The organism is Alistipes sp. ZOR0009 (assembly GCF_000798815.1).
Classification (GTDB): domain Bacteria; phylum Bacteroidota; class Bacteroidia; order Bacteroidales; family ZOR0009; genus Acetobacteroides.
This window is the reverse complement of sequence record NZ_JTLD01000016.1, coordinates 1-57,671: the sequence shown is the minus strand read 5'-3', so window position 1 is coordinate 57,671 and position 57,671 is coordinate 1. Positions and strand designations below refer to the sequence as shown.

The following is a 57,671-nucleotide window of genomic DNA, read 5'->3' as shown; positions in this document are numbered from 1 at the left end:
TACCGAATTGGAGAAAACCCCATAGGAACCACCGTTAAGGTAAACGGCATTTACTACACCGTAATTGGCGTAGTACGAGCACTAACCCAAATCAACATTAACGGAAGGATGAACCAAAGCGTGGTGCTACCATTCACCACCATGCAGCTGGCCTACAACTATGGCGACCAGGTGCACCTTTTGGCGGTAACCTCTAAGCCCAACATCGAGATATCCGTTGTGGAGGAGAAGATTAAGGACATTCTAAAAAAGGAGCACAGCATAGCCCCCACCGATCCCGATGCGGTATCTGGCATCAACCTCGAGCGCCAGTTTAAGATGTTTGCCAACCTCTTTTTAGGCATTAAGGTGCTAATTATCATTGTAGGCTTTGGGACCTTGTTTGCAGGCGTTGTTGGCGTAAGCAACATCATGATGGTAACCATACGCGAGCGAACCCAAGAAATTGGCATACGCCGCGCCCTTGGAGCAACTCCGCTCAACATCCTAAGCCAAATAATGCTCGAGAGCACCGTGCTTACCCTCATTGCGGGTATTGGAGGGTTAAGTTTTGGGGTATTTGTCATGAATATTGTCGATACGCTTATTTCGGCACAACCCGCAGACCCCAACGACCCGGCATTTTTTGTAAACCCACAGGTTAGTCTCGACCTGGCCATTGTGGCAATGGTGGTGCTGGTAGGCGCAGGCTTGCTAGCAGGACTGGTGCCAGCCCGAAAGGCCCTTCAAATAAAGGCCATCGACGCACTGCGAGACGAATAGCGTTTGTAAACCGAAAAAGAAACAAGTAAAAATTTAAATACAATGAAAAAAGTAAAGCGCATCCTTTTCATAGCATTCATAGCTATTCTGCTAGTTGCTACGTTTGTATTCCTTTGGAAGAAGGCCAACCCAGCCAAAGATCGATTCGAAATAGTATCGCCTAAAATTGGGAAAATAGAGCGCAAAACCATTGCAACCGGGAAGATAGAACCCCGCAACGAGGTGCTCATCAAGCCACAGATATCGGGTATCATCACCGAAATATACAAGCATGCTGGCGAGAAGATTACCGCTGGCGAAGTGATTGCCAAGGTAAAAGTTATCCCCGAAATGGTGCAGATTAACCAAGCCGAGAGCCGCGTAAACCAGGCCGACATCACCCTAGACCAAGCGCAGGACGACTACAACCGCGTAAATAAGCTATACAACTCGGGAGTGGTATCTAAGGAAGACTTCCTGAAATCGCAGTTTAGCCTAAAGAAGGCCAAGGAGGACAAGGAAAATGCCATCGACGCGCTGAACATCATTCGCGAAGGTATCTCCAAGAAGTCGGCCAGCTACAGCACCACCCAGATTCGTGCAACCGTATCGGGAACCATCCTAGACGTGCCGGTAAAGGTTGGAAACTCGGTAATCCAATCCAACAACTTTAACGAGGGAACCACCATTGCCAGCATCGCCAACCTGCGCGACATGATTTTTAAGGGCAAGATAGACGAGACCGAGGTGGGTAAAATAAGGGAGAACATGCCCCTTACCATCACCATGGGCGCATTACAGGATAAAAAGTTTGAGGCCAACCTCGAGTACATCTCGCCTAAAGGCGTAGAGGAAAATGGAGCCATCCTATTCGAGATTAAGGCAGCCACCAAAATCCCCGAAAACATCTACGTTCGTGCAGGCTACAGCGCCAACGCCGAAATTGTGCTCGACAAGCGCGACAGGGTGCTCAACATCCCCGAAAGCGTGGTAGAATTTGTGAAGGATACCGCCTACGTAAACCTTCTAAAGAAGGATGGCAAGGAGCAGGAGTTTAGCCGCAAGGCCGTAAAGCTGGGGCTATCGGATGGTATCAACATAGAGGTGGTATCGGGATTAACCGCAAAGGATAAGCTGAAGGGAGCCCTTATTAAGAAGGACGATAAGAAGAAGTAAGCCTGCACCCGCGCGGTAGAGGTAGCAGCACTACCGATACCGTGCAGCGGGCATCTAACCCTACTAAAAAGATATCAGATGAAACTAAAAATAGCAGCGCTGATGCTGGCCCTGGTAGCGGCTGGCACCACCCAAGCACAGGAGCAGTGGAGCCTTAGCAAATGCATAGACCACGCCAAGAAGCAAAACATAGATGTGCAGCGCCGTACCAACGACATGCGAACGGCCGAGGTGCAGGCGAACACGGCTAAGAACAGCCGTCTGCCCAACCTAGGAGCCAACCTCAACCAGAATTTTTCGTTTGGTAGGTCGATTGGGGCAAACAACACCTACCTCAACCAGAATACCGCCACCACCACCTTTGGGATTAGCGCCAACGCCCCCATTTACCAGGGCAGCTACATCAACAGCCGCGTAAAGTACACCGAGTGGTCGCTTAAGGCTGCCATGGAGGATATCAACCAAATGGGCGACGACATTACCATACAGGTAACCCTAGCCTACCTCCAGGTGCTATACAACAAGGAGCTGGTAAAGGTAGCCGAGGAGAATGTGGCCCAAGGCAAGCTGCAGGTACAAAAAACCGTGGAGCTGGTAGCCGGAGGACGCCTCCCCCGCTCGGAGGAGTTTGAGAGTAAGGCGCAGCTGGCCAAGGAGGAGTACTCGCTCACCAAGGCGCATAGCGACCTAAAGGTAGCCCAGCTAACCCTGGCACAGCTGCTGGAGCTCCCCTCCATCGAAAGTTTTGACGTGGAGACACCCAATGCCGAGGCCATTGCAATTAACGGAGATGGCGTAGCCGCCCTCTCGTCGGGCAATGTGGAGCAAGCCTACGCCATTCGCCCAGCCGTAAAGGCCGCCGAGTACCGCATACAAGCATCCGAAGAGTACATCAGGATGGCCAAAGCGGCCTACTACCCCTCGCTAAGCGCGGTGGCATCGTACGGCAACAACTACTACAACGTGTTTAACACCAGCAACACCTCGTTTGCCACGCAAATCAAGAACCAAGGGCAAAAGGTGGTTGGGCTGCAGCTAAACATCCCCATATTTAACCGATTCGAAAGCCGCAACAACGTAAACCTAGCCCGCATAGAGCAGGATCAGCAGAAGCTGGCCCTGGTTAACGCCAAGAAGACGCTCTTTAAGGATATGCAGCAGGCCTACTACAACGCGCTCTCGGCTAAAGAAAACTTTACCTCGGCCAAGCAGGCGCTGGAAGCCTCAACCGTAGCCTTCCAGTACGCGCAGGAGAAGTTCAACGCAGGTAAATCGACCTCGTTTGAGATGAACGAAACCAAGAAGCGCCTGGCCACCTCGCAATCGGAGCTGGCGCAGGCTCGCTACGAGTTCATTTTCCGAACCAAGCTGCTAGACTACTACCACGGTACGCCAATTACGCTTTAGAAGATAGCTACAGATAGAACAGAGCCTGCTGAGACGACCTAAACAGCTCAGCATTTATCCAACACTGCCAATGATGGAAGCCGCACATTAGCCCTGCTGATGTGCGGCTTTTTTATGCTGTCCATTACCGAAGACGCATGCAATGCGCCACTTCAATCCGCAGGGACGCCACCTTCCGGGATCGACGAATTGCCCTAGAATACCCTAAAGAAGAAGTACCGTACTAAAGGAACCGCATTACCGGAGACGCATACAATGCGTCTCTACGGCTTTTCGGGATAAAAAAAGAGAGTCCCCCACCCGTTCGGTTGGCTTACTTCTACAGAAGTGAGATGACGGAGCCGTACGGTTGGCTTACTTCTACAGAAGTGAGGTGACGGAGCCGTACGTTCAGCTCACTTCTACAGGAAAAATGATCACGTAGTGCTACGGGATGGCAAATCCTACAAGAAAAATGATCACGGACTAGTACGGGATGACAAATCCTACAAGAAAAACGATCACGGACCACTACGGGAAGGCAAATCCTACAGGAAAAACGATCACGGAGCACTACGGGAGGGCAAATCCTACAAGAAAAATGATCACGGAGCACTACGGGAGGGCAAATCCTACAGGAAAAACGATCACGGAGCCGTTGGCGACCATTTTTCCTACAGAAGTGAGCAGACCGAACGCATTAGTCATGCCAACTTGTCAGTAAAAGAATGGGCGCCACCCGGAGGGTAACGGCAGGAGCATCGGGTGGCATCTCGGTTGCGGGCTACGGCATCCCCAAAACTATCCATCCACACCAAAAGCCACGGGCAAACAGGCTGCCAAAAGGGACGAGCAGCTGTGGCCTAGGCGGGCGACATCAACCCACAAATCCCGCCATACCACCTGCCGAATAGCGCGATTACAAAAATTATCAACAGGATAACGCACGACATAGCAGGCAAATACGAAATCGCACAGAACCGTAACGGCCAATTGTTCATAACTTCCAACCAGTAGGGGTGGCGCGGAGGGGACCTTATTGCCTACCTTTACTTAGTATTTGGTTCCATCTATGGATTAATAGGGAATTTGGTGAAAATCCAAGACTATCCCCGTAGCTGTAAGCTCCATCATACTCGTTGGCATGCACCACTGTTCGGACGAATGGGAAGGTACCAATAGAGGAGCGAGTCAGAAGACCTGCCAGATACCAAACATTCGTAGCTTTCGGGTGAAAGGCGATAGAATACTTGCACTTCCAAGTACTTTTTATTTTCCCGCGAGTTACCATTTATCCACTTTCAAAAAAATGTAAGTATGAATGGTGATCTACTCTTTACGACCATTGTAAAGCGCAATGGCGAGCAGGTTCCTTTTAAAGCAAGTAAGATTGAGAATGCCATCCTTAAGGCGATGGGCTCCTCGGGCAAGGTTAACCCCAAGCACGCGTACAACCTCAGCCAAAGCGCCATCCGCCTGCTGGTGGAGGTGTGCGAGAAGGAGACTCCCCACGTGGAGCAGGTGCAGGATTGCATCGAGAAAACGCTGTTTGTGCATGGCGAGTTCGACCTGCTGAAGGCCTTTATGCTCTACCGTAAGAAGCACGAGGAGCTGCGCAGCACCAAGGAGCTGCTTACCAACATCGAGGTGATGGACGGGTACCTCAACCTCCAGGACTGGAGAATCAAGGAGAGCGCCAACTCGGGCTACTCGCTGCAGGGGCTCAACCAGCACATCTCTACGGTTATCACCTCGCAGTACTGGCTCAACAAGCTTTACCCCGAGAGCGTATCGGGCGCGCACAAGCAGGGCTACATGCACATCCACGATTTGGGGTTCCTGAGCGTATACTGCGTGGGCTGGGACCTGAAGGATCTGCTGCTAACTGGATTTAGAGGCGTTACCGGAAAGGCGCAGAGCAAGCCGGCAAAGCACTTCAGAACGGCCCTAGGGCAGGTGGTAAACTTCTTCTACACCATGCAGGGCGAGGCCGCCGGCGCGCAGGCCTTCTCCAACTTCGACACGCTGCTGGCGCCCTTCATCCGTTTCGACGAGCTCGACTACGCGCAGGTGAAGCAGGCCCTACAGGAGTTTCTCTTTAACCTCAACGTGCCTACGCGGGTAGGATTCCAAACCCCATTTACCAACATAACGATGGATTTGGTGGTGCCCGAATTCCTGAAGGACGAGGCCGTTGCCTACGCTGGCGAGCTGCAGCAGTGCGTGTATGGCGACTTTCAGCACGAGGTAACCATGCTTAACAAGGCATTTGCCGAGGTGATGAGCGAGGGCGATGCCGCGGGCAGCCTCTTCTCGTTCCCCATACCTACCTACAACATCACCCCCGACTTTGACTGGAACAACAGCGAGTACGAGGGCATCTGGGAGATGACCGCCAAGTACGGTATCCCCTACTTCTCCAACTTCGTAAACTCTGACATGAAGCCCGACGACGTGCGCAGCATGTGCTGCCGCCTTCGCCTCGACAAGCGGGAGCTTAACCGCCGTGGTGGCGGGCTGTTTGCCGCCAATCCGCTTACCGGCTCGGTGGGCGTGGTGACGCTAAACCTTCCGCGCATCGGCTACGAGTCGAAAACCGAGGAGGAGTTTTTCGACCGCCTAGAGTACTACATGACCTTGGCCAAGGAGAGCCTCGAAATAAAGAGAAAGGTGATTGAACGCCATACCGAGAATGGGCTTTACCCCTACTCGAAGTACTACCTGCGCCACATACACCAACGGTTTGGCTGCTACTGGAGCAACCACTTCTCCACCATCGGCATCAACGGGATGAACGAATGCTGCCTGAACTTCCTCGGAAAAGGGATTGCGCATCCCGATGGGCTAGCCTTCTCCAAGCAGGTAATGCACTTTATGAGGCTCATGCTAGAGCAGTTTCAGGAGCAAACAGGCAGCATCTACAACCTAGAGGCAACCCCTGCCGAGAGTACCGCCTACCGTTTCGCCAAGATGGACGTCAACCTGCATCCCGAAATACTGGTGGCCAACCATAAGCAGCAGCAGCAAGGCGCAGAACCCTACTATACCAACTCTACCCAGCTGCCTGTAGGCTACAGCTCGGATATGTTCGAGGTGCTTAACCATCAGGACGAGCTGCAAACGCTGTACACCGGCGGTACCGTACTGCACCTATTTACCGGAGATAGCGGTATGACGGCTGCAGCGGCCAAAAATCTGGTAAGGAAAATCACCAGCGGCTACCGGCTGCCCTACATCACCATCTCTCCCACCTTTAGCATCTGCCCCTCGCATGGCTACCTCCAAGGCGAGCATTTCGAGTGCCCCACATGCGGAAGCAAGAGCGAGGTGTACAGCCGAATTGTGGGCTACATGCGCCCTGTAAGCGAGTGGAACCTGGGCAAGCAGCAGGAGTTTGCCGACAGAAAGCTTTTTGAAACCACCACAGCGAGCTAGCATGGAGGCCATCAGAATTGGAGGGCTACAAAAGGAGAGCCTGATAGACTGGGAAGGGAAGCTCACCGCGGTAGTTTTTACCCAAGGCTGCAACTTCCGATGTGGCTACTGCCACAACCCCTCGCTGGTAATACCTAAGCTGATTAGGCAAGCACAACGCATCGCCTACACCGAGGTAATGAGCTACCTAGCCAGCCGTAAAAGCTGGCTAGATGGTGTAGTCGTAACCGGCGGCGAACCGACAATGCACGCAGGTCTTCGGCAATTTATTGTGGAGATCAAGCAGCTGGGGTTCCCCGTAAAGCTCGATACCAACGGCACCAACCCAGCGCTACTGGAGTCGCTTATAAACGATGGGTTGGTGGACTATGTTGCCATGGACGTAAAGTCGGTGCCGCAGCACAACCGCTACCAGCAGATTACACCGATAAACGAAGATGTGTTTCGGAATGTGCTACGCTCCATAACGGTACTAAAACAGAACAGGGTGCCCTACGAATTTAGAACGACTCAAATCCCCAAGCTCCACAGCGAGGAGGATATGGCAGAGATCAAAGCATTCTTAGAAGGGAAGGCCCCCTACAAAATACAGCATTTTAGGGAGGCCGACGTAGTAGCCAACTATGCCGCCAGCTAGCAGCACGACCACAGCCTAAAAAGATAAAATCGACCTTAAGGCATCGTAGAGCCCATGTAGCAGAAAAAAGCAGCAGCTTGTTCGTTGTACTTTTAAAACAAGGAGAGAGGAGCATTCGCTACAGATGCCCCTCTCTCTCATTATAGGCTAATGCAATACGCCAAAAATGAGTTTTCATCAGCTGAAAAATATCTCAAAAAATCTACTACTTTTGCCCCGCAAAATTTATCAGAAAACCATTCCTACAACTATTTAATTTACCTGCGGCATAAGCTTCCGCAAAAAACTAAAACAAGAAACAACCAGAAACTAGAATGTTTTATGCTCTTTAATTCGCTTCATTTCCTGCTCTTTTTCATCATTGTTACATCGCTATACTTTGCCCTACCCCATAATAGGAGATGGCTACTGCTGCTCATCAGCAGCTGCTACTTTTACATGGCCTTTGTCCCAATCTACATTATTATACTGGGTGGCACCATAGTGATAGACTACTTTGCAGGTATCTTTATAGAGAAGAGTAAAGGGAAACGGCGCAAGCTATTCTTAGTTGCCAGCCTTGTAGCCAATATTGGCGTACTGGCGGTGTTTAAGTACTACAACTTTATCAACGAGAACCTCTCCTTTCTGCTTCATGGCTTTGGAGCATCGAACCCCATCCCCTACCTATCCATACTACTACCCGTAGGGCTGTCGTTCCACACCTTCCAAGCTATGAGCTACACCATCGAGGTTTACAGAGGGCATCAAAAAGCCGAACGACATTTTGGGATCTACTCGCTGTACGTTATGTTCTATCCGCAGCTGGTTGCTGGCCCCATCGAGCGTCCCCAAAATATGCTCCATCAGTTTAGAGAAAAGTACGACTTCGACTACGATAGGGTAATGAGCGGCCTACGCCTAATGGCTTGGGGTTTGTTCAAAAAAGTGGTTATTGCAGATAGGCTTGCCATTGCGGTAGACACCGTATTTAACAACCCCGAACAGCATAATAGCTTAAGCCTTATCATAGCCACCGTCTTCTTTACCTTCCAAATTTTCTGCGACTTCTCGGGATATTCGGACATGGCCTTAGGGGCTGCGCGTATCATGGGCTTTAAGTTAATGACCAACTTCGACAAGCCGTACCAATCTAAAAGCGTGCACGAATTTTGGAAGCGCTGGCACATCTCCCTATCCACCTGGTTTAAGGATTACCTCTACATCACGCTAGGAGGAAACCGCGTGACGGTTCCTCGCTGGTATCTTAACCTGTTCATCGTATTTCTGGTAAGCGGACTATGGCATGGAGCAAACTGGACTTTCGTAATTTGGGGAGCGCTACATGGCTTTTACCTTGTTTTTGGTCTAATAACCCAAAAGTACAGAGACCGCTTTAACCAGCTGCTACGCATAGATAAGGTTCCTATCATATCTACCATTAGCACCTTTGTCCTAGTAGCCTTTGCTTGGATATTTTTTAGAGCCAACAGCGTCGACTCCGCGTTCTATATCGTAAAGCACATATTTACGGGCATTCCAGATGTGGTGCACCAGCTGATAAACAACCAACCTGTACTCGAAAGCATGGGGTTAAAGAAGAACGACTTTGCGCTATCCATACTGCTCATTATTTTCCTCGAAACGGTACACTACGTGCAAAGCAAAAAAAGCCTTTCGGATATTTTTGTTCAAAAACCGGCATACGTTAGATGGGCTGTTTACTATGGTGTAATCCTCGCAATCATCTTCCTAGGCGTTTTTGAGAATCGCCAATTTATCTACTTCCAATTCTAACGACCTACTAGAATGCAAAAGTTTCTTTTAAGATCGCTATACTTCCTACTGCCGCTAGTAATCTTTTTTTCGTACATGGAGTATAGCCTAGGCCGAATAAACAACAGCTATACCTACAAAAAAGAATGTCTGGAAAAGCAGATGAAGTCGATTGAGGTTCTGGTCTTGGGATCGTCGCAGGCCACCTACGGGATTAATCCCGACTACTTCGACCTAAAAGGCTTTAACCTTAGCAACATTAGCCAAACCCTTTTCTACGATACCCGGTTAACTCTCTCGCATGTTGACAAAATGCCGAAACTGAAGTACGTCGTAATTACCCTATCCTACTTTTCGTTGGGAACCCAAATGCATGATGGAATAGAGAGCTGGAGAGACTACTACTACTCCCAATTTTGGGATATCTCTTACCCTGAACTCGATCAGGTTGACATCAAAAGATACAGCAAACTTTTTCTGTACACTCCACAGATGTCGCTTAAGTACCTTGAAAATGGATTTCAAACCAACCTTGTCGATGGATTTAAATCCAATGGTTTCGTTGGGCTTACATCGGCCAATCCCAATACAAGAATAAGCGACAGCCTAGGACGTAAAAGGGCTGAATTTCATACGCAAAGCTACAAGGTAAAGCGGTTTAACGAGAACGTAAGAGACTTAGAGCGTCTTATAAGCCAACTCCAGAAAAGGAATATAACACCTATAATTATAACGCCTCCTGTCCTCCCCACCTACTATAGGCACATAGATAGCACCATCGTGAAGAAAAATAGTCAGGCGGAAGCCTACATTACCGGCAAGCATCACTGCCGCTACTTCAGCTACTTTACCGACCCTCGGTTTGCACTACCAGATTTTTACGACAACGACCACCTGAATTCGTCGGGTGCCGAAAAATTCAGCAAAATCCTAAACCGAGAGATATTTAAGTAATCCTTCATGCTTTAATAAAAAAGGGAGGTTGCTCACGCAGCCTCCCCTCACACTATACACTTCGAAAACAGCATTACAAGCAATGCTCCGATGCCACCATGGCGCCTTGTACACTACCAGCAAAAAATAGCGCTACGGTAGAGCACCAAAGCAAAGCTGCTCTACTTAACTTAACTTATGTTGATTGGAAATATGTCGGCTATTCGGACTTAAGCATAGCCCGCTGCTGAGAGCGAACCTCATTTATGGCATGAGCCATGGTGTACACCTCCCGCCTCTGAGGATCGGCATTCCGAAACACCAGCTTCCCATACTTATTGATAAAAGAAACTTGAGACTGAAGCTGTGATATCTTTTCTTGGTTAGACGCAAAGAGTTCCTTTTGCTGAGCAACTAAGCCATCCAGCTCCTTACTTATCGAAAGCAGCTGCTTCCGCAAATCGTCCAACTCCTCGATAAGCAAATTATTAAACCCAACGCTTTCTAACTTCAGCATGTTCTTCCGAATGGCCATAAAAGTGGCCTCTAATCCAGAATACACCCCTTTAATATTTTCTTTACGTACCTCGCGACGCACCTCGTAAATTCTGAATTGTCCGCGCGGAACAACCAGCCTATTCTTGTACAGCAGGCACATGTCGTCGATGGCAGTTAGCTTCGTTCTAATCTCATGAAGCGTTGAATGGTATTTTTTCTTGAGTTCAAAAATCTTAAGGCTAAGCTCTGGTGGGTTAACCTGAGGTCGAAGTTCTTCTATAGACTGGTTGAACTTCGCAACGTAATCGTTGGTAAACGAGCTTGAGAATGCCCTAAAATGGCTAATATCGCTTTGTAAATGCTTAGAGGCCAATTCCGCAACAGGAATTACCTCGCTGTTTCTTAATTTGGTCATGATGAAAAAATTTAGTTAGAAATATTGCTGGCTGATGAGCAAACGAATATGGCCCTGTGGGCCAAAGCCATCCTTGGCCAAAGCGAGATTTGTTCTTAACGTTTTCATAAAATTGAGTTTTTAAAATTTATCTAAAAGCCGAGGCTATACGGCTAGCCCCCCCGCTACACAATACTGTAGCACGATTTTGAACAAAGTTAGCCCTTATATCCTGATAAAAAAAAGCGTAGTCTTAATCTATATAAAAAGGACAACGCCTTCTTAATCGACCGCTGAATACGTGCGCTTTGTGAATTACTACTTACTGCAAGCTAATGTTTACTTCCTACATTGACATTACGAATAAGGTCCCATAAATTTGATCATCATGATACTAACAGCTGCAGCGAGGGTTTAGCCCCATTCCCCAAAAAACGAGGTGGCAGAAGCCGAAAAGCCAAAGAGTAGGCATTTATTGGATGTAGTATACACATGGGACAAAACAATCAAACAGGCACTCAAGAGGTGCTAGATCAAGTCGTATTAAATAGCTCGTTAAACACTGTATTTATCAACATGATAATAGATACAGATTCCATTATCAATGACAAAAAGACTCCAAGTCAAGATCCTAACAATCCTACATGGATAGAGCACAACTACGCCTACATGGTTGCCACAAGAAGCCAAACCGTTGTTGGATCTGGTACTGGGGATCTTGAAATTAAGGCACAAGTTGGAGAACCTATTCATTGGAGCGCCGTTTCAGAGTCCAACAACTTTGACAATAGCGTAATTCTTTACAAAATTAAGTACCTAAATGGCGATCATGTCTTTGATGACGATTACGTAAGAAATATTATTGACACCAAAATGTCTGCTATGCCAACTCCTAAAACGTTTGTTCCTGCAACATATACCAATCAGTCGTTCTGGAGTACCGAAGCAAGAATAGACAATCCTGGTCATGAAGCTTACAGCTGCCACTTTGGCCTTTACAAGAGAGATGGAGACGGCAACCAATCCTTATACGGATACTTTGCATGGGATCCTTCAATCACCGTAAAGAACTAATCCTTTCACGAACAGCATACCTAAGAGCCTCACGTATAGAGGCTCTTTTTTTATTTTGTAATGATCTACACATTTCAAATAATTATTTACATAAATTTTTTCGCCACCCCATTGTCGAGAACTTTTTCTTACTAATTTTAGCACCCCTTTACAGTTTTTACGATCATTAAGAAATCAATCTATATGGGAATAAAAAATCGTTTGACGGTAATGAGCTTTCTCCAATTCTTTGTTTGGGGTGCATGGCTAATTACCATTGCAAACTACTGGTTTGCTACAAAGCAGTGGAGTGGTTCTGAATTTGGCGCCATATTCTCCACCATGGGAATATCTTCGATATTTATGCCAGCCCTAATAGGTATTATTGCCGACCGCTGGATAAATGCCGAAAAGCTTTACGGGGTAGTGCATCTGCTGAGCGGAATGTTCATATTCGGCTTAACCCTTACTGGTAATCCGGAGAGTTTTTTTCTGGTGATGCTTTTTGCGATGTTTTTCTACATGCCAACCATTGCCCTATCCAACTCTATTGCCTACAATGCGCTTAAAAGCAACGGTTACGATGTAGTTAAATCGTTCCCTCCCATTCGAGTTTGGGGTACTATTGGTTTTATAGTCGCTATGTGGGTGGTTAACCTATCAGGCAGCAAGGCTACAGAAATGCAGTTCTACATTTCGGCAGCAGCCTCGGTGGTTCTATTCCTCTTTTCGTTTACGCTCCCCAAATGTCCTCCTCAGCCCAATAAGATGAGCAGCAAATCGTGGGTAGAAACGTTTGGACTCAATGCGTTTAAGCTATTTGCCAACTATAAAATGGCGCTATTCTTCATCTTCTCCATGTTTTTGGGAGCAGCGCTACAGCTAACCAACGCCTACGGAGATACGTTCCTCGACGATTTTAGGCACATCGAAAAATATGCCGACTCGTTTGTGGTTAAGTACTCCACCATCATCATGTCTATCTCGCAAATATCCGAAACGCTATTCATCCTTGCTATCCCCTTCTTCCTAAAAAGATTTGGAATCAAGAACGTAATGCTAATAAGCATGCTAGCTTGGGTTCTCCGGTTTGGCCTATTTGCTTACGGTGACCCACAGGCTAATCTCTGGATGATCATCCTTTCATGTATTGTATACGGTATGGCGTTCGATTTCTTCAACATTTCCGGTTCGCTATTCGTAGAAACAACCACCGACGCCTCTATCCGATCAAGCGCACAGGGGCTATTTATGATGATGACCAACGGCTTTGGCGCCATATTTGGTAGCCTCACCAGCGGATATCTAATCGACAAATATTTTACCCACGATGGGGTGAAAGATTGGCACCATATTTGGCTAACATTTGCGATCTACTCGCTAACAATTGCCATTCTATTCGCATTATTCTTCAAGCACAAGCATAACCCAGAAGAGCAGCTTAGCGCAGCTCACTAGGATTATCATAATAGCTTATACAAACGGATGGTTTCTTTGAAGCCATCCGTTTTTGCTAATAGCGCATTATATACCTCCAAAATAGCTTTACACAACAGTTCCCCTTACGTTTATACCATATCCTATACAACCCATTTCTCAGTTGCACTGTTATACCTATACTTGTAGAAGTTTACAGCATAAGCCAAACTATAATAGTGATGAAAAAGGCATATCTTTCATTTTCGGCTCTTCTGGTAATGCTTGCACAGGCAACCTCTGCGCAGCAACCTGCAGCCACCAAGGAATTTGTACCACAATGGGCAAAAAGTGCCGTATGGTACCAAATATTCCCCGAACGCTTTCGCAACGGAGATACATCAAACGACCCAACCCTAAACGATATTAAGGGAGCAGATCCTTCAGAGCTACCATCCCACTGGCAGGTTCACCCTTGGGGTAGCGATTGGTACGAGCAACAACCCTACGAGAAGGCAAACAGCGAGCCTGAACTCTGGAAGCACATCCTACGTCGTCGTTATGGAGGCGACTTGCAAGGCGTTATCGATAAGCTAAACTACATAAAGGATATGGGATTCAACGCTATCTACCTCAATCCTATCTTTGCTTCTCCGTCTCATCATAAATACGATGGTGCGTCCTACCACCATATTGATCCGAACTTTGGCCCTGACCCAGAGGGTGACCGTAAGCTTATAGCCACAGAAAATCCGCTTAACCCTGCAACCTGGGTGTGGACTAAGGCTGATGAGCTCACGCTTAAGCTAATTAAGGAGGCTCACAAACGGGGGATTCGCATCATATTCGATGGCGTTTTCAACCATCTTGGAGCAAATAGTTTTGCGTTTCAAGATTTAAAGAAAAACCAAGAAAAATCGCCCTACAAAGACTGGTTTACCGTAAAATCGTTTGACGACAGCACCAAAGGAACAAAGTTCGACTATGTTGGTTGGTTTGGCGTGAAGTCGTTACCAGAACTTAGAGAAGACGAAAATGGCCTTGTAAAAGGTCCAAGAGACTACGTATTTGCAGCAACCCATCGCTGGATGAATCCAAAAAATCAAGGAATTGAAAACGGGATAGATGGCTGGAGGCTAGATGTAGCTTACTGCGTTGCTCATCCGTTTTGGAAGGAATGGAGAAAGGAAGTTCGCGCGATCAACCCTCAAGCCTACCTCACGGCCGAAATCGTAGATACGCCTGAAAAAGTAAAACCTTACATGCAAGGCGATGAGTTTGATGGAGAAATGAACTACAACTTTGCATTCACCTGCTCAGAATTCTTCTTCAACCCCGATTCTATGCGCATCAACGCTACCCAGTTCGATGCAAAACTAAAACAGATGCGAGAGATGTACCCACAAGGCGTAGCCTACGTCACCCAAAACCTCTTTGGTAGCCACGACGCCAATCGTATTGGATCGCATATAGTAAACAGGGGCGTTGGACAATTCCGCGACTGGGGAACCTACTTTGGCAAATCTCAAGCAGCTCAAAATCCAAAATACAGCACCCGCAAACCAACCTCGAACGATTTAGCGCTACAAAAACTATTCGTGATAATGCAAATGACATATGTTGGTGCTCCGATGGTTTACTACGGCGACGAAATCGGGATGTGGGGAGGTAACGACCCCGATTGCCGTAAACCAATGATTTGGCCAGACATAAAATACGCAAACGAAGTATACGGAGTAGATGGAAGCACACACACACCTGACAAGGTGGAGATAAATAAGGATTTGCAAACACATTATAAAAAAATGATTGCTATCCGTAACTCCAATCCAGAGCTGCAGCTCGGCACATACAAAACGCTAATAGCCGACAATAAGAAAGATATTTTTGCTTTCGAACGCATCTACAAGGGCAAGAGAACCATTGTAATACTCAACAACTCCTCTAAAAAACAAAGCATCAACATCAAGTTAGGAGGAAATAAAGCAAAAGATTTGCTAAACGAAAAAACATACACCTCTAAAAACGGAGCCTTAGATCTAAAAATCAACAGCAAATGGGGCGCCGTACTAAAAGTTAACTAACCTCTAGCTAGACCTAAATAAAAAGCCATCGGCAACAATGCTGATGGCTTTTTTTATTTTCAGTAAAATTGGTCTGATCTTCAAAATGCAAAAAAAATGGCTCCCACACAGAGAACCATTTAAATTTTATAATGAAAGAACTACTGCTCCAATGCAGCAAGCTCATTTTCGCAGTTAATATCCTTGATGGCATCCTCCTCACAACGAATAATGCGAGATGGAAACTTCCGCAGAAGCGTATAGTTGTGGGTTGCCACAATTACGGTGCACCCCGTAATGCTAATCTCCAGTAGCAGTTTCATTATCTCTTCCGAAGTTTTCGGATCAAGGTTTCCAGTAGGCTCATCGGCCAAAAGCACCTCCGGCTCATTTAATAGCGCGCGAGCAATTACAATACGCTGCTGCTCGCCGCCCGAAAGCTGAAATGGATACTTGTAGTCCTTATACTGCATCCCCACCTTTTCGAGCACATCATTAATGCGCTTTTCGATGTCGTACTTTTGCTTCCAACCCGTAGACTTAAGCACAAACTCCAAGTTTTGACGAACAGTACGATCGTTTAGCAGCTGAAAATCCTGAAAAACAATCCCCATTTTTCGACGAAGCTTCGGAACATCCTTACTTTTTATTCGGCGCAAATCGAAGTCGCATACAGTAGCCTCACCCTCTTTGAGCTTTAATTCGGCCGTAAGCGTTTTTATCAAACTCGATTTTCCGCTGCCCACCTTACCTACAAGGTACACCAGCTGCCCCTTTTCCACCTCAAAATTTACGTTACCAAGTACCTTGTGGCTACCCTGATAAATGGTAGCATCCTTTATTTCAATGATTGTGTTAAGAGCCATGTTTATCAATTTTTCATAAATCGGATGCCAAAATCAAATTTAAAGCACATCGAATTAACCGTTTGAAATATAGTACAGTTAAGGATTACAGAGGTAAAAACAACCGTTCAGCACTCCTTTTCTATTCATCCTCCAAAAATAGCAAATGTTTTAGTTCACATTCATTTACAAAATAAAAAATAAATAAATGGATTTAGGAGATATGAAACATAAAAATATGCTAGATGCTCGAAGTTAGGTTAAAACTTCCTATTTTTAGGCTGAATCTATTTTCAAGTCAATGGCAAAAACCCTAACTAAAAGATGGTTCCCACTGCTTGTTCTGATGCTGGTAGCATTTCAGAGCGTGGGACAGGTTACCCAAATCAACAAGAATGAGGAACGCTTGTACCGCCAAGGTGTCGAGCTGTATGAAAAGGGTAAATATGCGTCTTCCCAGCATGTGTTCGAGGATTATCTTAGCCTGATAGGCAAAAAAAACACAATGCTTAAAGGAACCGCCGAATACTACAAGGCAATGTGCGGCATCCACCTCGAAAACAAGGATGCTGAACGCGAAGTACGCAACTTCGTAATGCACTACCCCGAAAATCAGAAGGTAAACAGCGCCTGCTTTGAACTTGGGAAGCTGTACTACACCCAAAAGAGCTACAAAGACGCAATTTACTGGTTCGGTCGGGTAGAAAAGAACGCCCTTGGTTTCAACGACCGCTGCGAGTACTACTTTAAAAGCGGACTTTCCTACTACTATACAAACGACAAAAGTTTAGCCGCTCAGAATTTTGCCGCCATTAAGGATGTAGAAAACCAGTACTCTTCGCCAGCGATGTACTACTACTCGCAAATTGCTTACGAGGAAAAAAACTACACCACCGCTCTAAAAGGTTTTGAAACATTGATAAACGATGAGTCATTTGGCCCCATTGCGCCATACTATATCGTTCAGATACATTACATACAGCGCAACTACGAAAAGGTGGTGGAGATCGGGCCTAAACTTCTAGAGACTTCGACCCCAGCCCGCTCTGCCGAGATCTCTCGTATCATTGGAGAGTCGTACTACCGCCTTAAGATGTACCCATCGGCGTTACCCTACATCAATAGGTACGCAGATGAAACCAAAAACTTAACCAGAGAAGATAGCTACCTTATCGGATTTATCAACTTTAAAGCGAACAACCATGCTAAAGCTGTAGAATCTTTCGAGCGTATCGTTTCTGGTAACGACTCGTTGAGCCAAAACGCCTACTACCACCTAGCCTATAGCCAAATGCAGCTTAATAATAAGCAAAAAGCGCTACAGGCATTTAGTATGGCTGCCAAAATGACCTTCGATAAGGACATACAGGAGGATGCGCTTTTCAACTTTGCAAAGCTAACCTTCGAGCTGAACTTCAACCCCTTTAATGAGGCCATCACTGCATTTAACAACTATATAGCCAAATACCCCGATAATCCTCGTGTTGACGAAGCGTACGAGTACCTGATGATTGCCTACACCAATACCAAAAACTATAAGGCTGCGCTAGAGTCGCTTCAAAAGATAAAAAAGCAGGATATCAAGACAAAGTCGGCCATACAACGTTTAGCCTACTACAGAGGATTGGAACTTTTCCAAAACCTAAACTTCAAAGAAGCAGTAACCTCTTTCAACCTCTCGCTAGACAACTCGAGCTATAACCGTTCCTTAGCTGCGCTAGCTTTATACTGGAAAGGTGAATGCTTTTACCGCCTTGGCGAATACGACGAAGCTCAAAAAACATACAACAGCTACCTACTTACAGCTGGCTCCTTCGAGCAGCCAGAGTACAAGCTGGCACACTATGGGCTTGGCTACAGCTACTTCAAAACCAAAGAGTACGATGCCAGCATGAGCTGGTTCCGTAAGTACACCAACTTCTCCGAAGTACCGTCAAAGCCAGCCCTTGCCGATGCCTACAACCGTATTGGAGATATCCTTTTTTACCAACGCAAGTACTGGCCTGCAGTAGAGGCTTACGACAAGTCGTATGCGCTCAACGCTTCAGATCCTGACTATGCGCTATTCCAGCGCAGCTTTACGCTCGGCTTGGTAGACAGACCAGAAAGGAAAATTGAGTCGATGAACACCCTGATAGAAAAGCACCCTCGCTCTACCTACGTTGATGATGCCCTCTTCGAAATAGGAACGACCTACACCAAAATAGAGCAGTTCGACAAGGCTGAGGAAACTTTCCAAAAGCTGATCGACACCCAAAAAGGATCGGTTTACTACGTAAGAACACTTGTAGAGTTAGGGCTTATCAACATTAACAAAAACAACGAGAAAAAAGCGCTCGATTACTACAAGCAGGTTGTAGAAGGATTTCCTGGAACGGTAGAGGCTAAGAATGCGCTACTAGGAATCAAAGAAATCTACATCGACCAAAACGACGTAGATTCCTACTTTACCTATGCGCAAAAGATTGGAAAGGATGTAACGATTGGCATGGCGGAAAAAGATTCGCTGATGTACACCGCCTCAGAACGTGCATACCTAGCCAACGACTGTGCCAAGGCAATCCCCGGCTTCAAGAAATATATTACCACCTTCCCTAATGGAGATTTTGTGCTAAACTCGTACAACTATTTAGCCGATTGCCAAGAACGTTCGGGCAATATGGCTGATGCTGCAGCCTCATACAAAATCATTAGCGAAATGCCCAAAAATAAGTTCTCCGAAAAGTCGCTACGCAAGTACGCCGACATCAGCTTCGGATTAAAGAACTACAAAGAGGCTTACACCGCATTCGAAAAGTTGGAGGTAAATGCAGAGCAAAATACAACGCTTCTAGCAGCCCGTACCGGAATGATGCGATCGGCAAACGAGCTAAAGCAGCTCCAGCACGCCATTGATGCTGCCACCGCGCTTATTTCTACAGACAAGGTATCGGTCGAACTTGCCCGCGAAGCACACTACACTAAAGCAAAAGCGCTTTACGAGCTCAAGAACTTAGACGGAGCTGCCGCAGAATTTGCTCAAATAGCCACCAACGTTCGCACAAAAGAAGGTGCCGAAGCCAAGTACATGAAAGCGCAGATAGCCTACGAGCAAAAGAAATTTGACGAGGTAGAAAAAGAGGTCTTCGACTTCGCCAATATGAATACCCCATACCAATACTGGACAGGAAAGAGCTTCCTTCTTCTTGGCAAGACGTACATCGACAAAGATGACGCATTCCAAGCAAAGGCAACCATCCAAAGCGTTATCGACGGATACGGCATCAAGGATGATGGCATTCTAGACGAAGCCAAGAAGATGCTCGAAGCAATCGATGCCCAAGAAAAGGCTAAGCAAAATGTACCGCAAGCGCCAGTAGAGGTTATCCAAAAGTAGATCGAACGATGAAAAAAATTATATACACTTTACTTGCGCTGATGCCGCTAACCGCCATGGCGCAAAAGGAGAATAAAGATTTGAACAAGCAGGTTGAGGTATCTCGTGCTTACGAGCCCACCATCAACGATGCTTCGAAGCTCAATATTATGCCCAAGATTACCGATACGCTAAAGTTGGCTCCAACTTTTAAGTATTCGATATTCTCAAAGCCGCTCGAGAGCTCATTCCCTGTTAAACAAATTCCTGCGGCTAAGCTCGTGGCCGAGCCCAAGCCCGACCTATACAACTTTTACATTCGTGGTGGCATTGGCAACTACATGTCGACGCTATTCGACATCTACTACAACAGCCCACGAAACGAGGCATACAGCTACGGAATGTACTTCAACCACCGAGCATCAACCGGAAAAGTTGGATTGGAAAATGGTCCCGATGTTAACACCAACAACTCCAAAAACCAAGTTGCCATCTTCGGAAAGAAAATCTTCGACAAGGCCATACTTAATGGGGGTGTTAGCTATACCCGCAATAAAAACTTATTCTACGGAGTTAACTACAGCGATCCCAAGAACAAAGATTACAGCTTTAATAAGGACTCGCTAACCCAATACTTCAACAACGTGCGAGTTGATTTAGGCATAAAATCATTTTACCTCGACTCGACTCACATTAACTACAAAGGCTTTGTGGCGTACGACTACTACAATGACAAGGCAGACTTTGTGGAAAATCATTTCAATGTAGGCGGAGAAGTCTACAAGTTTTTCCCAAAAGACTACATGGGTGTTGGGCTAAACATCCTCCACATCGGAAAGTCTGGCTCCTTCGATACCGTTTCGAATACGGTTGTATCCATCGCTCCCATGCTAAAAAAGTACGGCGATATTTACACGGCCTCCATCGGGGTGAACTTCACCAACGATTCGTGGGGAGTTAACGGGAAAAGTTACTTCTTTCCTGTTGGGCACCTCACCATCGACGCAGCAGGCAACTTCTTTGTTCCTTACATAAAAATCGGAGGCTATTTGGAGGTTAATTCCTACAAAAAGATTACCACCGAGAACCCATTTGTGTTACCAAGCCTGTATGTCGAAAATACTGCACACAAAATGGTGCTTACAGGAGGAATAAAAGGGAACGTTAGCGCATCAGTATCCTACAATGTTTGGGGAGGCTACGAGCTAATTGACCACCAATATTTCTTCATCAACCACTACAACAAAACCGCCAAAAGAAATCTTTACAACAACTTCAACGTAATTTACGACGATATCCAAAAGACAACCTTTGGAGGAGAAGTTGCCGTAGCGGTAAAGAACTACCTCGAAATTGGAGCCCGTGCCGAAGTCTTTAACTACTCGCTAGATAACGAGGAAAAAGCTTGGGGAATGCCAAACTTCGAGATGGCTTTAAACGCATCGTACCGACATAGCCAAAAGCTGAAGTTTTCTGCATCGATTTTCGCCATCGGCAATCGCTACGCTAAAAACATTGGCCCAACAATTACGACACCTATTAAGCTAAAATCATTTGTCGATGCCAATATTGGCTGCGAATACTCCTTTACGAGGCGTTTAAATGCGTTTATCAACATCAACAATATTTTTAACAGCAGCTACGACACCTACTACCTCTATCCAGCTTACGGCGTTAACGGAATGGTTGGCGTTAGCTACTCGTTCTAAAGACTCATAAACAACCATCTACATATCCCAGGCACAATTCAAAGCGTGCCTGGGATTTTTGTTTCCTTCCATCCAAAAAAAATGAAACAACCAAACGTTAAGTAATTCATAACTAGCAGCGAAGTTTATCCTTAAACAGACGAAATAAGGTTCACCATAAGGATAAAAATGTTATATTTGCATGTAATCCTGCCAATGTTAACTAGGATTAACTATGGCAGGAATTTTTATGAGAGAAATAGTAGAACAAACATAAATTTCGCAAGTAATGAGCAATGTTGACGCAGAAAAAAACGGACTAACGCCAAGCGATTATTCGGCCGATAGTATTCAGGTACTGGAGGGTCTGGAGGCGGTTCGCAAGCGTCCGTCGATGTACATCGGCGATGTGGGTGTAAGAGGTTTGCACCACTTGGTTTATGAGGTTGTAGATAACTCTATTGACGAGGCTCTTGCAGGATACTGTAATAGCATCCAAGTATATATCAACGAGGACAACTCGATTACTGTAACCGACAACGGTCGTGGTATCCCTACTGATTTCCACGAAAAGGAACAAAAATCGGCGCTGGAAGTAGTTTTAACCGTACTCCACGCTGGAGGTAAGTTCAACAAAGATTCCTACAAGGTTTCTGGAGGTCTCCACGGTGTGGGGGTATCGTGTGTGAACGCCCTTTCGATTAAGCTGGTAGCAACTATCCATCGTAATGGAAAAATATACGAGCAGGAGTACAGCCAAGGAAAGCCGCTTACCGAAGTAAAAATAATTGGTGATACCGACAGAACTGGTACAACTGTTCACTTCAAGCCCGATGCCGAAATCTTCAATACGCTAGAGTATAGCTACGATATCCTTTCGACTCGTATGCGCGAGCTGGCATTCCTTAACAAGGGGATAGAGCTAAGCATCACCGACAAGCGCGAGAAGGAAGAGCAAACGCTAGAGGATGGAAGCAGCGTAGAAGCCTTCAAGACTGACACCTTCCACTCTGAGCTTGGCTTGAGAGAGTTTGTAGACTACCTTGACGTAAACCGCGAAAAGCTTACAGAAAAGCCAATTTACATTGAAGGCGAAAAGAATGGCGTTCCTGTAGAAATCGCATTCCAGTACAACACCAGCTTTTCGGAAAACGTACACTCCTACGTTAACAACATTAACACCATAGAAGGTGGTACCCACCTTACCGGCTTCAGAAGAGGGCTAACCCGTACCCTAAAAAAGTACGCCGACGAATCGGGCGCGCTTCAAAAGCTTAAATTTGAAATTAGCGGTGATGACTTCCGCGAAGGGTTAACCGCTGTTGTTTCTGTTAAGGTTGCTGAACCTCAATTTGAGGGGCAGACAAAAACCAAGCTAGGCAACTCCGAAGTATCGTTGGCCGTAGACCAAGCAACCAGCGCCGCACTCGAAGCATACCTAGAGGAAAACCCCAAAGACGCACGCCAAATTGTTCAAAAGGTAATTCTGGCTGCAACTGCCCGTCAGGCTGCCCGCAAAGCGCGCGAATTGGTACAACGCAAGACCGTTCTTTCTGGTTCTGGCTTACCCGGTAAGCTGGCAGACTGCTCGGAGCGCGACCCTGAATCTTGCGAGATATTCTTTGTCGAAGGGGACTCGGCGGGTGGTACTGCAAAGCAAGGCCGCGACCGTAAGTTCCAAGCAATTATGCCGCTACGTGGTAAAATCCTGAACGTGGAGAAAGCCATGCTGCATAAGATCTTCGAAAACGAAGAAATCAAGAATATATTCACCGCACTAGGTGTAACCATCGGAACAGAGGAAGATAGCAAAGCGCTGAACATGGAAAAGCTTCGCTACCACAAGATAGTTATCATGACCGATGCTGACGTGGACGGTAGCCATATCGCCACGTTAATCATGACCTTCTTCTTCCGCTACATGTACGATTTAATTAAAGAGGGATACCTTTACATCGCCACTCCTCCGCTATACTCGGTAAAGAAGGGGAATAAAATGGTGTACTGCTGGAACGACGACGAACGCGATCGTAACATCCAGGAGCTAAGTGGAGGAAGAGAAACCTCGGTTCACGTTCAACGCTATAAAGGTCTTGGAGAAATGAACGCAGAGCAGCTGTGGGAAACTACCATGAACCCAGAGAATCGTGTTCTTCGTCAGGTGAACATAGACAGCGCAGCAGAGGCCGACAGAATATTCTCCATGCTTATGGGAGACGAAGTTCCTCCTCGCCGCGAGTTTATCGAGAAGCACGCTAAGTACGCGAAGATTGACGCATAATATAAAAAGAAGAGCGCTTAACTAAGCGCTCTTCTTTTTTACTTCAACCTTTTCGATATCAGGTTATCGATGGAGAATCGTCCGCTACCCCCTACCAACGAAGCAATCGCTAAGCCAAAAACAAGGATAAAGAACTCAACTCCTTCGCCAGCCTGGTTGCCAAACCAATTCATAAAGAAACCGTTCTGAAGATGGCCTCCCATAACCATCGCCCCAAGCATCGTAACGAAGATGGATGCTGCCATAAAACGGGTTCCAAAGCCTAAGATAAGAGCGGCACTCCCTAAAAACTCTGCCATAATTACCAGCGTTGCCACAATAGCGGGTATGCCCATTTGCCCAAAGAAGCCTACCGTTCCGCTAAAGCCATAACAGCCAAACATACCTAACGCCTTTTGCATCCCATGAGGTAAAAGAACTACCCCTAAAGCAACGCGTACTGCTAGCAGCGCATACGACTGCTGATCTGTCGATAAAAACTTTTTAATCATTGTATTAAGTTGTTACTATTATACTTGCATTGGCACCTCCATCAAAAGAACTTTTGATGCTGATGATGATTTAATTTCGATAGACTCTGTTTCCCACACGCCTAGGCCATCTCTAGTTTCCAACGACTCTCCGTTAACCTCAATTGCCCCCTCAATGACGAAAACGTAAACTCCATTCTTTTCACCTTTTAGGGTGTAGGTTCCTTGCCAACCCTCGCTCAGGTCTCCCATATGAAACCAAGCATTTTGGTGAATCCAAACGCCTTCATCATCCTCGTTAGGAGACAGAATCTGGTAGAGCTCATTTTCTTTGGCAAGCAAGGAGATTTCGAGCTGATCGTAGCGTGGCGTTACGTTACGCCTGTTAGGAATAACCCATATCTGTAGCAGGCTCACATCGCCCTCGTCCTTTTGGCTGAACTCGCTATGAAAAACACCGGTACCAGCGCTCATAACCTGAATTTCGCCGCTTTTAATCACCGCCCTGTTCTTCATGCTATCCTTATGCTCCAGCACGCCAGAGAGTGGAATGGTGATAATTTCCATGTTATCGTGCGGATGCATACCAAAGCCGTTGCCGCTCTTTATCCAGTCGTCGTTTAGGACACGTAGCGCCCCAAAATGAATACGCTCGGGGTTGTAGTAGCTGGCAAAGCTGAAGGTGTGATAGGTGTCCAGCCAGCCGTGGTTGACATGCCCCCTTGTTTCCGACTTGTGTAGTACCGTTTTCATGTTGCCCTCCTTTTTGGGTTTACCGCTTTCTTTTGCCGATGCTGCATTTGCCTATAACAATGCTGCGCCAACAAAGAAATCGCCTAATCTATCATCGCGAACATCATGCTATCTGATGTTTACGATGCAAAGATACGGCGAGGCAAAAGGCTACGCGGTAAAGAAATCAGGGATATGATTGCAAAAATCAGGACTGACGCGCCGAAATTCTAAATTCGGAGGGGGTTACCCCTGCGTTTTTCTTGAAAAAGTTGTTGAAATGGGCTGCCTCATCGAAGCCAAGCTCGTAGGATAGCTCCTTATTGCTTACCTCGCTAAAGAGCAGCCGACGCTTTGCTTCGGTTATCAAGCGGCTTTGAATATGCTCTTTGGCCGACTTGCCGGTAAGCGACTTCACCGTTTTATTCAAATAGTCGGCCGTAATGGCCAGCATGTCGGCGTAGTCGGCAACCATGTGCTTGGTGGCATAATGCGCTTCTACGAGCTGCTTAAACCCTCTAAGCAGCTGGTTACCCACCTCCTGCAACTGCGGATTCCCCTCCTTTTTCAGCGAGCAGTGGTTGTTGCTCTGTATTAAAAGCACCTTTACGAGGGCACCAACCGCATCGTTAGTGTACTTGGTTAGCGAAGTGCTGTACTGCCACATCTGCTCTATTAGCCCACGGTAAACCGCCACATCCCTTTCGTTGATACGCAACGGGGGCGACTGTCCGTAGTTGTTAAATAGGTATATGTCGTCGATAAGCTGGCAGGGAATGGAGTTGTGCAGCAGAAACTCGGGGGTGAATACGACCATCCAACCGCTAGGCTCCTCGGTAAACGAGAGCTGATGCATCTGCCCGGGCTGAATAAAGTAGAGCGTTGCATCTTCGAGCTCGTACTCGGCAAAATCAACCAGGTGCTTTCCCTTTGCCTTCTCGATAAAAATTACCGAGTAGTACTCGTGCCGATGAGGGCTATCCACCATGCCTTCCGAGGCCTTGTAGATATCCTCAATGCGCTTTAGTGCAAATTCTGCACTATTCCGCTTCAGATCTGCAAAAGTGTAGCTCTTAACCTGTTGATGCCTGCTATCCATGAAGACAAGGTAGAAGTTGGATAAATTTAGCGAAACACGCTGCTGGGTTCGCCTAGTAAAATTAGGATTAAATTATTTATCGTTCACCGATTTTCGAAGAAACTACTACTTTTGCCACATTAATTTAACCTATGGATAAGATCTGCTTTATAGTAAACTCGCAAAAGAAAGGGTTGGAGAGGCTGAAGGAGAATATTAAGGAAACTTTTAGCGAGAAGTATGATGTCGGATTCCTGTTTACCACTGGCTACCGAAGTGCAGAGCAGCTAACGCGCACGGCCATAGACCTTGGCTACAGCTACGTAGTTGCGGTAGGCGGCGATGGTACTGTAAACGAGGTGATAAACGGGGTAATGCAAATGCCCATCGAAAAGCGTCAAGGCGTTATTGTTGGAATTTTACCCTGGGGCACAGGCAACGACTTTGCGCGCACAGTAGGCGCCTCGTCGTCGGTATCTAACCTGTACAAGCAGGTTATCGGTTCGCAGTGCAAGCCCATCGATGTGGTGAAGGTAAGCTACTGCGATGGCAAGGGACAAGCAGCAAGCCGCTACTTTAACAACATAGCCGATGTGGGCATAGGACCAGACACCCTGATTACCGTAGGAAAAATATCGAAGTACGTTGGCGCCAGCTTGGCATTCTCCATTGCTGCAGTCAAGGCGCTTTTCTTTCTCAAGCCCCACTCCATCTTCTTAGAGGCCGACCAAGAGTCGTACACGGGAAAGGTAAAATGCGTTTGCCTTGCCAATGGCCGCTACTTTGGTAGCGGATTAGGTATTGCGCCCCTCGCAAAGCTCGACGATGGACTGCTAAATCTGGTAGTTATCGAGGATGTTTCGTCGTTCGACTTCATAAAGCTCGTAGGCTTTCTCCGTAAGGCAAAGCCCATTAGCCATCCAAAAGTAAAGTATATATCGGCCAAAAAAGCAACCATAAATGCCCATAACAGGGAGCTGCCCATGGAGGTAGACGGCGAGGTAGTTGGCTACGCGCCCGTAACTGCCGAAGTGCTACCTGCCAGCGTATGCGTACTGGGCGACTGCTTTAAGGGCACAAAAAGAAAAGAAGCAAAAAAGGAGAGCGCTATAGCAAGCTGCTAGAGGGCAGAAAATAGCACCATCTACCATAAAAGAAAAATAAAAATGCACCTTGACCATTGCGGTAAGGTGCATTTTTATAGGTAACGCGATTTGAATCTAAGAAAACAGGATGAAAGTTAGCGATACCATGCCCACCAGATCCCGGCCTACGCAGGGATGATAGGCCACTACCCTCCCCTTATCTGCTTAAATCAAGCTCCCGTTAAGTAGATCGAACAGCTAATTCTTTGTAGATTCCTTTGGTTCTTCGGTAATCTCCTTACGGCCAAGGTTGGCATAACGAGTAGAAAGATCGTCGAATATGGTTTGTGCATGAGGCGCATTCTTAGAAGCTAACATCTTTATATTTTGATAGTAGCTCCGTGCACTTGAATCAATATCAAACTTAATCATCATCTCGGTATCTTCCCAGTTTTCCAATAACGCTCTAAGACGATTAATTATTGGACGCATACCCTTGTGCAGCTCAATTTTACGCCTGTACTCCTCCTTATCGAGAAGGTATGGAACAAAATCGTTATTTTGATCCATATACTCTAGAATACGGGAAGCCCACTCCATGGTACTATTCCCAGTTTTCCCGTAGCGCCTACGCTCTGCAGGAGTGAATGAATCTAACTTTCCTTTCGTCAGAGCTTCCAATGCAGTTAGCTCCTTCAGTACATTTTCAAAATCATCGTCCAAAAAACGAGGATTGAACAAAGGTTTGTTCATAGTATTAGATCTTTAAATATTAAACAATATTATTGTCTATACTATTAAACATTGGTTGTTTTAAAAAGGTAATTTTTTGAGGCCACTTTTTTTCAAAAAATTTGGGCATCTCCTTAAACGACCTTCATCGACCATAAAAACGAACCCTAATCCCTGTAAATTCAGCCTATATCGAAGAAATTTTACGCAATATACCATCGAAGAGAAGAGACAACGAAGAAATTTTATGCGATATACTATCGAAGAGAAGAGACAACGAAGAAATTTTACGCGATATACCATCGAAGAGAAGAGATAACGAAGAAATTTTACGCGAAATACCATCGAAGAGAAGAGACAACGAAGAAATTTACTGGGACGTTAGCTCCATATAGCAAGCTAACCCCAAAGGTAAAAGCCCCCTACATGCCATTATATGCCCGTTTTTTGCATACTACCAGCAAAAACTCCTACAGGAAACCCCTTTTTATTTATTTTTAGAAGCTAACTTTACTCGGAGTTTACAACCCAACACCTTACACATGAACCTGCACCTACAGCACAGCATTCAAAACATCGACTGGAACCAAGTGGTGGAAACGTTAAAGCTAGTGGGAATGGGCTATCACCAAAGCCACATCCACGAAAAGGCGTTTAGCAACAGCCAAGCCGTTGTATTTGTTTTTGATGGCAGCCTAATGGTGGGCTTTGGAAGGGCCATCTCCGACGGAGCATACCAAGCCGCGATCTACGACGTGGCCGTCCTGCCATCGTATCAGGGAAAGGGTATTGGGAAGCTAATTTTAGAGAGCATCGTTCAGCAATGCCCCGACTGCAGCTTTATTCTATACGCTTCGCCCGGGAAAGAACGGTTCTACGAAAAGGCTCAATTCAGAAAAATGAAGACAGGAATGGCCCTCTTTACTAATATAGAGGGTATGAAAGACAAGGGTTTTACCGAATAGCGCAGGGTTAACGCAGTTATACCAGCCTATGAGCACACCCCCTGCAGCCATCACCCCGCAAAATTCTACAGCCACGCTACATTACAAAAAGATAGGTATCTTTAGAGCAAAATATAAGGTAAAAAAACATGTACATTGTATCCTTAACCTACACAGCACCGCTCGAAACGGTAGATAGCCACCTCGATGCGCACGTTGCATTCCTAAAAAAGCACTACTCGCTGGGTAACTTTCTGGCATCAGGACGAAAAGTTCCTCGCACGGGAGGTGTAATACTTGCCAATGCGGCCAGCCGTACGCAGCTCGACGACATCGTAAAGGAAGATCCCTTCTACATTCATGGGGTAGCCAGCTACGAGATAACCGAATTTGTGGCTAGCATGACCTGCCAAGAAATGAGCTTCGTACAAAACAAGTAAAAAGCAGCGGTCACCAAGTACAAGGCGTGGCCATCCTAACTAATAAGCATACCAACCCTTTTGCTACTATCAGTATGGAAACAATGCTACTTCGCGACGAGCAAATTGTCCCAACACCCGAAGTATTAGAACAGGTGCTAGGAGAATGCTACCCCACATTTGCAGAGCTGATGAGCACCGCCACCAACACCTACCTGCTAACTCCAGAGTGGAACTACTACAAGGATGGTAAGGCGTGGCTTTGTAAGGTTATCTTTAAGAAGAAGACCGTATTCTGGCTTTCGGTATGGGAAGGATTCGTAAAGACCTCCTTCTACTTTACAGAGAGGAACATGGAGGGAGTTGCACTGCTGGATATCGAAGAGTCGATAAAGGATACCTTTGCTGCTAGCAAGCCCATTGGTAAGCTCATTCCGCTAATACTAAGCATCGATTGCCCAGCGCAGCTAGCCGATTTCTTTAAAATAGTGGAGTACAAGAAGGGATTAAAGTAGGCAAATAGCGCCAGCTGCTAAGTAAACTAAAAACAAAGGCTAGATAAAACGATCTAGAAAAATAACCATCGACGTATAAGAATAGTTTTACATGAAAAAATTTTGCTGCATTGTTCTTGCAACAGTAGCCGCGAGCCTCTGCTATGGTCAAGCGGAAAAGCTCGGACTTAAGCTACGTAAGGGAGAAACCTACACCCAAAATCAAACATCGAAAATAGCGATTAACCAAACCATTAATGGGCAACCTAACGCTATAAACATGAGCATGTCGGCCAAAACAACCTTTAAGGTGCTCGACATTGTTAACTCCGAATACAACATGGAGGTTCGATTTTCGAGCCTAGCGATGAGCATAAGCACGCCAGCCCAAGTACTTGAATTTAGCTCGGAGAAAAACAATCCTAACGACATTGTTTCCTCTATCTTTAGCAAGATGAAGGATAAGCCATTTGAAATAAAGCTGTCGCAACAGGGTAAAGTTATGGAGGTACGAAACTTAAATTCGTTATACAACAACATCTTCGACAGCTTCCCCCAACTTTCCGACCAGCAAAAGGAGCAGATTAAGGCACAAGTCACCCAATCGTTTGGCGAAAACTCCATTAAAGGAAACATCGAGATGCTATCTGCCATATTTCCAGAAAAGGAGGTTGTGGTTGGAGACAAATGGACTAACAAAAGCGAGCTCCAAACAAATATAAAAGCAGAATTGCAAAACAAGTACGAGCTAAAAGAGTCGAATAAGGAGTACTATATTATAGCGGGTAATTCAGACATTCAATCCTCACCCAGTAACGATTACACCTTAATCAACGGTTTTCCTATAAAGTACGATTTAAAAGGAAAAGTAGCTTCTCTTTTTAAGGTTGACAAAAATACAGGTTGGACAATTCAAGCCCAAACAAGTCAAACAATGAATGGAAAAGCGTTGGTAAAAGCCAGCGCGAAGCTACCTAATGAGATGACCATTCCTATGACGATTAGCAACGAATCGCTGTTTACCGAGTAAATTAGGTCGTAAGCAAAGTACCAGCATCCTCAAAGCGTTCTGCCAACAGGGTGCTGGTATTTTATTTATACAAAATCGCTACCTTTAGTATAAATCCTAAAACAAAAGACATGGTTACCTATAAAGAAATCCTACCCAACGAAGTAAGTATCATAAAAGAGCTTTGGATAAGGAACCGCGATTACCTCGCGGCAATGGAGCCACACTTCAAAAGTCAGTACCTAAACCTGAGCTTCGAAGCGCGCATGCAGTCGCTTTTTGCCAGCAAGCAGAAGCAGTATAAGATAACCGTAGCAGCGCAAAACGATACCGTAGTAGGCTACTGCATCTCCGAGTACGAAAACGGCGAGGGTGAAGTTGTGTCGCTTCATGTTCTCGAAACCTTACGAGGACAAGGAATCGGGAAGCAGCTGCTAAGCCGCCACGTAAGCTGGTTAAAGCAGAATGGATGCTGCAAAATTGGGCTTTACGTTGCATCGGAGAACCAGAAAACTATCGATTTCTACAAAGCCAACGGATTTTTGAGCAACCTTACCTACATGCAGATACCGTAGGCAACGACAGCCCTGCAACTTTTTGAGCCTCCAAACGAACAAACTGAAAAAAAGCGCTGTTTTGATAGTGCGAGCCAGCACCAAAGTGCATCCACTCAACAAACAGCACCATAAATAATGAAAACAGCAGCCTTCTTCCTTATTTTTATTGCCGCGCTCTACTTCGGAACGGGCGGATACGTGATTCTCCAAAACGAGCAGATGTACGAAAACGCCCTTAAGCTCGAAAAAAAGGAGGTGGAGTACAAGGGAACCACCTACCACAACTACGAGCTGTACCGAATGGTACGCCAGTACGGTCTTATCCTTAAGGTTTTTCCTTACACCCAGCATATCCCTACAGGTGTTAGCTTTATTATTACGGCAATGGCGTTTGGCGTTGTGGGGGCCATTGGCCGAGTTATTAACGACACCATACGGGCTAAGCAGAAGCTGAACCAAACTGCAAACCTGCTGCTCATTACCGCTCATGGCGCCATTATCGGCGTGGTTATTCTTGGAATATCCTACTCCATCCCCATGCTACTAACGGGCGAAAACATTCCGCTTAAGCCCATTACGGTAGTTTTCATCTGCCTGCTTGGCGGCATCATCTACGACAACTTCTACACCTGGTTTATAGGTGCCATTAGCAAACTCATCAACAAAAAAAGCGAGGAGAAATAAAAAAGCACCGCTCGTAGAAGAGAGCAGCGCTTAGATTATGGAGTGCTTAATTTAATAAAAACCGTTCTACCACTTCGGCCACGCCGTCGTTCATGTTGGAGGCGACAATAAAGTCTGCCCTATCTCTAAGTTCGGGCGTTACGTTATCAACCCAAACACCCAAGCCAGCATACTCTATCATGGAGAGGTCGTTACCGGCGTTGCCCACAGCAATAATTTGTTCCTGCGCAATGTTAAGCTTCTTTGCCAACACCTCTATACTTGCGGCCTTATCAATTCCCTGAGGCATTACCTCTAAAAAGAACGGCTTTGAGAAAGCAACGCTTAGGTCTTTTCGTTCCGATTTCAGAACCCGCTCAACCCCTTTCAGGCGCTCGGGATCGTCAAGAAGAATACACTTAACGGTAGGCTCGTTAACCTCATCCTTAAACGAAGGAACCAGATTTAATGGCAGCCCTGTTAGGTTCTTTTCGATGTTAATAAACTCCGACTCGCTCTCTGATATAATCCCCTTGTTGGAGTAGGTGATAATGTGAACATTGTGCATCAAGCTAAAATCGTGCAGGCTGTGCACCTCTTCGGTGGTAAGCGTGCGCTCAAATATCTGCTGGTTGTTCGACATGTCGGTAATAACAGCCCCGTTAAAGGAGATGATGTACGAGCCAAACCTATCGAGCTGCAGTTCTTTGGCGTAGCCAACCATTGCAGGGGTAGGCCTTCCCGAAGCAAGCACCACCTTAACGCCCTTCTCCTGGGCCTTAAGCAGTAAGTCTCTATTTCGTTCCGATATTTTATGATCGTCTGTAAGCAAGGTATCGTCCATATCTAGGACTAGCATGCGGTAGTTCATTGCCATAATAGTTTAGTAGCTATGCCCTTTTACCAAGCATAGCAGTTGCTCTTCTTAAAAAATTTCAGGTATACCAACGGTAAGAATGATGATTAAAATCCAAAACTCTTTTGCAAACCTTATACCAAATCAAAAAACGGAGCAAAGTTATAATATTTTGTGCTTATCAAGCGGCATCATTCCTCTCGATAAGGGCTAAATTCTTTGTCTATAACAGCAGTTAACCTATCTTTGCCTAAAATCCCCCTAGGCATGCAGGCAACCTCGAAGGAAAACTACAACTATCAAAAACTTATTGCCGTAGTTGCAGTAAGCTTATTTGTCATCAAGTTTATTGCTTGGTACATCACAGGCTCCATAGCCATCTTTACAGATGCAATGGAGAGTATCGTAAATGTGATTGGGGGCTTCGTTGGCCTCTACAGCCTTTACCTTTCGTCGTTACCCAAAGACCGAAACCACCCCTACGGTCACGGAAAGGTGGAGTTCATTTCGGCAGGGATAGAAGGAGCGCTCATTACCATTGCAGGGGTTGCCATTATTTACAAGTCGGTAAACGCGCTTTTTAACCCAACTCCCCTAGCCCAGCTCGACTATGGAATTTACCTCGTACTCTTTTCGGCTATCGTAAACTACGTAATTGGGAGCATTGCCGTTAAGCGAGGGAAGAAAAATAGCTCGTTAGCGCTGGTTGCCAGCGGCAAGCACCTTCAATCGGACACCTACACCACCGTAGGAATCATTGTAGGGCTAGTTATTTTAAAGTTTACAGGGTTGGCTTGGCTCGATGCCACAACGGCCATCATCTTTGCGCTACTAATTATTTACCAAGGGATAAAAATTGTTCGCCATGCGCTTGCCGGAATCATGGACGAGGCAGATATGAAGCTCATAGAGGAGCTGGTAGAGCACCTTAACCAGCATCGGCACAGGCAGTGGGTAGACCTGCACAACCTCCGCATAGTAAAGTACGGCGCGGTGTACCATATCGACTGCCACCTTACTGTACCTTGGTACATTACCGTAAAGGAGGCGCACTACGAGGCCAACGCGCTGGAGTGCCTAGCCTTCGAAAAGTACGGCGAGCAGGTAGAATTTAGCGTTCATATCGAAGATTGTCATGCTAAGGCCTGCCCTATTTGCGAGGTAGAGAGCTGCCAAAACCGCCAATCCGAACTACGGAAAAGAGTAGAGTGGACGGCAGAGAATGTATCCAGCAGCAAACGGCACCATCCGTAAAGCGAAAAGAATAAGAAAGGCCCCATTCTAGGAAATGCTAGAGTGGGGCCCTTTTCTATCTCTTCGTTAAATCAATTTCGCTATACATATCTCCGTTACCCGAAAAAAGAGGCAACGCGATCCTGATCCTTACAGGGTTTTACCCTAAACAAAACAAGCTAGACATCCAACTTTACGATGGTTATACCTGCTCCACCGAGCTCCTCGCGCTCGTCGCCCATCGTTTTTACAAGATCAACCGTTTTTAGGTAATCGCGAATGAGCTGCTTCAGAATGCCACTCCCCTTACCATGCAAAATTCTGAGGTCGGAGATGCTGAGCATGATGGCCTCGTCTACCAAATCACGAACAATCTCCAGCGCTTCATCGGCACGCATACCGCGCAAGTCGACATTGCTCTTAAAGTTGTTACGACGGGTTCCCATTTCTACAACAGCCGATGAAACCTTACGGTCGTCCCTGATCTTTTGCTGAAACTCCGCGTTCGAGGCTCTATCCAGCTTGTCGATCTTAACGGAGGTGTAGATATGCCCAAAGGCAACCGTTGCGGTTTTTCCAGAAAGCTGGGTAATTTCACCAACGGCGTCCTGCCCTTTTAGCCTTACCTTGTCGCCAAGTTCCAGCGGCTTTTGAGGTTTCTTGGCCTCGGGCTTTGGTGCTGAGTCGGCCCTGTTCCCCTTGCGCTCCTGCCGTAAACGAAGCTGCTCCATCTTTCGGGCAATACGCTCATCCTCCGACGAGGCATCCTCCTCTATCTTTTCCTTTGCCTCCTCAAACTGGCGGCGTGCAATACGGGTTTTCTCCTTTTCGGCGTTGCTTTCCTTTATCTCGCGAATGGTACGCTCGATGCTCTTGTTGGCTTCGGATAGGATGCCCTTAGCCTCCTGCCGCGCCTTATCCACCACATCCTTCCGTAAATCCTTAATTTCAGAAAGATCCTTCTCGTACTTTTCAACCAGCTCCTCTAAACGCTTCTCGTTGCGCTTAATTTTATCACGCTTGCTCTCCCAGTAGTTACGGTCGCGAGCAATTTGTCGCAGCTGCTTTTCCATATTCACGTAGTCGTCGCCCACCTTTTCGGCAGCCGAAGCCAGCACGCTTTCGGGTAAGCCAATCTTACGGGCAATCTCGAAGGCAAACGAGCTGCCTGGTTTTCCCATTTCGAGCTTAAACAGCGGTTGAATCTTATGCACATCGAACATCATCGCACCGTTTACGATGCCCTTTGTTTCGGCAGCATAGTATTTTAAGTTGGAGAAGTGGGTGGTTACAACGCCAAAGGTTTTCTTTTCAACAAACTGCCCGAGCAACGATTCGGCAATGGCACCTCCTACTGTAGGCTCTGTTCCCGATCCAAACTCGTCAATTAAAATTATAGACTTATCGCTGATCCCACGCAAAAACATCTTCATATTAAGAAGGTGCGAGCTGTAGGTACTTAGGTCGTTCTCCAAATTTTGCTCATCGCCAATGTCGATAAATAGGCTTTCGAAAATTCCCATTTCAGAAATCTCGGACAGAGGCACCAGAAAGCCGCACTGAAGCATGTACTGCAGCAACCCCACCGTGGTTAGGCAAACCGACTTACCCCCAGCGTTGGGCCCTGATATAAGCAGCAGGTGGTTTTCTTTGGTTAGCTCGATATTTAAAGGGACAACCGTTTTCCCTTCCTTGCGCAAGGTTAACGTCAGTATGGGGTGCTTGGCGTTTCGCCAGCTCAAGTTTGGATAGTCTACCAAAATGGGCTTTACCGCATCGATATCGAGGGCCAACTTTGCCTTAGCCTTGATAAAATCTACGGTGGCCATGTAATCTATAGCCCCCATTAAATCGGGAAGCATCGGACGCAGCTTATCGGCAAAGGCCGTTAAGATGGCAATCACCTCGCGGCGCTCGTCGTAATGCAGCTCCTTAATTTCGTTGTTGAGCTCCACCACCTCGATAGGCTCCACGTAAAAAGTTTTTCCCGTAGCCGATTCGTCGTGCACAAAGCCACGAATCTTGCGCTTGTTGGCGGCGCTTACAGGAATCACGGGGCGTCCTTCGCGTATGGATATCTGAACATCGTCCTCTACAAAGCCTTCCGATTGCGCGTGCTTAAGAATGGCTGCCATGCGCCGAGATATTTGAGACTCCTTGGCATGTATCTCCCTTCTAATTTCTTGGAGCTTCGGAGAAGCGTTGTCCTTTACCCGGCCAAACCGGTCGATGATACGATCGATATCGGCAACAACCTGCGGAAAGCTAGTTATACCTTCCGACATGGTTAGCAGGTAAGGATACTTGCCCTCTTCCGTATTATTCAGGAATGACACAATTGCATTTACAACCTCCAAAGCGCTACGAAGCAGCACCAGTTCCTCCGAATCGAGGAACGTGCCAACGATATTGAGCTTCTTTAAAAGGTTATCCACATTTACATATCCCGACTGAGGAAATCCTTCCTCCATCATCAGTATCTGCCGCAACTCCTCCACCAGATTAACCTCACGGATAATCCACTCGTAGCTGGTCGAAAAGGTCGATAAACGGAGCTTATCTTTTGCCAATTCGGTTGCGCAGTAACGTTCGGTTAGCTGACGAATACGGTCGAAGCCAACTTTATCCTCAAAATTGTTAGGGTAAATCAATTTCTCTCTTTTTAGTACCGCAAAGTTAATCACCTAAAGCGGTTTCTTCAAAAATAGAAGCCAATAAACGCCAAGCGTATAACCAGAATCGCTACTATTCATCCAAAAGATTTGCTAACTTTACGCTAAATACAATTCTAAAACTATGATTGTAAGCACAACCCCAACCATCGAGGGACGTCAAATTGTTGAATACCTCGGCATTGTAACAGGCGAAACCGTGATTGGAGCCAACATTTTCAGAGACTTCATGGCAGGAATTAGGGACATCGTTGGCGGACGATCCTCCTCGTACGAAGAGGTTTTAAAAGAAGCCAAAGATACCGCCCTTCGCGAAGTAATTGAAGATGCACAGCGTAAAGGAGCCAATGCTGTCGTAGGAATTGACATCGACTACGAAACAATTGGACAAAGTATGCTTATGGTTTCGGTAAGCGGCACTGCTGTTAGACTATTGTAAGATGATTATAGCAAAACGCCCGTCCAATGGATGGGCGTTTTTATTTCAGTTAAGCGGCTGCCAAACGTGCCGTTTTTAATATCTTTGGCTACAAAAGCAGCAATCTTACAAAGTGATAAAGAAATTCCTCCTATTTGCGCTGGCTATTAGCCTTTTTAGTTGCTCCAACAAAAAGAGCGAGCTATACGATGTTCTCCGATTCAACGAATCTAAAGGAATAGCCACCCTCGACCCAGCATTTGCCACCAACCTTCCAACCATATGGCCTACCGTTCAAATTTTTAACGGGCTTGTGCAGCTTAACGACAGCCTCGCGGTAGAACCGGCCATTGCTAAATCGTGGGAGTCCAGCGCCGATAAGCTAATCTACACCTTTCACCTCCGCAAAGACGTAACCTTCCACGACGATCCAGCCTTTCCCAACGGAAAAGGAAGGCGAGTTACTGCTGCAGACTTTGTGTACTCTTTTAATCGTGTGCTCGACGACAAAGTTGCCTCCCCCAGCCGATGGGTGTTTTCCGGCATCGATACTACGTTCTACAGCAACGGTTTCTTCGCATTAAATGACTCAACACTACAGATTAAGTTAACCAAACCAGCCCCCTACTTCCTAGGAATGCTGGCAATGCCTGTTGCATACGTTGTGCCTCACGAGGCTATCAGCATCTATAAGGATGATTTTCGCAAGCACCCCGTTGGGACTGGCCCCTTCAAGTTTAAAATGTGGAGAGAAGGAGAAATGCTGGTTCTGGTAAAGAATCCCAACTACTTCGAATTTGATGGTAATGGGAAACGATTACCTTACTTAAATGCAATCAACATATCCTTCATTACCGATAAGTACTCTGAATTTATGGAGTTCATAAGGGGAAGTTTAGACTTTATCTCTGGCGTTAACCAATCTACCAAAGACGAGATTATCACCAACTCAGGAAAGTTAAACCCCAAGTATAAAAGTAGGATAAAGATGCTTGAATCGCCCTACCTAAACAGCGAATACCTAGGGGTGACTCAAAACCTAGCCTCCAATCATCCTTTAATGAACCCGCTTGTTCGAAAAGCGATTGCAGTTGGCTTTGATAGGCATAAAATGCTAAAGCACCTTCGAAAGAATATTGCAACTGCTGCAGAAAGTGGCATTGTCCCAACCTCAATTCCCGGCCTAGGATATACAGAGAAACCCTACGCCTACAACCCCACTCTTGCTGCAGAACTATTAAGAAAGGCTGGACATCCCAATGGAAAAGGAATCTCGACCATCACAATAACTACAACGGAGGATTATGTCGATTTGATAGAGTTCATACAGCACGATTTGTCGCTTTTAGGGCTGAATATCGAAATTGATGTTGTTCCTGGACCTTCATTCCGCCAGCAAATGGCATCAGGAAAGCTACCTCTTTTCAGGGGATCTTGGATCGCGGACTATCCCGACCCAGAAAATTACATGGCCCTATTCTACTCAAAAAACGAAAGTCCTAATGGACCAAACTATACACGCTTCAAGAATCAGGAATTTGATAAGCTATACGAACTGTCATTCACGCAGACTTCAGAAGCAAGAGCTGCAACATTTGCAAAAATGAGCGCCATCTTAGCAAACGAAACGCCATGTATTCCTCTATACTTTGATAAAGCTGTACGATTTGTAAAGACTAACATCCATGGCTTAGAACCTAATCCGATGAACTATCTCTACCTCAAGAAAGTCTACAAAACAAGAAACTAAGCCTATACCAAATCATAGAAATTTTCGAAATGACGCTCTACCAACGTTACGGAGTAGTCTCTAAAGCTTTGTGCTTCTTTGTGTAGATTAACCTCGGCTAGTATCTTCGCTAAATATTTAAGAAGAGCAACCTCTGCCAACTTGTACTTGCAGTTTCCCGATATTTCAAGAGCATTTCTGTAGTAGTACATAAACTTCTCCTGATCGTTCATTCTTAAACAGCTGTAGGCCAGCAAAACATAAGCACAAATTCTATTAATATAACTTTGGTTCAACGACAACGAGTTGATCTGACGCTCTAAAGTAAACGATTCGAAAGGAGTTAGTTCCTTTAATACGCCATTTTCTTCGTTACACAACTTCTTGTATAAATCAATTGCCATTAATGTTTTAGGATCATCAATAACTTTAGGTAGGGAAATGTCAGAAAAAGACTGCAATAGAGAGTTTGCACGCCTCGAATCTTTAAAAAGAAGTAGGTGTGGTATAATTTCTAAGTAGAAGTTTACTCTTGCCAACGTCTTATTTTCATACCTAGCCACGTAAAACTCTTCGACCCGATGCAAATCATCGAGCAAAGAAGCGATGTACTCCTTATTATGCAGAATATATGCATAGTAAATCTTCCAAATACCGTAGATAATTAACGAATAAGTGCCAATCGTTTTGTCAACCTTAATATCAAATAAGTCGGCAGATAACCCTAAAAAGTCGTCGTATTTAAGAAGCTGCGCGTTGGAAATTGCCAGTCCTGCTAAGCAGTAAATCCGCTCATTCGGCGTATTGGCCAAAGGAAGAAGCGTCTCCAACATTTTATTAAACGATGTATTTAGCCCATCAAAATCAAAAATGTTATTCGTAAGATTTTCTTTTGCAGCAGTATATTTTCCATACTCCTTAATCAGCAAGCTCTGAATTGGCCTATCCGATCTAAACTGAAAAATGCTTGCTCTAAGAATATCCTTATCCAAAGTAATAGAGGGAGGTAGCGAGTAAAAGTCTTTTAAAGCATCGAAGTTGTTTTCTGAATAAGCTAAAGCATACAGCCCATTGACAATGCGAACCTTTAAGTCTGAATTACAGTATTCCTGATCAACAATCTTGAACAAGTTGAAATCTACACCATTATTCCGTTCTACAACGTACCTAATAATAAGCAAATCCCTAAGGTTGGAGTGCGAAAAATCGACTTGAGTCACCATGTTTTTAAATCGATTTTCGACCGTCTCCTCAGACAAAATACCAAAAGCGAGCAGATGCTCATAGGCGGCAAAATAGTTCCCGTTTTTCCGTAAATGAACGGGGTACTTATCCTTTAAGTCGTTCTTCTTTACAGGCTGCAACCGCTTACCATAATCCTGGCTTTTAAGAATAAAGTTTATGATATCCAACTTTTCCGCAGCCCACTTCGAATTTACAATCTCTCGGCTTACAAATTCATCAATCAAATCATTGTAATTTTGCAGCAAGAGCATCTCTTCAGAATAGATAGAGACAAATATTTTAAGCATGTACGGATGCGAAACAGTCTCCTTTAGCGCAAAATTTAAGTGATCGACAATAATCTTCTTTTTCCTATTTTTTTTATTGATCTGATTATCTAAAACATCCTGAATTTCCTTGTAATTCAAAGGAGGTAGATTTGTTGCATCACCATTTAGCGGATTAGTTATCAACCCCATCCACTGGGAGTGCGAACTTTCGTGTCCCAAAATTTCATAAACCAACTCTCTTGACCATACGCTAGTTCGGGCAGAAACGACAACCTTTACATTCTCATAGGTTCCGATAAAATCTACCAGCTTTTTAAAGAAAGTATTCGATTTTGTAAGCGTACTATCAATTTCATCCAATGCATCAACAATCAGGATAAACTGGCGATTGGAGAGGTAATCGTTATTAGCAAATACATTATCGCCTGTACGAAAGACTTGAGTTGAGAGCCAACTCGCTATGGAAACGCTCGAATTATAAAGGCCATCAACCTGGCTACCATTTATAAAAAATATGATACTGTCTTCAAACCGCCGCTTTTTAACATGGCGATATACCCACGAGGCCATTCCCAAAGACTTCCCATATCCACCAGGTCCAACTAATGCTGTTGCCTTAAAGTTAGAGTCAAGCAGAGCACCAATGCTATCGTCCACAAAGTAGCGTTTTATAACATCCTCTGCGGCAATCCCTGCTCTTTTAAATAAATAGTTAACAGAACCTAAAGAGTACTTCTCTGCATTTTGCTTACCTAAATGCCACTGAAAAACTTCATCGCGGCTTGCTTCTACTTTCGAATTTTTCGCAAGAAAATCATCCCAAGATTCATAATTGACATACTGGGATAGCAAATTTAATGTATGAAGCGATGGTTTTGACGTTTTTGATAGCAAGTTCCACTGACGCCTAAGCGTAGTTTCGCTTACAGTACCACCACATTTATCGCGTATAGATTCGGATAAAATCTGACAATGCTTTACAGTTGTTATCTTTTCTCCAAACTCCTCTTCTACCCTAGCCTTTAGTCTTTCCAACATCCTTCATAACGTTGATTACAGCAACTCTAAGATAGACAAAAAAAAATGACAGCGATGACATTTGCACGTTTTTTTCTCAAAACATACTTTTGTCCCAATAACAACGCTTTTTGGTGAATATATATTTTTTAGGCACAGTTATAAATCAGATATTCATCAAAAAAGGGGCAGTGAACAAGTAACACACACCAAAAAGCGTTGTTTTTACCAACATCCCTATCTCTGACACAATCATCCAATTTCTTTAGTTACACATCCTGAAACCTCATTGCTTTCAGTTCATCCTGAATACCACAACACGACACTTCGTATTACGGTTTAAAAGCGAAAACTGGAATAACACTTACAATTCAAACAATAATTAACCCAATAAACTTAAAATTCAATTGTGCAATGGCAACAAAGATTTCGTATCTTTGCCGAACTTTATTTTACGTATAAACTGGAGGGTAAAGCATGGAAAGCTTATTTGCCAAACTCAGTTCTCAAAATGTAAATATCCCATTTTCTGGGAAAACAAGAACTGAACACGACTTGCTTGGAGACAAAGAAGTGCCTGTAGAAGCATTTTTTGGAGTCCAAACTTTAAGAGGTCTTGAGAATTTTAATATAAGCGGTGTAACGCTAAAATTTTTCCCAAAACTTATTGAAGCATTTGCTCTTGTAAAAGAAGCTGCAGCAGAAGCGAACTGCGAGCTTGGTTTGCTAGAGCCTAGCATTAAGGATGCAATCGCAGAAGCATGTAAAGTAGTAAAATCGGGTTCGTTGAACGAGCATTTTATTGTAGACATGGTTCAAGGTGGCGCCGGAACATCAACCAACATGAATGCCAACGAAGTTATCGCCAACATGGCGCTAGTTTCTATGGGCAAAAAAAAGGGCGAATACAAAATTGTTCACCCCAACAACCACGTTAATCTATCCCAATCTACAAACGACGCTTACCCAACAGCGGTAAAGCTTGCTGTAGTATTCAGCAACCGCGAGCTTATCGAAGTGCTGAAGCAGCTTATTGATGCTTTCCGCCAAAAGGGTGTTGAGTTTAAGGATGTCATCAAAATGGGAAGAACGCAGCTCCAAGATGCTGTTCCTATGACTTTGGGACAAGCGTTTGAGGCGTACGCTGTAACTCTTTCCGAAGAGATTGACAGGCTGGAACAAAACGTTAAGTTATTCCATGAAATCAACATGGGAGCAACTGCAATTGGTACAGGAATTAACTCTGATCCTGACTACGCTCCACTAGTAACCAAAATTCTTGCTCGCATCACAGAGTTGCCTCTTGTGCAAGCAGCAAACCTAGTTGAAGCAACTCAAGACACCGGAGCATTTGTAATGTACTCATCTGCACTTAAACGTCTTGCAATCAAACTTTCAAAGATTTGTAACGATCTAAGACTTCTTTCATCTGGTCCAAGAACTGGAATTGGAGAAATTAACTTACCTCCAAAGCAACCAGGTTCATCAATTATGCCAGGTAAAGTAAACCCAGTTATTCCTGAAGTTGTAAACCAAATCGCATTTAAGGTTATCGGTAACGACCTTACCGTAACAATGGCTGCCGAGGCCGGTCAACTTGAGCTTAACGTAATGGAACCTATCATTGTGTATAGCATCCACGAGTCGATCGAACTTCTGAGAAATGGAATGCGTACGCTAAGAGAAGAGTGCGTTGAAGGTATTACAGCAAACGTTGAGCACTGCCGTAACCTTGTTCATAACTCAATTGGCCTTGTAACTGCTCTTAATCCTTACATTGGTTATGAGAATTCTACAGCAGTTGCCAAAGAAGCTCTTGAAACAGGAAAGAGTGTATACAGCTTAGTACTTGAAAAAGGCCTCCTTTCTCAGGACGAGCTAGACAACATTCTAAAACCAGAAAACATGATTCAACCTCGTAAAATCACGAAGCTGAAATAACAAAAAAAGAGGTCCATTAGGACCTCTTTTTTATTCCTTCATATCCCGAAGAATTGTATCAACCTCCTCCTCTGTCTTACGAAGTTTTTCCTTACAAAACTTTATCAATTCCGATGAACGCTTCACATCTGTAGCAATCTGATCTATGTTCACCTCCTGACCTTCAAGACGCTGTAAGATTCCTTTCAATTCCTCTAACGCATCATTGTAAGTTAACTCTTTTTTTGCCATATCAACGGATTTATATTTTCGACTTCTTTAACGGCACTAACTACTCGACCTGATTCTAATAGCGTTTCCAACTCCTTCCCCTTCAGCTCCGACACGTCCCTCACAATCTTACCTTCAAAAAGAGTCAAAGAATACCCTTTTTTTAGAATTTCCTGAGGACTTGAAGATTCGATGCGAACAAGCAGATTTTCCAAATAATGAGATTGCTCCATCATTCTTAACTTTGCATTGCTTAAAACGGCATTTTTATATCGTACGAGATTGTCCGTTTTTGCATTTATCAACCGAACAGTCGCCTTATCCACTCGGTTAAGATAGCTGTCTACAAACCGCTGCTGAATAAGCAGCTTCCCTCTAACTCCCTTTGATATACCATAAACCAAGGAGTCCAAATTAAACTTAGAATCAGAAACGATTGTTTTTACACAATCGAGCAAATGAAATTCGACATCCATCGTAGCCATCCTCTGTTCTTGGATAAGATTGCGTGCATGGTAGCTAATCTCTCCTGCACAACGAAGTAGTTCATCCTCAAATTCCGCCACCATATCAATCAAGAAAGCAGCAGCTGCCGTAGGTGTTTTAAAACTTGTACGAGCGACAATATCTGTAACACTTTCGTCCTTATCGTGACCAATTCCGGTAATAACAGGTAGCGGAAATTGAGCAACATTTGCAGCAATATTATAAGAATCAAAACAAGCTAAATCATTTTGGGAACCTCCTCCTCTAATAATTGCCACCAGATCAAAGTCCTCGAGCCTCCTAAAGATAGCCTCCAATGAAGCAACTATAGATAACTCAGCCTCATTCCCCTGCATAACAGATGGGAAAAGTTCAATCAAAAAAGTATAACCAAAAGCATTTGACATCAACTGGTTGCAAAAATCCTGATATCCTGCAGCAGATGCAGATGAAACAACGGCAATTCGCTGTGGAACCTTAGGAAGATCAAACTCCTTGTTCAAGTCAATTATCCCCTCCTCCATCAAACGCTGGATAACAAGATTGCGCTGCAACTTCATTTCACCAACAGTAAAAGCAGGATCAATATCCACGATATTAAGACTTAAACCGTAAATTTCATGAAACCTAACGTCTACTTTAATCAGAACTTTTAAACCTTCTGTAAGCCCAATTCTTGTCGTCGTTTCGAAATAAGTTTTAAGCAGCCTAAACTTGTTTCCCCATATATTGGCATTTACCTTTGCTTTAATCTTAACACTATCAGCATTATCCTTCTCTATCAGCTCAAGATAACAATGCCCAGAGTAGTTCACCTTCAACTCGCTAATTTCCGCTACAATCCAAACAGGAAGCGGAAAGGCTGTCTCTAGGCTACTTTTTATTCTCTGCTGTAATTCATATAACGAAAGATGCTCCATCAATCAGCCAACTTGATAATTTTAGACGTAACATTTACGCCTTCAAATATAACTTTAAATAGATGAAGTCCAGAATCCAACCCTCCAAGATCGCTTAGCAGAGCAACACCTCTATTAAAATTAAGAGTTCCTAGCATAAGCAGCCTCCCCTGCAAATCATATATGTAATACTGTCCTAACCCTGTAAATGCGGTTGTTGTTTGAATCGTAAAATGGGTTGAAAAAGGATTCGGGCCAATACTCACCACCGGATCTTTTGTTGGATAATCCTGATACAACGACAAGTAAGCCTTTTCAAAATCAGGAATTCCATATCCGATTTGGTTATTTGGTACAGCATAATTTGAGGAAGATTTTAAAATTGCAGTCCTAATATCTAATGCCGTAGCCTTCGGGAAGGCCTCCCACAAACATGCTGCAAAACCTGCAATTTGAGGAGTTGCATAAGAAGTTCCATTCCCCTTTACAATATTCCCGTTTGCATCAACCAGCGAGGTTGCAACCCCCATGCAAACAACCTCTGGTTTTGTGGTATTGGGTAAGCCAACAGAACTAAATATACCTAATCGTCCAACATTGGTTACAGCGCCAACTGAGATTACATCTGGGGCATCAGCCGGAAACGTTATTACTCCCCAAGCCTTATTGCCTTCATTACCTGCTGATATTACGGTAAGAATACCCTTTTTTGCCGCCAAACCGGCAGCAACAGATACGGGAGCCCTATTTTTAGATAAATCTGCAACGGTATGATTCATCGAAGCTATATCAAACTTAGAATATCCTAAGGAAGAGGTAATAATATCAACTCCAATACTATCAGCCCGCTCTGCGGCCAAGCACCAGGTATACTCCTCAACCTTTTGCTCAAATTGATTCGATTCGGTTATGTATAAAGCATAGCTTGCGTCAATAGCGGAGCCATAGAATAGCCCCTCATTAACACCTGCTAAAAGCGATAGTATTTTTGTTCCATGAGCATCCGAAGCACGAAGAAAGTTTGATTTAGCGATATAGTCATAAGAATCAACAACATTAGATCTCATGCCTGATAATACAGAAAGCCCCTCATAATTTTCAAATCCGGCATCTATAACTGCAACAGTTATTCCTTTTCCTTTAAACTTTTTGGAATGCAAATACTGCCCCTTAATTAAATTTACTTGCTCAAAGGCTTCTCCATAAACACTCCCAGTGCTTTGTCCTGGATTTCCAAAATCGTACGGGTCGTCCAATTTTTGGCTTACCTGACTGGATAATGCAACATACGCCACATCAACATCCTTTACCATATCCAATGTAAAAAGACCATTTGCCTGCTCTGTAGTAGCCTCGACCAAAATTCCATTAAGCCATTTAGAGGTATAAAGCACCTTTCCTACTTTACTTTGTACTGCAGCTACATAATCTCGGCTGACAGGTAAATCTGTTGAATCAATTGTAATTCGTTGTTTCGACCTTCGTTCGATAGATTTAGCGGTCAAATACTTACTCGGGTCTGAGATAGAATACCCAACCGACTTTTTATACTTAAACGTTACAAAATAGGTTGTTCCTAATGTAATATTTGGAATAATTAACAACGAAATGAGGCTAACAAAAAAAACTCTCATAACTCGCATCTAAATTTCATACAAGTTATAAGAGTTTTTACTATTTAACAAATTTACTCCCTACTAATATTCGCTTCGCTTGGCTCTTCTATTTTTCCTTTCATTTTAGAGTAAGTCCGAAGCATCTCTGTTTCTTTTTTGACCATATCATCAGTTATTTCGGGGTAACCATTCTTATACATTACCCTCGAAAAAACAGATCCATCCTCATTGTAGGTAATCCATTCTTCTTCTTTTTCACCATTTACATATTTACCTTCAATCCTCTTTGCATTACTATCGTAAAATGCTCTAAAAAAGCTATTAGGTTTCCCTTCGGCATTGTAAACGACCTCTTCCATCATAGCCCCATTCTCATGGTACTGTATTCCATACCCGACACGTTTACCTCCAACGTACTTATATTTATACATTGGTGCTCCATTAGGGTAAAATCCATCGCAGGCCCCCTCCCTAACTCCATCTTTATAGGCATCAACATAAAAAACTGAACCATCAGGGCGATAAGTTTTCCATTGTCCTTCTTTTCTATTTTTCACGTAGCTGCCTTCTGCCAGAAGAGTTCCTACTCGACTAAACATTTGTGCTTTAACAGCATCATTGCCTTCTTGATAAATCAACAACGACTGCAATTTCCCATTCGGAAAATAGCGCTTAACTGTGCCAACCGGCTTATCGTTCTTAAATTGGGCTATATACTGCACGGTGCTATCTGGATAATACTTTTTCCACCAACCATTCTTCTTTCCGCTGGTGCCTATTTGATTAAAAACAGTATCCTGCTGCGCCACTGCCCCCACTGAAATGAAAAGCAGACCACCAATAAAAGCTAACATCAACCTCATATTCCTCTTTTTAAGATTGCTAAGATAGCAACACCTTATAATAAAAAAGCCCCTATTACGGGGCTTTTCTTATATATCGATCAAAATTACTTAACCTCTTCGAAGTCAACATCAGTAACAGAACCATCCTTACCTCCGTTGTTGGCGTTTTGACCAGCACCAGCGTTTTCTGGTTGCTCGCCACCTTGAGGCCCAGCCTGTCCACCTGCATTATACATTTGCTGAGATGCAGCATTCCAGTGCTCGTTTAGAACACGTGTAGCCTCTTCTATCGCAGCAATGTCTTGACTTGAATGTGCTGTTTTAAGGTTCGCTAGCGCATCTTCAATATCCTTCTTCTTGTCAGCAGGAATCTTATCACCAAATTCTTTAAGCTGCTTTTCGGTTTGGAAAATAAGAGAATCAGCCTGATTTAGCTTATCAACCTTCTCGCGAGCTTGCTTATCTGCCTCTTCATTGGCCTTAGCCTCTTCGCGCATACGCTTAATTTCGTCGTCAGTAAGACCTGATGATGCTGTAATGCTAATCTTTTGCTCCTTACCTGTAGCTTTATCCTTAGCCGTTACGTGTAGGATACCATTCGCATCAATATCAAAAGTAACCTCAATTTGAGGTACACCACGTGGTGCAGAAGGAATTCCATCAAGAGAGAAACGACCGATGGTTTTGTTGTCACGGGCAAAAGGACGCTCGCCTTGAAGCACGTGAATCTCTACAGAAGGCTGGTTGTCTGCAGCTGTTGTAAATGTCTCCGACTTACGAGTTGGAATCGTAGTGTTAGCGTCAATAAGCTTAGTCATAACACCACCCATTGTTTCGATACCAAGAGATAGAGGCGTAACATCAAGAAGAAGTACATCGGTAACATCTCCAGAAAGCACACCACCTTGAATAGCAGCACCTACAGCTACAACTTCATCTGGGTTAACACCCTTAGAAGGAGCTTTTCCAAAGAACTTCTCAACCTCAGTTTGAACTGCAGGAATACGAGTTGAACCTCCAACAAGAATCACCTCATCAACTTCAGAAGCCGAAAGTCCAGCATCTTTAAGCGCAATTCTACATGGTTCAATCACCCTACGGATAAGATCGTCGCAAATTTGCTCGAATTTAGAGCGAGTAAGCGTACGAACCAAGTGCTTTGGCATACCATCAACAGGAATAAGGTATGGCAAGTTAATTTCGGTAGAGGTTGTGCTCGAAAGCTCAATCTTAGCCTTTTCGGCAGCTTCCTTCAAACGTTGTAGAGCCATTGGATCCTTACGTGGATCAACCTTTGCATTTTCAGACATGAACTCTTCTGCCAACCAGTTGATGATATGGTTGTCAAAATCGTCACCTCCAAGGTGCGTATCACCGTTTGTCGACTTTACCTCAAATACGCCATCACCCAACTCTAGGATCGAGATATCGAAGGTTCCACCTCCAAGGTCGAATACGGCAACCTTCATATCTTGCCCCTTCTTATCTAAGCCGTAAGCAAGCGCTGCAGCAGTTGGCTCGTTGATGATACGACGAACTTTAAGTCCTGCAATTTCGCCAGCTTCCTTTGTTGCCTGACGCTGAGAGTCGTTGAAGTAGGCTGGCACAGTAATAACTGCTTCAGTAACTTCCTGTCCAAGGTAATCTTCAGCCGTCTTTCTCATTTTTTGAAGAACGATGGCAGAAATTTCCTGTGGTGAATATTGTCTATCGTTAATTTTTACTCGAGGGGTATTGTTCTCACCCTTTTCTACGGTATATGGTACACGAGGAATTTCGTTACGAATTTCTTCGTAGGTTTCGCCCATGAAACGCTTGATAGAGTAGATAGTCTTATGTGGGTTAGTGATAGCCTGACGTTTAGCAGGATCTCCAACTTTAATTTCTCCATTTTCTGTGAAACCAACTACCGATGGAGTGGTTCTTTTACCTTCGTTATTTGGAATTACAACTGGCTCATTACCTTCCATTACAGATACGCAAGAGTTAGTTGTTCCTAAGTCGATACCAATGATTTTACCCATAGTATGTATTTTTAATCAGTTTACTTTTGTTCGTTTGACAGAGATATGTCAATACTTATGCCAAAAGGCAAATACAGACAAATTGACAGTTTTCTTCTTTTTTGATGGCAGTAATCAGCATTTCGTATGACATGCCAGCGGCTATTATGGCACTACAGGATGCTGTAAAACGAGAAGTGCTACCTGCAAAATCATCTTTCAAATTTTACCCATAGCACCTCTTTTATTCGATTCGGCGATCGCTCCTCCTACTTTACCTCAAAGTCAAACATCAGCGTATCGCCAATGTAACCTTGCAGGCGGTCATTTATTTGAACAGGACCTACACCTGCAGGAGTTCCCGTATATATCAAATCACCTATTTTTAGCGTAAAGAATTGCGAAACGTACGAGATTATACGATCTACAGAGAAAATCATTTCGCTTGAATTACCTTGTTGAACAACTTCCCCATTCTTAAGCAAGGAAAAAGGAATGCTACTCACAGACTCAATGTTGTCGATCGGCAAAAAAGCGCTACTTAACGGAGCCGAAAAGTCAAAAGCCTTTGCCATCTCCCAAGGTAAGCCACGCTCCTTACAACGTTGTTGAAGGTCACGAGCCGTAAAATCGATACCTAAACCAACCTCGCTATAGTAACGCGAAGCAAACTTCTCTCCAATGCTTCGTCCTACCTTACTTATTTTAATAACCAGCTCAACCTCGTAGTGAACATCCTTCGAAAATGCAGGATAAAAGAATGGGGCATTGTTGCGTAGCAACGCCGTGTCTGGCTTTAAGAAAAAGACAGGCTCGGAAGGCACTGGGTTATTTAACTCCTTTGCGTGGTCTATATAGTTGCGACCTATACAAATAATTTTCATGCTATTGAAAGCTACTTTTGCATCATACTTAGCTTAATACGAGTAAGCACCTTTTTGGTGTAAAGCGGAAAATCTCCATTCATCATCCAAGCGTAGTAGCCGGGCTCCGAAGATAGAACATCCACTACAGGACGCCCCTTGTGCTTACCGAAGTTGAATACCTCAACATCCTTCTCGTTTAAAACGATGCGCCCTGCAAAATCGACATTGCGAGTCTTAGCCGAAAATTCAGAAAGAAAATCGATATCATTTTGAAGAATAGAATACCTATCAAGCTGCGATTTAAGCACCTCGTAGGTGGCTACCGTATCTGCCTCGGCGCTATGCGCGTTTTCCAAATCCTTATCGCAGTAAAACTTATAGGCTGCGGCAAGCGTACGTTGCTCCATTTTATGGAAGATCGTCTGCACGTCAATAAACTTGCGCTTCTTAAGATCAAAGTCAATATCCGCCCGAATAAACTCTTCGGCCAATAGCGGCAGGTCGAACTTATTCGAGTTATAGCCTGCAAAATCGCATCCTTCCACGTACTGCACCAACGATTTTGCCACCTCCTTAAAGGTAGGACAATCCTTTACATCCTCATCGGTTATGCCATGGATGGCGGTAGATTGGGCCGGAATATGTATCGTCGGGTTAACTCTTCGCGTTTTCACCTCGGTTTTGCCACCTGGCATTACCTTTAATATGCAGATTTCAACAATTCTATCCTTTACAAAGTCAATGCCCGTAGTTTCTAGATCAAAGAATACAAGCGGATTTTTAACGTTTAACTCCATTAGTTCCTGTAAATAGTTCAATATTTAAGGCATTAAGCCACGACGAAGGTAGCAAAAATGGCTGTAAACGAGCGCCTATTTTTTAAGTTTGCCCCTTCCCTTTTCATATAAATTGCTGAAAGTAGCCCCCGATCAATATTTGTTAAGAATATCTTCTTAAATTTGATAGTCAATAAGCAGCAACCACAACATAAATCCAACAGTTTCTTAACTAATAGAATGGCAATAGCAACACTCACTACCGATTGGGAACGGCACGACTACTACGTGGCGGCCCTTAAAGGGGAGATTCTCAAAAGGAATCCTGCTGTTGCCCTAATCGATGTATCCCATCATATCCCATCATTTCAGCTGCAAGCCGCGGCGTACATTGTACGAGGTATGTACCAACACTTCCCCGAAAAGACGGTGCATATTGTTGCGGTAGATAGCGAACCATCTCTTCGAAAACCAATTGTAGCCGTTAGCTATGCAGGGCACTTTTTTGTATCTGCGGATAACGGCGTGCTTGGCCTCATTTGCGATGAGGAGCCGGATGCGGTGGTAAGCATCGAATACCAAAACTTCGGCAACGGGTTTAACGCGCTGATGCCAATAGCTGATGCCACAGCGGCACTTGCAGCAGGAGAACCCATCTTAAATATAGGGGCCGAAAAGAGTGCAATCAACAGAATGCCGATGCTACTGCCAACCATAGACAGCTCCTTTATTTTAGGCAATGTCATCTACATCGACACCTTTGGCAACATCGTTACCAACATTACCCGAAATGACTTTGATCGAGTTGGAAAGGGGCGACGCTACGATATACTGGTACAAAGCAACCGCTACAAGGTAAGCAAGGTATCAGAGGCATACTCGGAGGTAGAAGCTGGCGACTTTGTGGCCATCTTCAACTCGGCAGGTCACCTAGAAATTGCACAGAACAAGGGGAGAATAGCCACACTGCTGAATCTAGACATCAGCTCGGCCGTACGTATCAACTTTTACAACCCGTAGAAATACAAGACAAATGAACGATAAGCTACAAAGTTTTGAACGCCTGCTCAACATCATGGACGAGCTGCGTGAAAAATGCCCTTGGGATAGGGAACAAACCTTCGAAAGCCTCCGCAGCAACACCATAGAGGAAACCTACGAGCTGATAGATGCCATCAACACGATGGAGGTTACCAACATAAAAAAGGAGCTAGGAGACATTCTTCTTCATGTGGTGTTCTACGCCAAAATGGCCTCCGAAAAGGAGTGGTTCGAAATTCAGGATGTAATAAATGCCCTTTGCGATAAGCTTGTTTACCGCCACCCTCACGTTTTTGGGGAGGAGGAGGTTGCCAACGCCGCACAGGTTATTCAGAATTGGGAGCAGCTTAAGATTAAGGAGAAAGATGGCAATAAAAGCGTGCTCTCGGGCGTGCCATCAGCGCTACCTGCATTAATCAAGGCAAACCGAATTCAGGAGAAAGCACGAGCCGTAGGTTTCGACTGGGAAGAGCGCACCCAAGTGTGGGATAAAGTGCAGGAGGAACTAAACGAGCTGCGCCACGAAATAGAGCAGATGAACCGAGAAAAAATGGAGAAGGAGTTTGGCGACCTGCTCTTTTCTGTAGTAAACGCTGCAAGGCTATACGACATTGACCCAGAATCGGCACTTGAAAAAACAAACAGAAAATTCATCAAGCGCTTTACCTACCTCGAAGAAAATACCATAAAAAAGGGACGCTCGCTAAAGGAGATGACCCTCGATGAAATGAACGAGATTTGGGAAGAGGCTAAAAAGTTCGATTAAGGCATATTCATATACCGGAATGCCCGCATTAGATTCTAGTGCGGGCATCGCTTTACTTTAGCAATCCCAGCAACCCGCCCCTATCCAGTATGGTAACGTTTCGTCTATCAAACGAGACCAAGCCATCTCGCTCGAAATCGGCAAAGACGCGGGCTAACGACGTACGGGTAACCCCAAAGTAGTCGGCCAACTCCTGCTGCCCCATAGGCAGGGTAAATGCGCGTAGCTGGTTTTTAGAAAGCTCCAAGATATAGTGCGCCAGCTTCTCCTTAATCGACCTAAACGAAAGGAAGTAGAGCTTATTGGAAAGAAATGTCGCCCGATTAGACATCATATCGAGATAGTTGGTAAGCACCTGCGAGCTCGACTGCATGATTCCCACCATCGAAGATCGAGGAATTACCACCACCTTTACCACATCGTTGGCAACCACATCAACCGGCAGACGATTATTTTGACCGAACAGGAAGGCGGGGGCAATGGGTCTAGGTGCCGCAATATCTTCAATCTTTACCACCTTCCCCGAATGGTCTACCATCTCCCCCTTAACGCTACCCTCAACAACCACCATTAGGCTGGAGTATACATCGTCGCGAGAGGCTAACACAGCCCCCCTGACGTACGACTTAACCGAAAAAGGGTATTGCCCCAGCAGCATTTCCAACGCCTCGGGCGAAACACCCTGAAAAAGAGGACAACGAGAAAGCACCATATAGTTCATACTTGCCAATTTAGAAGTAACCGCCGACCGATTATCCACCTTCCATTGTAGGAAGCCCCAGACGTCAAACAATCAGCAACCCAAAGTTAACAATTAAAAATGTTTTGAGTTTGTATCATATGGTACAGACTTGACGGCTGCAACGCCGTACGTTTGCATCATCAAGATCAAACAAGAATAAAAAGAGATACCATGATACGCGACATTGTTAAAATTGACAGAGAACTTTGCAACGGCTGCGGAAACTGCATAACCGGATGCCACGAGGGAGCTCTACAGCTCATAGACGGTAAGGCTACCCTTGTTAGCGAGCTGATGTGCGATGGCCTAGGCGCCTGCATCGGAACGTGCCCAGTAGGGGCCATCACCATCGAAAAACGTGAAGCCGAGGCATACGACGAGGTGGCTACCATCATTGAGATGATACCCAACGGCAAGAACGTGGTTACGGCCCACCTACAGCACCTGCTCGATCACAACGAAACTGAATTTCTGCGCCAAGCATTTGGCTACCTCCGCCAAAACGAGCAAACCATTCCCTTCGACGTAAACGAGGTTATCGACTCGCTGAAGCAAAAACCCAAGGCCACCATGGCTCCCATGCACCACCACCATGCAGGCGGAGGATGTCCAGGCGCTGCAGCCCGCAGCTTTGCCCCCAAAATGGCCAGCATGGAGACAGCCGACAGCAACCAGCCCTCGGCGCTAACCCACTGGCCGGTGCAGCTGCACCTAATCAACCCCAATGCAGCGCACTTTAGAGGAGCCAACCTGCTACTTGCGGCCGACTGCGTAGCCTACGCGCTAGCCAACTTCCACGCCAAGCATCTGCAAGGAAAAACGCTAGCCATAGCCTGCCCCAAGCTCGATAGCAACAAGGAGGTATACGTTCAGAAAATCACTGCCCTGATAGATAACGCTGAAGTTGACACCATCACCGTAATGCGCATGGAAGTTCCCTGCTGCGGAGGACTGGTACAAATGGCTCAGCTAGCCCGCAACAATGCCCAACGAAACATCCCCATAAAGGTTGTAGAAGTGGGCATACAGGGCGAAATCCTCGGCGCCCAGTGGATTTAGAACATGATGCTTAGAAGGTGAAATAAAAAATATTTTTTCTTCCATCATTTTCTTAAAAAAACTTGACACTTGGGGCTAATTAGCTTAACTTATCTACAGTTTAAAACTGTTAACTAAACCCGTTAAGGGGCAAATCAACTATCAATTCTTATTAAAAAACCAAAGCTATGAACATGTTCTGTCATCAATGCCAAGAGGCCGCTAAAGGAACTGGCTGTACCATTAAAGGGGTATGCGGTAAAGACGCTAGCACCTCCAACCTGCAAGACTTACTTCTTTTTGTTACCAAGGGAATAAGCATTATCCACACCGAGCTGCATGCCAAAGGGCACAGGCATATTGATGCAGACAAGTTTGTCCTTGATGCGCTGTTCTGCACCATCACCAACGCCAACTTCGACGACACGGCCATCACCAACCGTATTATTAAAGGACTTGAGCTAAAGAAGAACCTTTTGAAGGAGTGCAACTCGATGGGAATTCCACTTCCAAAGGTGTACGAAGTTACCTGGACCGCCAGTCCCGAGCATTTTGCAGAGGAAGCCTTGAAGGCAGGCATCATGTCGCTATCCGACAACGAAGATATTCGCTCTCTTAAGTCGCTTATCATATTTGGTCTAAAAGGGCTTGCCGCCTACGCCGAGCATGCTGCCAACCTAGGCTTCGAAGACGAGAAAATACACACCTTTATCCAAGGTGCACTGGCTAAAACCTGCCGTCAAAATATCAGCGCCGACGAGCTAGTAGGATTAACGCTCGAAACTGGCGAATGCGGCGTAACCACCATGGCCCTTCTCGATAAGGCCAACACCACCCGCTACGGCAATCCAGAAATAACCAAGGTAAACATCGGAACCAGAAATAACCCTGCCATCCTTATCAGCGGTCACGACCTAAAGGATATGGAGGAGCTGCTGGCACAAACCGAGGGTACCGGCGTAGACGTGTACACCCACAGCGAAATGCTACCAGCCAACTACTACCCAGCGTTCAAAAAGTATAGCCACTTTGTAGGAAACTACGGTAGCTCGTGGTGGAAGCAGCGCGACGAGTTCGAAACCTTTAACGGACCAATCCTCTTTACCACCAACTGTATTGTTCCACCGCTCGATAAGGCAACCTACACCGACAGAATCTACACCACCGGATCGGCTGGCTTAGAGGGGGCAATCCATATTGAAGGACGCAAGAACGGTAGCCCTAAAGATTTCTCGAAGATCATTGAGCACGCCAAGAGATGCCAAGCACCGGTACAGATTGAGGAAGGTGAAATTATTGGTGGATTTGCCCACGCGCAAGTTTTTGCCCTTGCCGACAAGGTGGTAGAAGCCGTTAAGTCGGGCGCTATCCGCAAGTTCTTTGTAATGGCCGGATGCGACGGACGTATGAAAGACCGCAGCTACTACACCGAGTTTGCCGAAAAGCTACCAAAGGATACCGTTATCTTAACTGCAGGCTGCGCCAAATACCGTTACAACAAGCTTCCGCTTGGCGATATCGGAGGTATACCACGCGTGCTAGATGCAGGCCAATGTAACGACAGCTACTCGCTAGCGCTAATTGCCCTTAAGCTGAAGGAGGTATTTGAGCTGAAGGATGTAAATGAGCTACCTATTGCGTACAACATTGCCTGGTACGAGCAGAAGGCTGTAATCGTGCTGCTAGCACTCCTTGCTCTTGGCGTTAAGAATATCCACCTAGGGCCAACCCTCCCTGCATTCCTATCTCCAAACGTGGTTAAGGTGCTTGTTGAGAACTTTGGTATAGCGGGTATTCAAACCGTAGACGAAGACATGAAGCTATTCTTAGCATAATGATACCTTTTTAATCCAGCAAAAGGCGCTCTTCGGGGCGCCTTTTTCATTTTCAACAGGAAGGGAGCTGCCAGCCTCTCTGCCCTCCCGCCCAACATCTGCTACTTAGGACGCAGCTTGCCCGCTAGCAACCGCCTAACCAAGCTGCGTTGTGGCGCATGCACCCAGCGCCTAGCAACGTACATCGGCGCGCATACACCTTGCCTCCTTGCTAAGCGCCTCGGTAAAAATGGGTGCCAATGGGGACTAATTAGCGAAACGCGGGAGGTATGCTACCTACCCGCCGGCTTAGCGTTGGCATAAAAAAGGGCCTCGCATCCCTGCGCGACCCTTTAAATAAACCTTTATGAATACTATTTCTTTCCTGCTAGCGTATGCCGAGCAAGAAGCTGAGCTCGCTTTCCTTCTATTATCTCGTTTATCTGATTTATCATCTGCCCGTACTCTGGCTTAGGCGAAACCGTAGCAAAGGCATTTATCTTTTTGAAAAGCGCCTTGCAGGCATTCTGCGCCTCACGACGCGCCACCACCGAAGACATAACCGTAGCCTTTTCGGCTGCCGATACCACCCGCTTTTGCTGTATCTCCAGGAATTTTGCTTCAGCCTCCATAACATCGTCCCAAAACGGTTCCGCCATGGCATCCTTTAGCGCCTTTGCCGCCGCAGCGTTCGACTTAAATATGCCATCTACCTTGCTAATAACCGCACTCTCGGCCTCGTAAGGAAGCGCCTCCACCTCCCACCCCTGCTGCTGAAATATCCCCAACAGGTAGCCTGCCGGCTGGTTCTTTTCTGGCTTAGGGTTACGAGCCAACGATTTAAGATACCCCTTCATGCTCGACACAAAGGCGTCAACCACTCCGTCGGCCTCCTCCAGCTCCAAGGTTTTCTCCTTTTCGCTTAGTACCGATGTCGATTTTTCGAACTGATCGGTGCTGCCCTCGAGCCGTAAAAGTTCGGCCTCCAGCTCCAGGGTGCTTACGTTAAACTTTCTCAATATTGTTATCACCTGCTTTAGCAAGCCTATTTGCTCGTTTACGCGTAAGCTGCTTAAATACGAACCTTTAATCTCTTCCATATGCTAGCTATTGTTTTAGTTTTAGTTAAATTTCCAAAACATTATGCAGAAAGTCAAACAAAACAATGCGCAAAAACTATGTTTTGCAACATGTTTTCACAGCTCTACGGTAACGCTCTCCTTCGGAAGTTCGCCGTCAGAGATTCGGATGGATGGAACGGGACTCCGGGCTGACCGTCAGAAGCTCGGATGGGCAGAACGGGACTCCGGGCTGGCCGTCAGAAGCTCGGATGGGCAGAACGGGACTCCG

At 45.2% G+C, this 57,671-nt stretch carries 46 protein-coding genes and 1 riboswitch (1 of these 47 running past the window's edge); of the genes, 28 read left to right on the top strand and 18 right to left on the bottom strand.

What is annotated here, in order from left to right:
- The 7 genes from L990_RS05425 to L990_RS05390 all read left to right on the top strand — a co-directional run.
- Positions 1-762, top strand: partial view of an ABC transporter permease gene (locus L990_RS05425; RefSeq protein ID WP_047446277.1) — the 3' portion only. The gene continues 507 nt to the left of window position 1, outside the view; 762 of the gene's 1,269 nt are visible here — the last part of the coding sequence; its start codon lies beyond the left edge, outside the window; the stop codon is at positions 760-762.
- Between the two features lie 42 nt (positions 763-804).
- Positions 805-1,917: an efflux RND transporter periplasmic adaptor subunit gene (locus tag L990_RS05420; protein WP_047446275.1), complete on the top strand. Its 1,113-nt coding sequence runs from the start codon at positions 805-807 to the stop codon at positions 1,915-1,917.
- Positions 1,918-1,995: 78 nt separating this feature from the next.
- On the top strand, positions 1,996-3,324 hold the full coding sequence (locus tag L990_RS05415) for a TolC family protein (protein ID WP_047446274.1): 1,329 nt from the start codon (positions 1,996-1,998) through the stop codon (positions 3,322-3,324).
- A gap of 1,023 nt (positions 3,325-4,347) precedes the next feature.
- Positions 4,348-4,526: riboswitch (cobalamin riboswitch) on the top strand.
- 94 nt (positions 4,527-4,620) lie between these two features.
- Complete coding sequence (locus L990_RS05405; RefSeq protein ID WP_047446272.1) at positions 4,621-6,738, top strand: ribonucleoside triphosphate reductase; 2,118 nt, start codon at positions 4,621-4,623, stop codon at positions 6,736-6,738.
- A 1-nt stretch (position 6,739) separates the two neighbouring features.
- Positions 6,740-7,375 (top strand): anaerobic ribonucleoside-triphosphate reductase activating protein, encoded by a 636-nt coding sequence (locus tag L990_RS05400; RefSeq protein WP_052180761.1) that lies wholly within the window; start codon positions 6,740-6,742, stop codon positions 7,373-7,375.
- 321 nt (positions 7,376-7,696) lie between these two features.
- On the top strand, positions 7,697-9,151 hold the full coding sequence (locus tag L990_RS05395; RefSeq protein ID WP_047446378.1) for an MBOAT family O-acyltransferase: 1,455 nt from the start codon (positions 7,697-7,699) through the stop codon (positions 9,149-9,151).
- 12 nt (positions 9,152-9,163) lie between these two features.
- Positions 9,164-10,084 carry a hypothetical protein gene (locus L990_RS05390; protein WP_047446271.1) on the top strand — a complete coding sequence of 307 codons (921 nt, stop codon included), beginning with the start codon at positions 9,164-9,166 and terminating at the stop codon, positions 10,082-10,084.
- Between the two features lie 199 nt (positions 10,085-10,283).
- Here L990_RS05390 and L990_RS05385 read toward each other — a convergent pair whose 3' ends face one another.
- Positions 10,284-10,976, bottom strand: a complete 693-nt coding sequence (locus L990_RS05385; protein ID WP_047446270.1) for a hypothetical protein — start codon at positions 10,974-10,976, stop codon at positions 10,284-10,286.
- A gap of 471 nt (positions 10,977-11,447) precedes the next feature.
- Here L990_RS05385 and L990_RS05380 point away from each other — a divergent pair, with 471 nt between their 5' ends.
- The 3 genes from L990_RS05380 to L990_RS05370 all read left to right on the top strand — a co-directional run bounded on the left by L990_RS05380 (position 11,448) and on the right by L990_RS05370 (position 15,508).
- Complete coding sequence (locus tag L990_RS05380; RefSeq protein WP_052180760.1) at positions 11,448-12,029, top strand: inclusion body family protein; 582 nt, start codon at positions 11,448-11,450, stop codon at positions 12,027-12,029.
- A 183-nt stretch (positions 12,030-12,212) separates the two neighbouring features.
- Positions 12,213-13,466 carry a nucleoside permease gene (locus L990_RS05375; RefSeq protein WP_047446269.1) on the top strand — a complete coding sequence of 418 codons (1,254 nt, stop codon included), beginning with the start codon at positions 12,213-12,215 and terminating at the stop codon, positions 13,464-13,466.
- Between the two features lie 200 nt (positions 13,467-13,666).
- The gene (locus L990_RS05370; RefSeq protein ID WP_081981604.1) at positions 13,667-15,508 is read left to right on the top strand and encodes a glycoside hydrolase family 13 protein; all 1,842 of its coding nucleotides are present in this window, start codon (positions 13,667-13,669) and stop codon (positions 15,506-15,508) included.
- Positions 15,509-15,648: 140 nt separating this feature from the next.
- Here the strand turns inward: L990_RS05370 and L990_RS05365 are convergent, their stop codons facing one another.
- The gene (locus L990_RS05365) at positions 15,649-16,353 is read right to left on the bottom strand and encodes a cell division ATP-binding protein FtsE (protein WP_047446268.1); all 705 of its coding nucleotides are present in this window, start codon (positions 16,351-16,353) and stop codon (positions 15,649-15,651) included.
- A 280-nt stretch (positions 16,354-16,633) separates the two neighbouring features.
- Between L990_RS05365 and L990_RS05360 the strand changes: the two genes are divergently transcribed.
- The 3 genes from L990_RS05360 to gyrB all read left to right on the top strand — a co-directional run bounded on the left by L990_RS05360 (position 16,634) and on the right by gyrB (position 23,656).
- On the top strand, positions 16,634-19,708 hold the full coding sequence (locus tag L990_RS05360; protein ID WP_047446266.1) for a tetratricopeptide repeat protein: 3,075 nt from the start codon (positions 16,634-16,636) through the stop codon (positions 19,706-19,708).
- A gap of 8 nt (positions 19,709-19,716) precedes the next feature.
- Positions 19,717-21,396: a hypothetical protein gene (locus L990_RS05355; RefSeq protein ID WP_156121350.1), complete on the top strand. Its 1,680-nt coding sequence runs from the start codon at positions 19,717-19,719 to the stop codon at positions 21,394-21,396.
- Positions 21,397-21,664: 268 nt separating this feature from the next.
- Entirely contained in the window at positions 21,665-23,656 is a 1,992-nt protein-coding gene (gene gyrB, locus L990_RS05350; protein ID WP_047446264.1) for a DNA topoisomerase (ATP-hydrolyzing) subunit B, read from the top strand.
- A gap of 38 nt (positions 23,657-23,694) precedes the next feature.
- On the opposite strand, the gene L990_RS05345 is transcribed toward gyrB, so the two are convergent.
- The 3 genes from L990_RS05345 to L990_RS05330 all read right to left on the bottom strand — a co-directional run bounded on the left by L990_RS05345 (position 23,695) and on the right by L990_RS05330 (position 25,957).
- Positions 23,695-24,147 (bottom strand): DoxX family protein, encoded by a 453-nt coding sequence (locus L990_RS05345; RefSeq protein ID WP_047446263.1) that lies wholly within the window; start codon positions 24,145-24,147, stop codon positions 23,695-23,697.
- Between the two features lie 18 nt (positions 24,148-24,165).
- Positions 24,166-24,879 (bottom strand): pirin family protein, encoded by a 714-nt coding sequence (locus L990_RS05340; RefSeq protein ID WP_047446262.1) that lies wholly within the window; start codon positions 24,877-24,879, stop codon positions 24,166-24,168.
- Positions 24,880-25,066: 187 nt separating this feature from the next.
- Complete coding sequence (locus L990_RS05330) at positions 25,067-25,957, bottom strand: AraC family transcriptional regulator (RefSeq protein ID WP_052180759.1); 891 nt, start codon at positions 25,955-25,957, stop codon at positions 25,067-25,069.
- A 131-nt stretch (positions 25,958-26,088) separates the two neighbouring features.
- Here L990_RS05330 and L990_RS05325 point away from each other — a divergent pair, with 131 nt between their 5' ends.
- The gene (locus L990_RS05325) at positions 26,089-27,060 is read left to right on the top strand and encodes a diacylglycerol/lipid kinase family protein (protein WP_047446259.1); all 972 of its coding nucleotides are present in this window, start codon (positions 26,089-26,091) and stop codon (positions 27,058-27,060) included.
- A gap of 219 nt (positions 27,061-27,279) precedes the next feature.
- Here the strand turns inward: L990_RS05325 and L990_RS05320 are convergent, their stop codons facing one another.
- The gene (locus L990_RS05320; protein WP_047446258.1) at positions 27,280-27,774 is read right to left on the bottom strand and encodes a hypothetical protein; all 495 of its coding nucleotides are present in this window, start codon (positions 27,772-27,774) and stop codon (positions 27,280-27,282) included.
- 521 nt (positions 27,775-28,295) lie between these two features.
- On the opposite strand from L990_RS05320, the gene L990_RS05315 reads away from it, so the two are divergent.
- The 6 genes from L990_RS05315 (at position 28,296) to L990_RS05290 (ending at position 31,860) form a co-directional block, all read left to right on the top strand.
- On the top strand, positions 28,296-28,718 hold the full coding sequence (locus tag L990_RS05315) for a GNAT family N-acetyltransferase (RefSeq protein ID WP_047446257.1): 423 nt from the start codon (positions 28,296-28,298) through the stop codon (positions 28,716-28,718).
- A gap of 128 nt (positions 28,719-28,846) precedes the next feature.
- Positions 28,847-29,137: a YciI family protein gene (locus L990_RS05310; RefSeq protein WP_047446256.1), complete on the top strand. Its 291-nt coding sequence runs from the start codon at positions 28,847-28,849 to the stop codon at positions 29,135-29,137.
- A gap of 74 nt (positions 29,138-29,211) precedes the next feature.
- Complete coding sequence (locus tag L990_RS05305) at positions 29,212-29,631, top strand: DUF3788 family protein (RefSeq protein ID WP_047446255.1); 420 nt, start codon at positions 29,212-29,214, stop codon at positions 29,629-29,631.
- A gap of 91 nt (positions 29,632-29,722) precedes the next feature.
- On the top strand, positions 29,723-30,640 hold the full coding sequence (locus L990_RS05300; protein ID WP_047446254.1) for a DUF6263 family protein: 918 nt from the start codon (positions 29,723-29,725) through the stop codon (positions 30,638-30,640).
- A 110-nt stretch (positions 30,641-30,750) separates the two neighbouring features.
- Positions 30,751-31,194 (top strand): GNAT family N-acetyltransferase, encoded by a 444-nt coding sequence (locus L990_RS19115; protein WP_052180758.1) that lies wholly within the window; start codon positions 30,751-30,753, stop codon positions 31,192-31,194.
- A 117-nt stretch (positions 31,195-31,311) separates the two neighbouring features.
- Entirely contained in the window at positions 31,312-31,860 is a 549-nt protein-coding gene (locus L990_RS05290; RefSeq protein WP_047446253.1) for a hypothetical protein, read from the top strand.
- Positions 31,861-31,906: 46 nt separating this feature from the next.
- Here the strand turns inward: L990_RS05290 and L990_RS05285 are convergent, their stop codons facing one another.
- On the bottom strand, positions 31,907-32,710 hold the full coding sequence (locus L990_RS05285; RefSeq protein WP_047446366.1) for a Cof-type HAD-IIB family hydrolase: 804 nt from the start codon (positions 32,708-32,710) through the stop codon (positions 31,907-31,909).
- A gap of 252 nt (positions 32,711-32,962) precedes the next feature.
- Between L990_RS05285 and L990_RS05280 the strand changes: the two genes are divergently transcribed.
- Positions 32,963-33,949 carry a cation diffusion facilitator family transporter gene (locus L990_RS05280; RefSeq protein ID WP_047446251.1) on the top strand — a complete coding sequence of 329 codons (987 nt, stop codon included), beginning with the start codon at positions 32,963-32,965 and terminating at the stop codon, positions 33,947-33,949.
- Positions 33,950-34,107: 158 nt separating this feature from the next.
- On the opposite strand, the gene L990_RS05275 is transcribed toward L990_RS05280, so the two are convergent.
- On the bottom strand, positions 34,108-36,579 hold the full coding sequence (locus L990_RS05275) for an endonuclease MutS2 (RefSeq protein WP_047446364.1): 2,472 nt from the start codon (positions 36,577-36,579) through the stop codon (positions 34,108-34,110).
- A 145-nt stretch (positions 36,580-36,724) separates the two neighbouring features.
- On the opposite strand from L990_RS05275, the gene L990_RS05270 reads away from it, so the two are divergent.
- Together L990_RS05270 and L990_RS05265 are read left to right on the top strand one after the other, a co-directional pair.
- Positions 36,725-37,039: a YbjQ family protein gene (locus tag L990_RS05270; protein ID WP_047446250.1), complete on the top strand. Its 315-nt coding sequence runs from the start codon at positions 36,725-36,727 to the stop codon at positions 37,037-37,039.
- Positions 37,040-37,151: 112 nt separating this feature from the next.
- Positions 37,152-38,768 carry an ABC transporter substrate-binding protein gene (locus tag L990_RS05265; RefSeq protein WP_047446249.1) on the top strand — a complete coding sequence of 539 codons (1,617 nt, stop codon included), beginning with the start codon at positions 37,152-37,154 and terminating at the stop codon, positions 38,766-38,768.
- A gap of 2 nt (positions 38,769-38,770) precedes the next feature.
- Here L990_RS05265 and L990_RS05260 read toward each other — a convergent pair whose 3' ends face one another.
- Positions 38,771-41,299 (bottom strand): NACHT domain-containing protein, encoded by a 2,529-nt coding sequence (locus tag L990_RS05260; RefSeq protein ID WP_047446247.1) that lies wholly within the window; start codon positions 41,297-41,299, stop codon positions 38,771-38,773.
- Between the two features lie 456 nt (positions 41,300-41,755).
- On the opposite strand from L990_RS05260, the gene aspA reads away from it, so the two are divergent.
- Positions 41,756-43,219: an aspartate ammonia-lyase gene (gene aspA, locus L990_RS05255; RefSeq protein ID WP_052180757.1), complete on the top strand. Its 1,464-nt coding sequence runs from the start codon at positions 41,756-41,758 to the stop codon at positions 43,217-43,219.
- Positions 43,220-43,249: 30 nt separating this feature from the next.
- Here aspA and xseB read toward each other — a convergent pair whose 3' ends face one another.
- From xseB to L990_RS05220, 7 genes are all read right to left on the bottom strand, one after another.
- Positions 43,250-43,450, bottom strand: coding sequence for an exodeoxyribonuclease VII small subunit (gene xseB, locus L990_RS05250; protein WP_047446246.1), 201 nt, complete (start codon positions 43,448-43,450; stop codon positions 43,250-43,252).
- Entirely contained in the window at positions 43,432-44,835 is a 1,404-nt protein-coding gene (gene xseA / locus L990_RS05245) for an exodeoxyribonuclease VII large subunit (RefSeq protein WP_047446245.1), read from the bottom strand. Before xseA ends, xseB begins: the two co-directional genes overlap by 19 nt.
- Positions 44,835-46,448 (bottom strand): S8 family peptidase, encoded by a 1,614-nt coding sequence (locus tag L990_RS05240; protein ID WP_047446244.1) that lies wholly within the window; start codon positions 46,446-46,448, stop codon positions 44,835-44,837. The genes xseA and L990_RS05240 overlap by 1 nt, the downstream gene beginning before the upstream one ends.
- Positions 46,449-46,501: 53 nt before the next feature.
- Positions 46,502-47,293, bottom strand: a complete 792-nt coding sequence (locus L990_RS05235) for a toxin-antitoxin system YwqK family antitoxin (protein ID WP_081981602.1) — start codon at positions 47,291-47,293, stop codon at positions 46,502-46,504.
- A gap of 86 nt (positions 47,294-47,379) precedes the next feature.
- Entirely contained in the window at positions 47,380-49,299 is a 1,920-nt protein-coding gene (dnaK, locus tag L990_RS05230) for a molecular chaperone DnaK (protein ID WP_047446241.1), read from the bottom strand.
- Between the two features lie 248 nt (positions 49,300-49,547).
- A complete protein-coding gene (locus L990_RS05225) occupies positions 49,548-50,162 on the bottom strand; it encodes a fumarylacetoacetate hydrolase family protein (RefSeq protein ID WP_047446240.1) in 615 nt (204 codons plus the stop codon).
- Between the two features lie 11 nt (positions 50,163-50,173).
- The gene (locus L990_RS05220) at positions 50,174-50,941 is read right to left on the bottom strand and encodes an exonuclease domain-containing protein (RefSeq protein WP_047446239.1); all 768 of its coding nucleotides are present in this window, start codon (positions 50,939-50,941) and stop codon (positions 50,174-50,176) included.
- 219 nt (positions 50,942-51,160) lie between these two features.
- Between L990_RS05220 and L990_RS05215 the strand changes: the two genes are divergently transcribed.
- Both L990_RS05215 and mazG read left to right on the top strand, forming a co-directional pair.
- Positions 51,161-51,940: an S-adenosyl-l-methionine hydroxide adenosyltransferase family protein gene (locus L990_RS05215; protein WP_047446238.1), complete on the top strand. Its 780-nt coding sequence runs from the start codon at positions 51,161-51,163 to the stop codon at positions 51,938-51,940.
- A gap of 13 nt (positions 51,941-51,953) precedes the next feature.
- Positions 51,954-52,727 carry a nucleoside triphosphate pyrophosphohydrolase gene (mazG, locus tag L990_RS05210; RefSeq protein ID WP_047446237.1) on the top strand — a complete coding sequence of 258 codons (774 nt, stop codon included), beginning with the start codon at positions 51,954-51,956 and terminating at the stop codon, positions 52,725-52,727.
- A gap of 52 nt (positions 52,728-52,779) precedes the next feature.
- Here the strand turns inward: mazG and L990_RS05205 are convergent, their stop codons facing one another.
- Positions 52,780-53,448 carry a Crp/Fnr family transcriptional regulator gene (locus L990_RS05205; RefSeq protein WP_047446236.1) on the bottom strand — a complete coding sequence of 223 codons (669 nt, stop codon included), beginning with the start codon at positions 53,446-53,448 and terminating at the stop codon, positions 52,780-52,782.
- A 192-nt stretch (positions 53,449-53,640) separates the two neighbouring features.
- On the opposite strand from L990_RS05205, the gene L990_RS05200 reads away from it, so the two are divergent.
- Together L990_RS05200 and hcp are read left to right on the top strand one after the other, a co-directional pair.
- Positions 53,641-54,528 carry an ATP-binding protein gene (locus tag L990_RS05200; protein WP_047446235.1) on the top strand — a complete coding sequence of 296 codons (888 nt, stop codon included), beginning with the start codon at positions 53,641-53,643 and terminating at the stop codon, positions 54,526-54,528.
- Positions 54,529-54,695: 167 nt separating this feature from the next.
- Entirely contained in the window at positions 54,696-56,342 is a 1,647-nt protein-coding gene (gene hcp / locus L990_RS05195; protein WP_047446234.1) for a hydroxylamine reductase, read from the top strand.
- 353 nt (positions 56,343-56,695) lie between these two features.
- Here the strand turns inward: hcp and L990_RS05190 are convergent, their stop codons facing one another.
- Positions 56,696-57,421 carry a DUF6261 family protein gene (locus L990_RS05190; RefSeq protein WP_047446232.1) on the bottom strand — a complete coding sequence of 242 codons (726 nt, stop codon included), beginning with the start codon at positions 57,419-57,421 and terminating at the stop codon, positions 56,696-56,698.
- Between the last annotated feature and the right edge of the window lie 250 nt (positions 57,422-57,671).

What these genes read in the sequence shown, in the direction of transcription:
- L990_RS05205 (WP_047446236.1), bottom strand. Translation starts at nt 53,448, where the DNA reads ATGAACTATATGGTGCTTTCTCGTTGTCCTCTTTTTCAGGGTGTTTCG.
- dnaK (WP_047446241.1), bottom strand. Translation starts at nt 49,299, where the DNA reads ATGGGTAAAATCATTGGTATCGACTTAGGAACAACTAACTCTTGCGTA.
- L990_RS05420 (WP_047446275.1), top strand. Translation starts at nt 805, where the DNA reads ATGAAAAAAGTAAAGCGCATCCTTTTCATAGCATTCATAGCTATTCTG.
- L990_RS05340 (WP_047446262.1), bottom strand. Translation starts at nt 24,879, where the DNA reads ATGAAAACGGTACTACACAAGTCGGAAACAAGGGGGCATGTCAACCAC.
- L990_RS05200 (WP_047446235.1), top strand. Translation starts at nt 53,641, where the DNA reads ATGATACGCGACATTGTTAAAATTGACAGAGAACTTTGCAACGGCTGC.
- aspA (WP_052180757.1), top strand. Translation starts at nt 41,756, where the DNA reads ATGGAAAGCTTATTTGCCAAACTCAGTTCTCAAAATGTAAATATCCCA.
- L990_RS05405 (WP_047446272.1), top strand. Translation starts at nt 4,621, where the DNA reads ATGAATGGTGATCTACTCTTTACGACCATTGTAAAGCGCAATGGCGAG.
- L990_RS05355 (WP_156121350.1), top strand. Translation starts at nt 19,717, where the DNA reads ATGAAAAAAATTATATACACTTTACTTGCGCTGATGCCGCTAACCGCC.
- L990_RS05375 (WP_047446269.1), top strand. Translation starts at nt 12,213, where the DNA reads ATGGGAATAAAAAATCGTTTGACGGTAATGAGCTTTCTCCAATTCTTT.
- L990_RS05415 (WP_047446274.1), top strand. Translation starts at nt 1,996, where the DNA reads ATGAAACTAAAAATAGCAGCGCTGATGCTGGCCCTGGTAGCGGCTGGC.
- hcp (WP_047446234.1), top strand. Translation starts at nt 54,696, where the DNA reads ATGAACATGTTCTGTCATCAATGCCAAGAGGCCGCTAAAGGAACTGGC.
- L990_RS05400 (WP_052180761.1), top strand. Translation starts at nt 6,740, where the DNA reads ATGGAGGCCATCAGAATTGGAGGGCTACAAAAGGAGAGCCTGATAGAC.
- L990_RS05370 (WP_081981604.1), top strand. Translation starts at nt 13,667, where the DNA reads ATGAAAAAGGCATATCTTTCATTTTCGGCTCTTCTGGTAATGCTTGCA.
- L990_RS05270 (WP_047446250.1), top strand. Translation starts at nt 36,725, where the DNA reads ATGATTGTAAGCACAACCCCAACCATCGAGGGACGTCAAATTGTTGAA.
- L990_RS05220 (WP_047446239.1), bottom strand. Translation starts at nt 50,941, where the DNA reads ATGGAGTTAAACGTTAAAAATCCGCTTGTATTCTTTGATCTAGAAACT.
- L990_RS05330 (WP_052180759.1), bottom strand. Translation starts at nt 25,957, where the DNA reads ATGGATAGCAGGCATCAACAGGTTAAGAGCTACACTTTTGCAGATCTG.
- L990_RS05365 (WP_047446268.1), bottom strand. Translation starts at nt 16,353, where the DNA reads ATGGCTCTTAACACAATCATTGAAATAAAGGATGCTACCATTTATCAG.
- L990_RS05320 (WP_047446258.1), bottom strand. Translation starts at nt 27,774, where the DNA reads ATGAACAAACCTTTGTTCAATCCTCGTTTTTTGGACGATGATTTTGAA.
- L990_RS05325 (WP_047446259.1), top strand. Translation starts at nt 26,089, where the DNA reads ATGGATAAGATCTGCTTTATAGTAAACTCGCAAAAGAAAGGGTTGGAG.
- L990_RS05285 (WP_047446366.1), bottom strand. Translation starts at nt 32,710, where the DNA reads ATGAACTACCGCATGCTAGTCCTAGATATGGACGATACCTTGCTTACA.
- L990_RS05225 (WP_047446240.1), bottom strand. Translation starts at nt 50,162, where the DNA reads ATGAAAATTATTTGTATAGGTCGCAACTATATAGACCACGCAAAGGAG.
- xseA (WP_047446245.1), bottom strand. Translation starts at nt 44,835, where the DNA reads ATGGAGCATCTTTCGTTATATGAATTACAGCAGAGAATAAAAAGTAGC.
- L990_RS05390 (WP_047446271.1), top strand. Translation starts at nt 9,164, where the DNA reads ATGCAAAAGTTTCTTTTAAGATCGCTATACTTCCTACTGCCGCTAGTA.
- L990_RS05240 (WP_047446244.1), bottom strand. Translation starts at nt 46,448, where the DNA reads ATGAGAGTTTTTTTTGTTAGCCTCATTTCGTTGTTAATTATTCCAAAT.
- L990_RS19115 (WP_052180758.1), top strand. Translation starts at nt 30,751, where the DNA reads ATGGTTACCTATAAAGAAATCCTACCCAACGAAGTAAGTATCATAAAA.
- L990_RS05290 (WP_047446253.1), top strand. Translation starts at nt 31,312, where the DNA reads ATGAAAACAGCAGCCTTCTTCCTTATTTTTATTGCCGCGCTCTACTTC.
- L990_RS05190 (WP_047446232.1), bottom strand. Translation starts at nt 57,421, where the DNA reads ATGGAAGAGATTAAAGGTTCGTATTTAAGCAGCTTACGCGTAAACGAG.
- gyrB (WP_047446264.1), top strand. Translation starts at nt 21,665, where the DNA reads ATGAGCAATGTTGACGCAGAAAAAAACGGACTAACGCCAAGCGATTAT.
- L990_RS05315 (WP_047446257.1), top strand. Translation starts at nt 28,296, where the DNA reads ATGAACCTGCACCTACAGCACAGCATTCAAAACATCGACTGGAACCAA.
- xseB (WP_047446246.1), bottom strand. Translation starts at nt 43,450, where the DNA reads ATGGCAAAAAAAGAGTTAACTTACAATGATGCGTTAGAGGAATTGAAA.
- L990_RS05395 (WP_047446378.1), top strand. Translation starts at nt 7,697, where the DNA reads ATGCTCTTTAATTCGCTTCATTTCCTGCTCTTTTTCATCATTGTTACA.
- L990_RS05260 (WP_047446247.1), bottom strand. Translation starts at nt 41,299, where the DNA reads ATGTTGGAAAGACTAAAGGCTAGGGTAGAAGAGGAGTTTGGAGAAAAG.
- L990_RS05305 (WP_047446255.1), top strand. Translation starts at nt 29,212, where the DNA reads ATGGAAACAATGCTACTTCGCGACGAGCAAATTGTCCCAACACCCGAA.
- L990_RS05235 (WP_081981602.1), bottom strand. Translation starts at nt 47,293, where the DNA reads ATGAGGTTGATGTTAGCTTTTATTGGTGGTCTGCTTTTCATTTCAGTG.
- L990_RS05215 (WP_047446238.1), top strand. Translation starts at nt 51,161, where the DNA reads ATGGCAATAGCAACACTCACTACCGATTGGGAACGGCACGACTACTAC.
- L990_RS05300 (WP_047446254.1), top strand. Translation starts at nt 29,723, where the DNA reads ATGAAAAAATTTTGCTGCATTGTTCTTGCAACAGTAGCCGCGAGCCTC.
- L990_RS05310 (WP_047446256.1), top strand. Translation starts at nt 28,847, where the DNA reads ATGTACATTGTATCCTTAACCTACACAGCACCGCTCGAAACGGTAGAT.
- L990_RS05380 (WP_052180760.1), top strand. Translation starts at nt 11,448, where the DNA reads ATGGGACAAAACAATCAAACAGGCACTCAAGAGGTGCTAGATCAAGTC.
- L990_RS05280 (WP_047446251.1), top strand. Translation starts at nt 32,963, where the DNA reads ATGCAGGCAACCTCGAAGGAAAACTACAACTATCAAAAACTTATTGCC.
- mazG (WP_047446237.1), top strand. Translation starts at nt 51,954, where the DNA reads ATGAACGATAAGCTACAAAGTTTTGAACGCCTGCTCAACATCATGGAC.
- L990_RS05385 (WP_047446270.1), bottom strand. Translation starts at nt 10,976, where the DNA reads ATGACCAAATTAAGAAACAGCGAGGTAATTCCTGTTGCGGAATTGGCC.
- L990_RS05360 (WP_047446266.1), top strand. Translation starts at nt 16,634, where the DNA reads ATGGCAAAAACCCTAACTAAAAGATGGTTCCCACTGCTTGTTCTGATG.
- L990_RS05345 (WP_047446263.1), bottom strand. Translation starts at nt 24,147, where the DNA reads ATGATTAAAAAGTTTTTATCGACAGATCAGCAGTCGTATGCGCTGCTA.